General features: G+C 42.9%; 64 protein-coding genes (2 of these 64 running past the window's edge). All 64 read left to right on the top strand.

The window, feature by feature from the left end; all coding sequences use genetic code 11:
- Positions 1 to 922, top strand: partial view of a signal recognition particle-docking protein FtsY gene (gene ftsY / locus F9802_RS04755; RefSeq protein WP_152150011.1) — the 3' portion only. The gene continues 89 nt to the left of window position 1, outside the view; only the last 922 of its 1,011 coding nucleotides appear in the window; its start codon lies off the left edge, out of view; it ends in the stop codon at positions 920 to 922.
- A gap of 469 nt (positions 923 to 1,391) precedes the next feature.
- Positions 1,392 to 1,706: a putative DNA-binding protein gene (locus tag F9802_RS04760; protein ID WP_152150012.1), complete on the top strand. Its 315-nt coding sequence runs from the start codon at positions 1,392 to 1,394 to the stop codon at positions 1,704 to 1,706.
- 11 nt (positions 1,707 to 1,717) lie between these two features.
- The gene (ffh, locus tag F9802_RS04765; RefSeq protein WP_152150013.1) at positions 1,718 to 3,067 is read left to right on the top strand and encodes a signal recognition particle protein; all 1,350 of its coding nucleotides are present in this window, start codon (positions 1,718 to 1,720) and stop codon (positions 3,065 to 3,067) included.
- A gap of 334 nt (positions 3,068 to 3,401) precedes the next feature.
- The gene (gene rpsP, locus F9802_RS04770) at positions 3,402 to 3,674 is read left to right on the top strand and encodes a 30S ribosomal protein S16 (protein ID WP_152150014.1); all 273 of its coding nucleotides are present in this window, start codon (positions 3,402 to 3,404) and stop codon (positions 3,672 to 3,674) included.
- A 5-nt stretch (positions 3,675 to 3,679) separates the two neighbouring features.
- A complete protein-coding gene (locus tag F9802_RS04775; RefSeq protein WP_152150015.1) occupies positions 3,680 to 3,913 on the top strand; it encodes a KH domain-containing protein in 234 nt (77 codons plus the stop codon).
- Positions 3,914 to 4,314: 401 nt separating this feature from the next.
- On the top strand, positions 4,315 to 4,695 hold the full coding sequence (locus F9802_RS04780; protein ID WP_152150282.1) for a YlqD family protein: 381 nt from the start codon (positions 4,315 to 4,317) through the stop codon (positions 4,693 to 4,695).
- A 14-nt stretch (positions 4,696 to 4,709) separates the two neighbouring features.
- Positions 4,710 to 5,228 (top strand): ribosome maturation factor RimM, encoded by a 519-nt coding sequence (gene rimM, locus F9802_RS04785; protein ID WP_152150016.1) that lies wholly within the window; start codon positions 4,710 to 4,712, stop codon positions 5,226 to 5,228.
- Positions 5,228 to 5,971 (top strand): tRNA (guanosine(37)-N1)-methyltransferase TrmD, encoded by a 744-nt coding sequence (trmD, locus tag F9802_RS04790; protein ID WP_152150283.1) that lies wholly within the window; start codon positions 5,228 to 5,230, stop codon positions 5,969 to 5,971. The genes rimM and trmD overlap by 1 nt, the downstream gene beginning before the upstream one ends.
- 125 nt (positions 5,972 to 6,096) lie before the next feature.
- The gene (rplS, locus tag F9802_RS04795) at positions 6,097 to 6,441 is read left to right on the top strand and encodes a 50S ribosomal protein L19 (RefSeq protein WP_152150017.1); all 345 of its coding nucleotides are present in this window, start codon (positions 6,097 to 6,099) and stop codon (positions 6,439 to 6,441) included.
- Between the two features lie 125 nt (positions 6,442 to 6,566).
- On the top strand, positions 6,567 to 7,103 hold the full coding sequence (gene lepB, locus F9802_RS04800) for a signal peptidase I (protein ID WP_152150018.1): 537 nt from the start codon (positions 6,567 to 6,569) through the stop codon (positions 7,101 to 7,103).
- A 34-nt stretch (positions 7,104 to 7,137) separates the two neighbouring features.
- A complete protein-coding gene (ylqF, locus tag F9802_RS04805; protein ID WP_152150019.1) occupies positions 7,138 to 7,995 on the top strand; it encodes a ribosome biogenesis GTPase YlqF in 858 nt (285 codons plus the stop codon).
- Positions 7,996 to 8,230: 235 nt separating this feature from the next.
- Positions 8,231 to 9,007 carry a ribonuclease HII gene (locus tag F9802_RS04810; protein ID WP_152150020.1) on the top strand — a complete coding sequence of 259 codons (777 nt, stop codon included), beginning with the start codon at positions 8,231 to 8,233 and terminating at the stop codon, positions 9,005 to 9,007.
- A 14-nt stretch (positions 9,008 to 9,021) separates the two neighbouring features.
- Entirely contained in the window at positions 9,022 to 10,908 is a 1,887-nt protein-coding gene (locus F9802_RS04815; RefSeq protein ID WP_152150021.1) for a hypothetical protein, read from the top strand.
- Positions 10,905 to 11,183, top strand: a complete 279-nt coding sequence (locus F9802_RS04820) for an EscU/YscU/HrcU family type III secretion system export apparatus switch protein (RefSeq protein ID WP_152150022.1) — start codon at positions 10,905 to 10,907, stop codon at positions 11,181 to 11,183. Before F9802_RS04815 ends, F9802_RS04820 begins: the two co-directional genes overlap by 4 nt.
- A gap of 218 nt (positions 11,184 to 11,401) precedes the next feature.
- Positions 11,402 to 12,565, top strand: coding sequence for an ADP-forming succinate--CoA ligase subunit beta (sucC, locus tag F9802_RS04825; protein ID WP_152150023.1), 1,164 nt, complete (start codon positions 11,402 to 11,404; stop codon positions 12,563 to 12,565).
- A gap of 34 nt (positions 12,566 to 12,599) precedes the next feature.
- On the top strand, positions 12,600 to 13,502 hold the full coding sequence (gene sucD, locus F9802_RS04830) for a succinate--CoA ligase subunit alpha (protein WP_152150024.1): 903 nt from the start codon (positions 12,600 to 12,602) through the stop codon (positions 13,500 to 13,502).
- Between the two features lie 110 nt (positions 13,503 to 13,612).
- Entirely contained in the window at positions 13,613 to 14,461 is an 849-nt protein-coding gene (gene dprA / locus F9802_RS04835) for a DNA-processing protein DprA (RefSeq protein WP_225435193.1), read from the top strand.
- A 266-nt stretch (positions 14,462 to 14,727) separates the two neighbouring features.
- Positions 14,728 to 16,809, top strand: coding sequence for a type I DNA topoisomerase (gene topA, locus F9802_RS04840; RefSeq protein ID WP_152150026.1), 2,082 nt, complete (start codon positions 14,728 to 14,730; stop codon positions 16,807 to 16,809).
- Positions 16,810 to 16,936: 127 nt separating this feature from the next.
- A complete protein-coding gene (trmFO, locus tag F9802_RS04845; RefSeq protein WP_152150027.1) occupies positions 16,937 to 18,241 on the top strand; it encodes an FADH(2)-oxidizing methylenetetrahydrofolate--tRNA-(uracil(54)-C(5))-methyltransferase TrmFO in 1,305 nt (434 codons plus the stop codon).
- A gap of 60 nt (positions 18,242 to 18,301) precedes the next feature.
- A complete protein-coding gene (xerC, locus tag F9802_RS04850) occupies positions 18,302 to 19,204 on the top strand; it encodes a tyrosine recombinase XerC (RefSeq protein WP_152150028.1) in 903 nt (300 codons plus the stop codon).
- Positions 19,205 to 19,221: 17 nt separating this feature from the next.
- A complete protein-coding gene (gene hslV / locus F9802_RS04855; RefSeq protein WP_152150029.1) occupies positions 19,222 to 19,767 on the top strand; it encodes an ATP-dependent protease subunit HslV in 546 nt (181 codons plus the stop codon).
- A 13-nt stretch (positions 19,768 to 19,780) separates the two neighbouring features.
- Positions 19,781 to 21,193, top strand: coding sequence for an HslU--HslV peptidase ATPase subunit (hslU, locus tag F9802_RS04860; protein ID WP_152150030.1), 1,413 nt, complete (start codon positions 19,781 to 19,783; stop codon positions 21,191 to 21,193).
- 117 nt (positions 21,194 to 21,310) lie between these two features.
- Positions 21,311 to 22,090, top strand: coding sequence for a GTP-sensing pleiotropic transcriptional regulator CodY (codY, locus tag F9802_RS04865; protein ID WP_152150031.1), 780 nt, complete (start codon positions 21,311 to 21,313; stop codon positions 22,088 to 22,090).
- A gap of 382 nt (positions 22,091 to 22,472) precedes the next feature.
- Complete coding sequence (gene flgB / locus F9802_RS04870) at positions 22,473 to 22,865, top strand: flagellar basal body rod protein FlgB (RefSeq protein ID WP_152150032.1); 393 nt, start codon at positions 22,473 to 22,475, stop codon at positions 22,863 to 22,865.
- Between the two features lies 1 nt (position 22,866).
- Positions 22,867 to 23,325, top strand: a complete 459-nt coding sequence (flgC, locus tag F9802_RS04875) for a flagellar basal body rod protein FlgC (RefSeq protein WP_152150033.1) — start codon at positions 22,867 to 22,869, stop codon at positions 23,323 to 23,325.
- 13 nt (positions 23,326 to 23,338) lie between these two features.
- On the top strand, positions 23,339 to 23,647 hold the full coding sequence (fliE, locus tag F9802_RS04880; protein WP_152150034.1) for a flagellar hook-basal body complex protein FliE: 309 nt from the start codon (positions 23,339 to 23,341) through the stop codon (positions 23,645 to 23,647).
- Between the two features lie 68 nt (positions 23,648 to 23,715).
- Positions 23,716 to 25,308, top strand: coding sequence for a flagellar basal-body MS-ring/collar protein FliF (fliF, locus tag F9802_RS04885; RefSeq protein ID WP_152150035.1), 1,593 nt, complete (start codon positions 23,716 to 23,718; stop codon positions 25,306 to 25,308).
- Positions 25,309 to 25,366: 58 nt separating this feature from the next.
- Positions 25,367 to 26,380, top strand: coding sequence for a flagellar motor switch protein FliG (gene fliG, locus F9802_RS04890; RefSeq protein WP_152150036.1), 1,014 nt, complete (start codon positions 25,367 to 25,369; stop codon positions 26,378 to 26,380).
- Positions 26,373 to 27,155 (top strand): flagellar assembly protein FliH, encoded by a 783-nt coding sequence (fliH, locus tag F9802_RS04895; RefSeq protein ID WP_191991762.1) that lies wholly within the window; start codon positions 26,373 to 26,375, stop codon positions 27,153 to 27,155. The genes fliG and fliH overlap by 8 nt, the downstream gene beginning before the upstream one ends.
- Entirely contained in the window at positions 27,152 to 28,474 is a 1,323-nt protein-coding gene (gene fliI / locus F9802_RS04900; protein ID WP_152150038.1) for a flagellar protein export ATPase FliI, read from the top strand. The genes fliH and fliI overlap by 4 nt, the downstream gene beginning before the upstream one ends.
- A gap of 2 nt (positions 28,475 to 28,476) precedes the next feature.
- The gene (gene fliJ, locus F9802_RS04905) at positions 28,477 to 28,920 is read left to right on the top strand and encodes a flagellar export protein FliJ (protein WP_152150039.1); all 444 of its coding nucleotides are present in this window, start codon (positions 28,477 to 28,479) and stop codon (positions 28,918 to 28,920) included.
- 9 nt (positions 28,921 to 28,929) lie between these two features.
- Positions 28,930 to 29,547 carry a MotE family protein gene (locus tag F9802_RS04910; RefSeq protein WP_191991763.1) on the top strand — a complete coding sequence of 206 codons (618 nt, stop codon included), beginning with the start codon at positions 28,930 to 28,932 and terminating at the stop codon, positions 29,545 to 29,547.
- 52 nt (positions 29,548 to 29,599) lie between these two features.
- The gene (locus F9802_RS04915) at positions 29,600 to 31,042 is read left to right on the top strand and encodes a flagellar hook-length control protein FliK (RefSeq protein WP_191991764.1); all 1,443 of its coding nucleotides are present in this window, start codon (positions 29,600 to 29,602) and stop codon (positions 31,040 to 31,042) included.
- Between the two features lie 8 nt (positions 31,043 to 31,050).
- Positions 31,051 to 31,689 (top strand): flagellar hook assembly protein FlgD, encoded by a 639-nt coding sequence (gene flgD, locus F9802_RS04920; protein WP_152150042.1) that lies wholly within the window; start codon positions 31,051 to 31,053, stop codon positions 31,687 to 31,689.
- A gap of 164 nt (positions 31,690 to 31,853) precedes the next feature.
- Entirely contained in the window at positions 31,854 to 32,633 is a 780-nt protein-coding gene (flgG, locus tag F9802_RS04925) for a flagellar basal body rod protein FlgG (RefSeq protein ID WP_152150043.1), read from the top strand.
- Positions 32,634 to 32,696: 63 nt separating this feature from the next.
- On the top strand, positions 32,697 to 32,918 hold the full coding sequence (locus tag F9802_RS04930; protein ID WP_152150284.1) for a flagellar FlbD family protein: 222 nt from the start codon (positions 32,697 to 32,699) through the stop codon (positions 32,916 to 32,918).
- Positions 32,908 to 33,360, top strand: a complete 453-nt coding sequence (fliL, locus tag F9802_RS04935) for a flagellar basal body-associated protein FliL (protein WP_152150044.1) — start codon at positions 32,908 to 32,910, stop codon at positions 33,358 to 33,360. The genes F9802_RS04930 and fliL overlap by 11 nt, the downstream gene beginning before the upstream one ends.
- A 32-nt stretch (positions 33,361 to 33,392) precedes the next feature.
- Entirely contained in the window at positions 33,393 to 34,394 is a 1,002-nt protein-coding gene (fliM, locus tag F9802_RS04940; RefSeq protein ID WP_152150045.1) for a flagellar motor switch protein FliM, read from the top strand.
- On the top strand, positions 34,387 to 35,598 hold the full coding sequence (gene fliY / locus F9802_RS04945) for a flagellar motor switch phosphatase FliY (RefSeq protein WP_152150046.1): 1,212 nt from the start codon (positions 34,387 to 34,389) through the stop codon (positions 35,596 to 35,598). The genes fliM and fliY overlap by 8 nt, the downstream gene beginning before the upstream one ends.
- A gap of 22 nt (positions 35,599 to 35,620) precedes the next feature.
- Positions 35,621 to 35,983, top strand: a complete 363-nt coding sequence (locus F9802_RS04950) for a response regulator (protein ID WP_152150047.1) — start codon at positions 35,621 to 35,623, stop codon at positions 35,981 to 35,983.
- Between the two features lie 19 nt (positions 35,984 to 36,002).
- On the top strand, positions 36,003 to 36,686 hold the full coding sequence (locus F9802_RS04955) for a flagellar biosynthetic protein FliO (RefSeq protein ID WP_152150048.1): 684 nt from the start codon (positions 36,003 to 36,005) through the stop codon (positions 36,684 to 36,686).
- Entirely contained in the window at positions 36,679 to 37,344 is a 666-nt protein-coding gene (gene fliP / locus F9802_RS04960) for a flagellar type III secretion system pore protein FliP (protein WP_152150049.1), read from the top strand. The genes F9802_RS04955 and fliP overlap by 8 nt, the downstream gene beginning before the upstream one ends.
- 12 nt (positions 37,345 to 37,356) lie before the next feature.
- A complete protein-coding gene (fliQ, locus tag F9802_RS04965) occupies positions 37,357 to 37,626 on the top strand; it encodes a flagellar biosynthesis protein FliQ (RefSeq protein WP_152150050.1) in 270 nt (89 codons plus the stop codon).
- 4 nt (positions 37,627 to 37,630) lie between these two features.
- Positions 37,631 to 38,407, top strand: a complete 777-nt coding sequence (fliR, locus tag F9802_RS04970) for a flagellar biosynthetic protein FliR (RefSeq protein ID WP_152150051.1) — start codon at positions 37,631 to 37,633, stop codon at positions 38,405 to 38,407.
- 1 nt (position 38,408) lies between these two features.
- Positions 38,409 to 39,491, top strand: coding sequence for a flagellar biosynthesis protein FlhB (gene flhB / locus F9802_RS04975; RefSeq protein ID WP_152150052.1), 1,083 nt, complete (start codon positions 38,409 to 38,411; stop codon positions 39,489 to 39,491).
- A gap of 24 nt (positions 39,492 to 39,515) precedes the next feature.
- Complete coding sequence (flhA, locus tag F9802_RS04980; RefSeq protein WP_152150053.1) at positions 39,516 to 41,552, top strand: flagellar biosynthesis protein FlhA; 2,037 nt, start codon at positions 39,516 to 39,518, stop codon at positions 41,550 to 41,552.
- Positions 41,549 to 42,685: a flagellar biosynthesis protein FlhF gene (gene flhF / locus F9802_RS04985; RefSeq protein ID WP_152150054.1), complete on the top strand. Its 1,137-nt coding sequence runs from the start codon at positions 41,549 to 41,551 to the stop codon at positions 42,683 to 42,685. The genes flhA and flhF overlap by 4 nt, the downstream gene beginning before the upstream one ends.
- Positions 42,682 to 43,557, top strand: coding sequence for a MinD/ParA family protein (locus tag F9802_RS04990; RefSeq protein ID WP_152150055.1), 876 nt, complete (start codon positions 42,682 to 42,684; stop codon positions 43,555 to 43,557). The genes flhF and F9802_RS04990 overlap by 4 nt, the downstream gene beginning before the upstream one ends.
- A 1-nt stretch (position 43,558) precedes the next feature.
- Positions 43,559 to 44,647 (top strand): protein-glutamate methylesterase/protein-glutamine glutaminase, encoded by a 1,089-nt coding sequence (locus F9802_RS04995; RefSeq protein ID WP_152150056.1) that lies wholly within the window; start codon positions 43,559 to 43,561, stop codon positions 44,645 to 44,647.
- A gap of 16 nt (positions 44,648 to 44,663) precedes the next feature.
- Positions 44,664 to 46,703 carry a chemotaxis protein CheA gene (locus tag F9802_RS05000; protein WP_152150057.1) on the top strand — a complete coding sequence of 680 codons (2,040 nt, stop codon included), beginning with the start codon at positions 44,664 to 44,666 and terminating at the stop codon, positions 46,701 to 46,703.
- 28 nt (positions 46,704 to 46,731) lie between these two features.
- Positions 46,732 to 47,169, top strand: coding sequence for a chemotaxis protein CheW (locus tag F9802_RS05005; protein WP_152150058.1), 438 nt, complete (start codon positions 46,732 to 46,734; stop codon positions 47,167 to 47,169).
- 13 nt (positions 47,170 to 47,182) lie between these two features.
- A complete protein-coding gene (locus F9802_RS05010; protein ID WP_152150059.1) occupies positions 47,183 to 47,824 on the top strand; it encodes a chemotaxis protein CheC in 642 nt (213 codons plus the stop codon).
- Positions 47,817 to 48,314 carry a chemotaxis protein CheD gene (locus F9802_RS05015; RefSeq protein WP_152150060.1) on the top strand — a complete coding sequence of 166 codons (498 nt, stop codon included), beginning with the start codon at positions 47,817 to 47,819 and terminating at the stop codon, positions 48,312 to 48,314. Before F9802_RS05010 ends, F9802_RS05015 begins: the two co-directional genes overlap by 8 nt.
- Before the next feature lie 168 nt (positions 48,315 to 48,482).
- Positions 48,483 to 49,259 (top strand): FliA/WhiG family RNA polymerase sigma factor, encoded by a 777-nt coding sequence (locus tag F9802_RS05020; protein ID WP_152150061.1) that lies wholly within the window; start codon positions 48,483 to 48,485, stop codon positions 49,257 to 49,259.
- A 28-nt stretch (positions 49,260 to 49,287) separates the two neighbouring features.
- Entirely contained in the window at positions 49,288 to 49,848 is a 561-nt protein-coding gene (locus F9802_RS05025; RefSeq protein WP_152150062.1) for a hypothetical protein, read from the top strand.
- Positions 49,849 to 49,996: 148 nt separating this feature from the next.
- Positions 49,997 to 50,719 (top strand): 30S ribosomal protein S2, encoded by a 723-nt coding sequence (rpsB, locus tag F9802_RS05030; protein WP_152150063.1) that lies wholly within the window; start codon positions 49,997 to 49,999, stop codon positions 50,717 to 50,719.
- Between the two features lie 107 nt (positions 50,720 to 50,826).
- Positions 50,827 to 51,708 carry a translation elongation factor Ts gene (gene tsf / locus F9802_RS05035; protein ID WP_152150064.1) on the top strand — a complete coding sequence of 294 codons (882 nt, stop codon included), beginning with the start codon at positions 50,827 to 50,829 and terminating at the stop codon, positions 51,706 to 51,708.
- A gap of 147 nt (positions 51,709 to 51,855) precedes the next feature.
- Positions 51,856 to 52,581 (top strand): UMP kinase, encoded by a 726-nt coding sequence (gene pyrH / locus F9802_RS05040; RefSeq protein WP_152150065.1) that lies wholly within the window; start codon positions 51,856 to 51,858, stop codon positions 52,579 to 52,581.
- On the top strand, positions 52,581 to 53,138 hold the full coding sequence (gene frr, locus F9802_RS05045; protein ID WP_152150066.1) for a ribosome recycling factor: 558 nt from the start codon (positions 52,581 to 52,583) through the stop codon (positions 53,136 to 53,138). The genes pyrH and frr overlap by 1 nt, the downstream gene beginning before the upstream one ends.
- Before the next feature lie 166 nt (positions 53,139 to 53,304).
- Positions 53,305 to 54,081, top strand: coding sequence for an isoprenyl transferase (locus F9802_RS05050; RefSeq protein WP_152150067.1), 777 nt, complete (start codon positions 53,305 to 53,307; stop codon positions 54,079 to 54,081).
- Positions 54,082 to 54,115: 34 nt separating this feature from the next.
- Positions 54,116 to 54,904, top strand: a complete 789-nt coding sequence (locus F9802_RS05055) for a phosphatidate cytidylyltransferase (protein ID WP_152150068.1) — start codon at positions 54,116 to 54,118, stop codon at positions 54,902 to 54,904.
- 31 nt (positions 54,905 to 54,935) lie between these two features.
- A complete protein-coding gene (gene dxr / locus F9802_RS05060; protein ID WP_152150069.1) occupies positions 54,936 to 56,078 on the top strand; it encodes a 1-deoxy-D-xylulose-5-phosphate reductoisomerase in 1,143 nt (380 codons plus the stop codon).
- An 18-nt stretch (positions 56,079 to 56,096) separates the two neighbouring features.
- Positions 56,097 to 57,356 (top strand): RIP metalloprotease RseP, encoded by a 1,260-nt coding sequence (gene rseP, locus F9802_RS05065; RefSeq protein WP_152150070.1) that lies wholly within the window; start codon positions 56,097 to 56,099, stop codon positions 57,354 to 57,356.
- A gap of 20 nt (positions 57,357 to 57,376) precedes the next feature.
- Positions 57,377 to 57,671 carry the beginning of a proline--tRNA ligase gene (locus F9802_RS05070; protein WP_152150071.1) on the top strand. 1,412 nt of this gene lie beyond the right edge of the window, so only the first 295 of its 1,707 coding nucleotides appear in the window; the start codon lies at positions 57,377 to 57,379; the stop codon falls past the right edge of the window.

Raw genomic sequence — 57,671 nt, forward strand, 5'->3', positions numbered from 1 at the left:
CGACAACTTTTCGAATAAAGTGAATGATCTTGTCGCACGCTATCGTAAAATTGATGAGGATTTCTTTGAAGAGCTTGAAGAAATCCTCATTGGTGCGGACGTTGGGTTCGATACAGTGATGGAACTGATCGAGCAATTAAAGTATGAGGTGAAACGTCGCAATACAAAAGATCCAGCGGAAGTGCGGGATATTATTACTGAAAAGCTTGTTGATATTTACCAAGGCGGCGAAGAAGCGCCAAATGAATTAAACATCCAAGAAGATGGATTGACAGTTATCCTTTTTGTCGGCGTTAATGGTGTTGGCAAGACTACCACTATCGGTAAGCTGGCTCACAAATTTAAGTCAGAAGGTAAAAAAGTTCTGCTGGCAGCCGGCGATACTTTTCGTGCAGGAGCAATTGAGCAGCTTGAAGTCTGGGGAGAGCGCACAGGTGTAGATGTCATCAAGCAAGGGGAAGGCTCGGATCCTGCTGCGGTGATGTATGATGCCGTCCAAGCAGCCAAATCACGGCAGGCAGATATTTTATTGTGTGATACAGCCGGACGTCTTCAGAACAAAGTCAATTTAATGAAAGAGCTGGAAAAGGTCAAACGAGTCATTGAACGTGAAGTGCCAGGAGCGCCGCATGAAGTGCTGATCGTCCTTGATGCGACGACTGGCCAGAATGCAATGATTCAAGCAAAGACATTTAAAGAAGCAACGGATGTGAGCGGGATTGTGCTGACTAAGCTTGATGGAACAGCTAAAGGCGGAATTGTACTGGCTATTCGTAAAGAATTGGAGATTCCCGTCAAGTTCGTCGGTCTCGGTGAAAAAATGGATGATCTGCAGCAGTTTGATGCTGAGAAATACGTATACGGATTGTTTTCCACCGCATTTGAGGAAAAAGAAGAACAAGCAGAAGCGGACGAGGAGTGATTCGCGTTTCGCTTGTCCAGCTGCAGCGCCTTGCTCCTCGGGTCAAATAACCTTCCCCAATGAAGTCAAAGAGCGACTTCTTTGGGGAAAGAACATTTGCCTGTCGGAGCAGAACAGGCGCTTGCGCTTTTCTAAGTGTCCAACTGCAGGCGCCAGCGCGTACGCTGATTTCGCTCTCTCTGTCGGAGTCCAAGAACGACTCCTCGTCGAGAGCTATAAATCCGCTAGCGCGCTGAACGAGCGCCTTGCGCTTTTCTACTGTCCAGCTGCAGCGCCTTGCTCCTCGGGTCAAATAACCTTCCCCAATGAAGTCAAAGAGCGACTTCTTTTGGGGAAGAACATTTGCCGGTCGGAGCAGAACAGGCGCTTGCGCTTTTCTTTATGTAAAGATATTTTCTTGACATTGTTATGAAAAGTAGGTAGACTGTTTTAATGTAAAGGATTTTAACTTAACAAGGGAGGACTGTCTATGCTTGAGAAAACGACAAGAATGAATTATTTGTATGATTTTTATCATTCTTTGTTAACGAATAAGCAGCGCAGTTATATGTCCCTTTATTATCTGGATGATTTCTCCCTTGGTGAAATTGCAGAAGAATATGAAGTAAGCCGCCAGGCGGTTTATGATAATATTAAACGCACGGAAGCAATGTTGGAGGAATATGAAAGTAAATTGTTGCTATTTAAGAAATTTCAAGAGCGCAGCCATTTGTTGAAGCAATTGAAAATCTCTGCTTCAAATGAAGAGCTGTCTATTATTGAATCGCTTGAGAAATTAGATTAGGAGGCGGCACGATGGCATTTGAAGGATTAGCCGACCGACTGCAAAACACGATGCAAAAGATCCGCAGCAAAGGGAAAGTTTCAGAAGCGGACGTGAAAGAAATGATGCGGGAAGTGCGTCTTGCCCTTCTCGAAGCGGATGTTAACTTTAAAGTCGTAAAAAGCTTTGTGAAAAAAGTCAGTGAGCGCTCTGTCGGTCAGGAAGTAATGAAAAGTTTAACACCCGGACAGCAAGTCATCAAAGTAGTTAAGGAAGAGCTGACTGAGCTGATGGGCGGAGAGCAGAGCCAGATTGTAACGGCAAAACGCCCACCGACCGTAATTATGATGGTCGGCCTGCAAGGGGCCGGTAAAACGACAACTACAGGTAAGCTGGCAAATTTGTTACGCAAGCGGTACAACCGTAAGCCGCTTCTCGTCGCCGCTGATATTTACCGCCCGGCAGCCATCAAGCAGCTGGAAACACTCGGCAAACAACTAAATATGCCTGTCTTTTCTTTAGGAGACCAGATAAGTCCCGTGGAAATTGCGAAACAGGCGATAGAAAAAGCGAAGGCTGACCATCATGATTATGTATTAATTGATACGGCCGGCCGCCTGCATGTGGATGAAAATTTAATGGGCGAGCTAAAAGAAATTAAAGAGCTCACCAGCCCGGATGAGATCTTTCTCGTCGTCGATGCTATGACCGGTCAGGATGCTGTTAATGTAGCCCAAAGCTTTGATGACCAGCTCGGTGTGACCGGAGTTGTTTTAACGAAACTTGACGGGGACACGCGCGGCGGGGCTGCTTTGTCTATTCGAGCTGTGACAGAAAAGCCGATTAAATTTGCCGGTATGGGTGAAAAACTGGATGCCCTTGAACCTTTTCATCCGGAACGAATGGCTTCCCGCATTCTCGGTATGGGCGACGTGCTGACCCTTATTGAAAAAGCGCAAACAAACGTCGATGAAGAGAAAGCGAAAGAGCTTGAACAAAAAATGCGGACGATGTCATTTACGTTTGACGATTTCCTTGATCAGCTTGGACAAGTCCGGTCTATGGGGCCATTGGATGAAATTATTAAAATGCTTCCTGGAGCCAATAAAATCAAAGGATTAAATAATGTTCAAGTGGACGAAAAACAAATTTCTCACATTGAAGCCATTATTCAGTCAATGACGAGCGAAGAGAAACAACATCCAGAAATTATCAGCTCAGGCCGCAAAAAGCGAATTGCAAAAGGAAGTGGAACGTCCATCCAGGAAGTCAACCGCCTGCTTAAGCAATTTGAAGAAATGAAAAAAATGATGAAACAAATGTCTGGTATGCAGCAAAAAGGCAAGAAAAAGGGCGCGCCTTTTAAATTTCCGTTTATGTAACGAAAAGCGGAAGCGCCTGTTCTGCTCCGACAGGCAAATGTTCTTCCCCAAAAGAAGTCGCTCTTTGACTTTATTGGGGGAGGTTATTTGACCCGAGGAGCAAGGCGCTGCAGCTGGACAAGCGAAAAGCGGAGCCGACTGCATTGGGGTGGGGCGACAAGCATAAGACGAACTGGCGAAATGGCGTTTTCCAGCCATGCAGCTAGGTTGGCTTATGACCTCGAGCCCCAAGGAGGCGCAGCTGGACAAAATGTAAAGAAAAAAACCTTTACAAACAACCCTGTTATTTGTTATTATTCTATCTTGTGTAAAACTATTCGGAGGTGCTTTAAAAATGGCAGTAAAAATTCGTTTAAAACGTATGGGTTCTAAAAGATCCCCATTCTATCGTATTGTAGTAGCAGATTCTCGTTCTCCACGTGATGGACGTCAAATCGAAACAGTTGGAACATACAATCCAGTTGTTCAACCAGCAGAAGTAAAAATTGATGAAGAGCTTGCATTGAAATGGCTTCAAAATGGTGCAAAACCATCTGATACAGTTCGCAATCTTTTCTCTAACCAAGGTATTATGGAAAAATTCCACAATGCTAAATACAGCAAGTAAGAAAAATGGAAGAGTTAATCTTAGCAATTGTTAAACCACTTGTCGATTATCCTGAACAGGTGACTGTCGAAGAGAAGGAAGAAGGTAATAAAAGTATTTACCGGCTTTCTCTCCATTCGGAAGATATCGGAAAGGTCATCGGGAAGCACGGCCGGATTGCTAAGGCGATTCGAACCATTATAACAGCGGCTGCGAATGCCGCTCATCAAAAAAAAGTGTATGTAGAGATAGTCGAATAGGGAGGGGCAACCTCCCTTTTTTCGTATAAATTTTTAATTAGAAAAGCGGAAGCGCCTGTTCTGCTCCGACAGGCAAATGTTCTTCCACAAAGAAGTCGCTCTTTGACTTCATTGGGGAAGGTTATTTGACCCGAGGAGCAAGGCGCTGCAGCCGGACAATCGAAAAGCGGAAGGTGCTCGTTCAGCCCGATAGCGGATTTATAGCTCTCGACGAGAAGTCCCGTTCTTGGACTTCGACAGAGAGAGCGAAATCAGCGTACGGGCTAGCGCCTGCAGCTGGACAAACGAAAAGCGGAAGCGGCCGTTTAGACTCGGCAGACATAAGACGGACCGCCGAAGCTAGACACGAAGCGAAGCCGCTATTCCCTGCAGCTAGCCAACACCGAAAGGAAGGCGAAAGCATGCAAATATTGCAGACGGTGATCGTAAAACAAATATTGACAGAAGCGATGAAGCAATCCATGCTTTCATCTTATCAGGATAAAAAAGCTCAGCTTGAAAAAGAATATGAGCAATTACGCTTTGAACTCAAAAAAGCAGAAAGACTGCATAAAAGCGGCCGCAAACAGACTGCCCGCTTTTATGAGAGAGAGATGGAGCAGCGCCGGGAAAAGATTAAAAATATTGAGTTCCAACAAAGTCAGTTAGAACTTTTGCCCCTCGGCAGTGAGCTGAAAGCAAAAGAGCTGCAGGCGTTAGTAGAAGTCAATGTTGGCGACCACTGGGAAGAAGCAGAGAAAACAATTGTCGTTAAAGATGGCATTATCATTGAGATTCGTTAGAGGTGAATCAAAAAATGGAAAAATGGTTTAACGTAGGAAAGATCGTCAATACGCACGGTATTCGCGGTGAAATTAGAGTGATTTCTAGAACAGATTTTCCTGATGAAAGATATCAAGTAGGAAACACGCTGTACTTGTTTATGCCAGGAGAGATGGAAGGCAGACCTGTCATTGTTGCTTCTCATCGTAAGCACAAATCATTTGATTTGCTGACATTTGAAGGATTCGAAGGATTAAATACAGTGGAGCCGTTAAAAGGCGGATTGCTGAAAATAAAAGAATCCCAGCTTGGCGAGCTAAATGAAGGTGAATATTACTTCCATGAGATCATTGGCTGCCTCGTCAAGACTATTGAGGGAGAAGAAATCGGTAAAGTAACTGAGGTTTTGACACCGGGAGCAAACGACGTATGGGTCGTTAAAGGTAAAGCTGGTAAAGACTATTACATCCCTTATATTGAACAAGTCGTAAAAAAGGTGGATCCGGCAGAAAAGCTTATTTTTATTGAACCGATGGAAGGATTATTGTCATGATGAAGATTGATATTCTTTCGCTCTTTCCTGAAATGTTTGAAGGGGTTCTTTACTCTTCCATGCTGAAAAAAGCAGCTGAAAAAGGGAAAGTGGAGTATAATGTTGTCAACTTTCGCGATTATGCGGAAGGAAAACATAAAACAGTCGATGATTATCCTTACGGCGGCGGAGCAGGTATGGTGCTGAAGCCACAGCCGGTGTTCGATGCGGTGGACGAGGTGAAAAAAAACTCCTCGTCCCGCAGCCCGCGTGTCATATTAATGTGTCCGCAAGGAGAGCGCTATACGCAGAAAAAGGCGGAAGAATTGGCAGTGGAAGAACACTTAATATTTATTTGCGGCCATTACGAAGGATATGATGAACGCATACGCGAACAGCTAGTGACGGATGAAATCTCTATCGGGGACTTTGTACTGACAGGAGGCGAGCTAGGAGCCATGGTAGTTGTCGACAGTATTGTCCGCCTTCTGCCGGATGTGCTTGGCAATGAAGCTTCTCCAGTGTTGGACTCTTTTTCATCCGGTCTGCTTGAGCATCCGCAATATACAAGGCCGGCTGAATTCCGCGGCTTTAAAGTTCCTGATATATTACTTTCCGGAAATCACCGATTAGTCGATGAATGGCGGGACAAAGAGTCCTTAAGACGGACGTGGGAGCGGCGGCCGGACTTGCTGGAGCAATACTCGCTTACTGAACGCCAGAAATCATGGGTAAATGAGTGGGAAAAAGAAAGAGACTCTTGATTTACTGATCTATTTATGGTAAGATTTTTTCGTGGTTTGCGGCCAAGGTCGAAGCCCATTAAAACGGTGTTCCGCTGCAGCTGATATATGTTGTATTGAGCATCTGTTAGAAGGAGAGGAATATTATGCACAAATTGATTCAAGAACTTACTCAGGAACAACTTCGCACAGATCTTCCAGCTTTTCGTCCTGGAGATACAGTACGCGTACACGTTAAAGTTGTTGAGGGAACACGTGAGCGTATTCAGATCTTTGAAGGTGTCGTTATTAAACGTCGCGGCGGCGGAGTGAGTGAAACATTCACAGTTCGCAAAATCTCTTATGGCGTAGGCGTTGAACGTACTTTCCCAGTTCATACACCGAAGATTGCTCAAATCGAAGTAACTCGCCGTGGTAAAGTTCGTCGTGCTAAACTGTACTACTTGCGTAACCTTCGCGGTAAAGCAGCTCGTATTAAAGAAATTCGATAATTATAGACGATTTGCGAAAGGAGCTTGGGGACAAGCTCCTTTTTCAAATGAAAAAAAGCCCTTTCTTTTCTCAATGATGGCCAAAGTGATATGATAAATACATAATAAATTAGGTGGTGGCAATTTTGGCAAAAGAAAAAAGTGAATTCTGGGAATGGACAAAAGCTTTTTTAATCGCAATAGGACTGGCAGCAATTATTCGATATTTTATTATCGCACCTATTGTAGTAGACGGTGAATCTATGATGCCAACGCTAACAGACGGTGATTGGATGATCGTCAATAAAATTGGTGAACCTCAGCGTTTTGATATCGTTGTGTTTCATGCACCGGAAAAAAAGGATTACATTAAACGCGTTATCGGCCTTCCGGGTGATAAAGTGGAATATAAAGATGATAAATTATATGTCAACGGTAAATATTATGAAGAGCCTTATTTAGAAGAATATAAAAAGGAAGAGCCTATTCCGCTTACGCCTGACTTTACATTGCAGGAGTTGACGGGAAAAGCAACGGTGCCGGAAGGAGAAATTTTTGTTCTCGGCGATAACCGGCTGTACAGTAAAGACAGTCGTCATATTGGCACGGTTCGTATTGATGAAGTAGTAGGCGATACGAGTGTTGTTTTCTGGCCTTTAAATAAAATGAGGCTGGTGGATTAATATTGACCGCCCGGACAGAATGGAGGTTGAATTTATGACCATTCAATGGTTTCCCGGCCATATGGCAAAAGCAAGAAGAGAAGTAACGGAAAAATTAAAGTTAGTGGATATTATCTTTGAGCTGGTAGACGCCCGCTTGCCGATATCTTCACGAAACCCGATGATTGATGAAATCATCCAGCAAAAGCCAAGGCTTGTGTTACTAAACAAAGCAGATATGGCAGATCCCGCAGTTACGGCCCAATGGCTTGCTTATTTCAAAGAGGGAGGCGTACCTGCCCTGGCGATTAATTCTCATGCCGGCAGCGGTCTGGCAGCCATTAATAGAGCGGCGAAAGAAATATTAAAAGAGAAATTTGATCGGATGAAGTCCAGAGGTATTAAACCAAGAGCGATCAGGGCGATGATCGTCGGTATTCCGAACGTAGGCAAGTCAACATTAATTAACCGGCTGGCTAAAAAGAACATCGCTAAAACGGGCAACATGCCTGGCGTGACAAAAGCCCAGCAGTGGATTAAAGCCGGTAAAGAAATGGAACTGCTCGATACACCGGGTATCCTCTGGCCGAAATTTGAAGACGAAGAAACAGGCTTTAAACTCGCTTTAACAGGAGCGATTAAAGATGCGATCCTCAACTTGGAGGACGTGGCAGTCTTTGCTCTTCGTTTTTTAGAAACGAGGTATCCAAACCGGTTAAAAGAACGATACGGTCTCGAGGAGATTCCTGAAGACTTGTTAGAACTCTTTAATCATATCGGAAAGCTGCGCGGCTGCTACGCCGGACGCACCGAGGTCGATTACGACAAAACAACCGAACTCATTATTCGCGACATCAGAGGAGAAAAACTCGGAAAACTCACATTCGACTTCCCGGAAGAACAAACGGAATAACAAAAAATAAAGGCCCTCACAAAGGGCCTTTATTTTATCTGAAAAAAACCGATATAAGAAGAAAAGCGGAAGCGACTGCTCTGTCCCGACAAGCAAATGACGAATAGCTCATGCGAAATGTTGAAGAAATTAATAAAACAAACAAACTTTAATTAAAAACACAATGTGCAAAATTCACAAAACAAATTAAAATAGCCTTCATATATTTAAAATGAATAGGCGAAAGGATTAATTCATGTCTCAATCAGTAAGTGAAATAAGAAAACGAATAAGAGAAATACAATCAGAAGACGATCCTCACTTTCAGGAGTGGCTTAGAGATCCGCGGAAAGGCGTTCAGCAGGCCGTAGCACAATGGTACCGAATACAGGAGAAGCAAGCAATGGAACGCCTTAAATACGAACAGCTGCTTAATTATGAGCGCGAATTGCTCAATCAGGGAATTACATCTATTGCAGGAATTGACGAAGTGGGCAGAGGCCCGCTCGCCGGCCCTGTTATAGCGGCGGCTGTTATATTGCCGCCTAACATCCAGCTTGTGGGAATAAATGACTCGAAAAAATTAAGCAAAGCAAAAAGAGACTACTTTTATAAAGAAATAACAGATAAAGCAGATGTAGGCATTGGCATAGTGACTGCTGCAGAAATTGATTTATTAAACATATACGAAGCAACTAAAAAAGCGATGGTCTCAGCTATTCAGCAGCTGCATCATCTCCCGCAGCATTTACTGATCGATGCCATGAAACTAAATGTGTCTATTCCACAGACATCTATAGTCAAAGGAGATGTAAAAAGTGCTTCGATCGCTGCGGCATCAATCGTGGCAAAAGTGACGAGAGACAGGTTAATGTGTGACTATGCCCTGCTTTACCCGCAGTATGGTTTTGAAAAAAACATGGGGTACGGTACAAAAGAACATTTAACAGGTTTGCAGTCGACCGGTCCGTGTGAGATTCATCGAAACAGTTTTTCACCCGTGAAGGAAATAAGGCAACTTCTGAAAAAATAACGGAGGTGAATGAATTGATTATACAACAAGCCGCTCTTGCGCAAGGCATTCTTGGTAAAGAAAGATCCATGCAATTGCGGGAGGGAGAGATGTTCCCCGCTAAAGTGGTGAAAATACTGCCTAATGGCATGGCTGAACTTTCTACTGGAACAACTACGATGATGGCAAAACTGGAAGTGACTCTTCAATCAGGGGAAAGGTATTGGTTTCGCGCAGCTTCGAATGTTGATGGCCTGCAGTTGAAAGTCATCACATCGCCGGTTTCTGCAAAGGGAGATGGGGCAAAGATGGCGCAAGATTTGCTGCTGCATCTATCCCTGCCGTTGACAAAAGAAAATAAAGCATTCGTGGAAATAATGATGAGAGAAAAGCTGCCTTTGACGAAAGAATTGATTGTAAAAGCAGCAGAGTGGCTTGCGAAAGCACCGGCAGTTGAAGGGCTTCAAGTGGTCAAAATGATGGCGGAGCGTTCTCTTCCGATGACTAAAGATGTATTTCAATCTTTAATGACGGCACATTCTCCAGTGCCACTCAGCCAATTAACGGAAGAATTAGCCGGTAAGCTGCAGCAGTTGCAGCAGCCGCCAGCTTTGGCAAGAGAGCTAGTAAAATTATTAAAAGAATGGCAGACGCCTTTTGAAAAAAATATCATTCAAAAAGTCATGACTGCAATTATGGATCAGCTGATTCTGCCGGAAAAGACGTCTGCTTCAAAAACTGCCGCCTTTGATTTGTTAAAATCATGGGGCTTTATTCCTGAAAAAGCGGATCATACTGACGATGCCCTCATCCAAATCATGGAGCGGTGGAAGAAAGAACCGAACAAGTTCGGAACAGCCGTGCAGCTGCGCACTGAAAACAAGACTGTCACTTTACAAGAAGCGGTCAGCCAGTTCATTCGGCAGCCGGCCAGTAAAGAACTTCTGCAGCGATTAGAGCAAGCGTTGATGGCTAGCACTAAAACAATGGAAAAATCTATTAGTCAGCCCTTAACAGCCGAAGTGAAGCTGTTAATCGAAGAATTAAAGGATACAAAAATAGCAAACCAACAATTAGCCGCTGTCTTCAAAACAGCAGCGAAAGCGAGTATTCACCAAAATCAACCTCAAGAAGCGATTCGGCAACTGTCCGCTCTTTTTAACAAAGAAGCAGATGAACTCATACGGGCAGTCAAGAATGAAGCAGCAAAAATTGATTCCTCGTCTCTTGTATCACTGTCAAAAAAAGAAATTCTTTTTCAGCAAATTATGCTCGCGGCGGAAAACGATATGCATTTCCACATGTCAGGCAAAGAAGCTCATTCTTTAATTAAAGACACGTTTCTGCAGCTCGGAATCGATTTGGAAGGAATACTTGGAGCAAGGCATCCCGGAGAAGCTGAACTGGAAAAAATGCTGAAACCGCAGCTTTTGCGTCTGCTTGGAGAAAACATCCCTGTTCATGTAAAGGAGCTCGCTGAACAAGTGCTTGGCCGAATGAATGTGCAGCCCCTTTTATCCGCTGAAACCGGTCCGCTCCAGCAGCTGATCATGCAAGTACCTGTCAATTTATTTGGCTTCCATACAGATCTGACATTACAATGGTCAGGGAAAAAAACGGATGATGGTAAGTTGGATTCAGATTTTTGTCGGGTACTGTTTTATTTAAACCTTGAAAACATCAAAGAAACAGTCATTGATATGCAAGTGCAAAATCGAATTATCCAGCTGCAAGTGTTTAATGAAACGCCGGGGTTGAAAAAAATGGCCGATTCTCTTACCCCGACATTAAAAGCTAGAGTAGAAGAAAAGGGTTATCAGCTGTCGAGTATCCAATTTAAGCGGCCGGACAAAAGGGCTGCGCTGCCAATCGTACGGGCAATGGAAGCGCAGCCGTATGAAGGAGTGGACATCCGCATATGAAAAAAGAAGTGAAAAGAAAACAGGCGGCCGCTCTTTCCTACCTTCCAGAAAAAAGTCAGTCCCCCACTTTAATTGCCAAAGGAAAAGGGAAAGTGGCAGAAAATATCCTTGAAAAAGCAAGAGAACACAATATTCCAATTCAAGAAGACCCAAGCCTCGTTGAGATATTAGGCAAGCTGGAAATCAATGAATCCATCCCCGAAGAACTTTATCAGGCAGTTGCGGAAGTATTTGCTTTTATTTATCGGTTGGATCAAAGGAAAAAGCAGCAATAAAATGTTTAAACTCCACAGTCTGGGTAATGATTAAGAGAGACTGTGTACTAAGGACATGTTAGTATATGAAAAAGGAAAAAAGAGCAAGTATTTTCATGCAAAAGGTAAAAAAAAATAGTATGAGAAACAAATTTAAGGGCAACACCTAGACATAAATTCAGACTTTATATACAATGGTAACGCAGTCTACTTTTTTGAGATTGATAGGAGGATGGAGTATGAATATCCATGAGTATCAAGGTAAAGAAATCCTCAGAAATTACGGGGTGGCCGTTCCAAACGGTAAAGTTGCTTTTTCTGTAGAAGAAGCGGTGGAAGCAGCGAAAGAACTCGGCACTGATGTTTGTGTAGTTAAAGCACAAATTCACGCAGGCGGCCGCGGTAAAGCGGGCGGAGTTAAAGTCGCAAAAAATATTGATGAAGTGCGTACATATGCTGAAGAAATTTTAGGTAAGACGCTTGTCACGCATCAAACTGGTCCAGAAGGTAAAGAAGTAAAGCGCTTACTGATCGAAGAAGGCTGCGATATTCAAAAAGAATATTACATTGGTCTTGTTCTGGATCGTGCAACTTCACAAGTCGTGCTAATGGCTTCTGAAGAAGGCGGAACAGAAATCGAAGAAGTGGCAGAAGCGACTCCGGAGAAAATTTTCAAAGAATACATTGATCCGGTAACGGGCTTAATGCCATATCAGGCTCGCCGTGTAGCTTTTAACATCAATATTCCGGCGAAACTTGTCAACAAAGCAGTGAAATTCATGATGGGCCTTTATACAGTGTTCATCGAAAAAGATGCAGCAATCGCTGAGATCAACCCATTAGTCGTAACTGGCGACGGTGACGTAATGGCTCTTGATGCGAAAATCAATTTTGATTCCAACGCACTATACCGCCATAAAGATATTATGGAATACCGCGATTTGGAAGAAGAAGATCCAAAAGAAATCGAAGCATCTAAATACGACTTAAGCTATATCTCCCTTGATGGCAACATTGGCTGTATGGTTAATGGTGCAGGCCTTGCTATGGCTACAATGGACATTATTAAACATTACGGCGGCGATCCGGCCAACTTCCTCGATGTTGGGGGCGGCGCGACAGCTGAAAAAGTAACAGAAGCATTTAAAATTATTCTATCTGACAAAAATGTTAAAGGCATCTTTGTTAACATTTTCGGCGGAATTATGAAATGCGATATTATTGCATCCGGCGTAGTAGAAGCAGCAAAACAAGTTGGTTTGTCTGTGCCGCTCGTTGTCCGTTTAGAAGGAACGAACGTTGACTTAGGTAAGAAAATTTTAAATGAATCCGACATAAAAATTGTTTCAGCTGAGTCCATGGCTGACGGCGCGCAAAAAATTGTTGAGCTTGTAAGCAAATAATTTCAGAGTTGACCAGAGAAAGGCAGGTATAGGCATGAGTGTATTTGTTAATAAAGACACAAAAGTAATCGTTCAAGGTATTACCGGTTCCACAGCTCTTTTCCATACGAAACAAATGCTTGAATATGGCACAAAAATCGTCGGTGGGGTAACACCAGGAAAAGGCGGAACAGAAGTTGAAGGTGTTCCGGTATTTAACACAGTAGAAGAAGCAGTTAAAGCAACAGGCGCTAACGCTTCCGTTATTTACGTTCCTGCGCCATTTGCTGCAGACGCGATCATTGAAGCGGCAGATGCGGAAATCGATCTTGTTATTTGTATTACTGAGCACATTCCAGTATTGGATATGGTGAAAGTAAAGCGCTATTTACAAGATAAGAAAACTCGTCTTATCGGGCCAAACTGCCCGGGTGTTATTTCACCTGATGAGTGTAAAATCGGCATTATGCCTGGCTACATTCACACTAAAGGCCATGTTGGTGTTGTTTCCCGCTCTGGTACATTGACTTATGAGGCGGTACACCAATTGTCACAAGCCGGCATTGGCCAAACATCAGCTGTTGGTATCGGCGGCGACCCGGTAAATGGCACGGACTTCATTGATGTTTTAAAAGCATTCAATGAAGATCCAGAAACAAAAGCAGTTATCATGATCGGTGAAATCGGCGGAACTGCTGAAGAAGAGGCAGCCGAATGGGTAAAAGCGAACATGACGAAGCCGGTAGTAGGCTTTATCGGCGGCCGTACTGCGCCTCCAGGAAAGCGTATGGGCCATGCCGGTGCGATCATTTCCGGTGGAAAAGGAACAGCTGACGAAAAAATCCGCGTGATGAACGAATGTGGAATTAAAGTGGCTGAAACGCCGTCTGTTATGGGTGAAACATTGATCGAAGTAATTAAAGAAAAAGGTATTTACGAAGAGTGTAAAACTCATTAATCCATGTAAATATACATCAAAGAAACAGCCTCTTTTTCATTTAGAAGAGGCTGTTTCTTTCTAAAAAGGAGGAGACTAAACTGGATTTATTAACAGAAAAAATTATCCACTTGCAGCATTGCCGCGGCATCGGCTGGAAAGCCATTTACTTGCTTTTAAAAAAAGAACCTGATCTAAAGAACCTCTATCTCTATTCCCCTTCTTATTTTTCCAGCACCCTTTCCATTTCCCTTTCCCATGCAGCTTTTGTCACCCATCAGCTCACCGAAAAGCCGGTTCAGCCTTTGTTAAAAAGATACGAAGAACAGGGGGTTTCTTTTATTCCGATTTACAGCTCAGAATATCCGTCTCTTCTTAAGACATTGCCACAGCCGCCATGGGGACTTTATGCAGCCGGCAATCCCACATTGTTGGCTGCTGGTAGAAAATTGGCCGTTGTCGGGGCGCGTAAAGCAGATGAGTATGGACGCAGTGCTATTCAATTATTGGTGCCTGAGCTCATTGAGCATGGCTGTGTAATCGTCAGTGGGCTGGCAAAAGGGGTGGACGCATTTGCCCACGAAGAGGCATTAAGCGTCGGAGGAGAAACCGTTGCTGTTATTGCCGGAGGGTTTAATTATTTATATCCAAAAGAAAATATTTCACTGGCAAAAAATATTGTACAATCGGGTCTGCTTTTGTCGGAATATCCACCAGACATGAAACCAGAAAAATGGCAATTCCCTGCCAGAAACCGCATCATCAGCGGCTTATCTCTTGGTACTCTCGTTGTGCAAGCGGGGAAGAAAAGCGGTTCATTAATTACGGCTTATTGCGCTTTGGAACAAGGAAGAGAAGTATTTTGTGTCCCTGGAAGAATGGATGATCCACTGTCTGCGGGGACGAATGAATTAATAAGCGACGGCGCAAAATTAGTGCGGTCAAGTGAAGATATTTTGTCGGAAATGATCAAAATATAATCTTTATTTATAGAAGAAAACGGCTTATTCTGTTTTTTCCTGTTCGGTTGTTTTTACTTCTTTTTTAAAAAAAGGTTGCTTTTATTCGCAAACTGTATTAAATTTTGCAAAAGAATCAATCATTTTTAAGGAAATGTAAAAATATATAATCGAACAGAGAAAAAACAAATAGAGAAACATGGAGTCATTTGATTGACAAGTGTCATCGAACCGGCTAATAATGTTTGTTATATCTATTTATTTTCACCTCTAGGGGAGGTTTATGCATGTCGGAGTTCTTAGTAATAGTGGAGTCCCCTGCAAAAGCGAAAACAATTGAGCGTTATTTGGGGAAGAAATATAAAGTGAAAGCATCCATGGGCCATGTGCGCGATTTGCCTAAAAGCCAGATGGGTGTCGATATAGAAAACAGGTACGAACCGAAATATATTACGATCCGTGGAAAAGGGCCAGTGCTGAAAGAAATAAAAACAGCGGCAAAAAAAGCAAAAAAGATCTACCTTGCAGCTGACCCCGACAGAGAAGGAGAAGCAATTGCCTGGCATTTAGCCCACAGTCTTGATCTTGATATATCATCAGATTGCCGCGTTGTATTTAATGAAATTACGAAAGATGCGATTAAAGAATCGTTCAAACATCCAAGGCCGATTAATATGGACCTTGTCGATGCACAGCAGGCGCGCCGCATTCTCGACAGGCTTGTCGGCTACAATATCAGTCCTCTTCTTTGGAAGAAAGTGAAAAAAGGACTTAGTGCCGGCAGGGTCCAGTCCGTTGCTTTACGGCTGATTATTGACCGAGAGAAAGAAATCAACAACTTTACACCGGAAGAATACTGGACAATTGAAGCACAATTTTTAAAAGGAACGAGTTCGTTCCAGGCGTCTTTTTACGGAAAAAGCGGAAAGAAAGTTGCGTTAAAATCCGAAGAAGAAGTGAAAGAGGTTCTTGCAGCTATTAAAGGTAACGAGTTTGAGCTTGCCAGCGTGACAAAGAAAGAGCGCAGAAGAAACCCGGCGCCGCCATTCACTACTTCTTCCCTTCAGCAGGAAGCCGCCCGCAAGCTGAACTTCCGGGCAAAGAAAACGATGATGCTTGCCCAGCAGTTGTATGAAGGAATTGAGCTTGGCAAAAAAGAAGGAACGGTCGGCTTAATTACGTATATGAGAACGGATTCTACGAGAATTTCAGACGTCGCTCAAAAAGAAGCATTTGAATTTATTGAATCCACTCATGGCAAAGAGTACACAAAAAAAGTAGAAGAGAAAAAAGATAAAAAGCAATCGAAGGCGCAAGATGCTCATGAAGCGATCCGGCCAACGAGCGTGCTGAAAGAACCTGGTGCGTTAAAAGAGTTTTTATCGCGGGATCAACTGCGGCTGTATAAACTCATATGGGAACGCTTCCTTGCGAGCCAGATGTCACCTGCTGTTATGGATACGGTCAGTGCTGATCTTGTGAACGGAGACATTACTTTCCGGGCGACAGGTTCAAAAGTAAAATTCCAAGGGTTTATGAAAGTGTATGTTGAAGGTTCAGATGACGCGCAGGAAGAAAAAGAAAAGCAGCTCCCTAACCTTGAAAAAGGCGATAAAGTGAGGTCAGAAACGATTGATCCGAAGCAGCATTTTACTCAGCCTCCGCCCCGCTATACAGAGGCCCGGCTCGTCAAAACCCTCGAAGAACTCGGTATTGGCCGTCCGTCCACATTTGCTCCTACTTTAGATACGATTCAAAAGCGCGGCTACGTCGCTCTCGATAACAAACGGTTTATTCCAACCGAGCTCGGTGAGATTGTCCATGAACTGATGGCGGAATTTTTCTCGGACGTGATCGATGTGGAATTCACGGCGAAAATGGAGAAAGATCTAGACAGCGTTGAAGACGGACAAGTAGAGTGGGTTGAAGTCATCGATGAATTTTACAAGGGATTTGAAAAGCATTTAGTGAAAGCCGAAGAAGAGATGGAGCAAATCGAAATTAAAGATGAGCCTGCCGGTGAAGATTGTGAAAACTGCGGCAATCCAATGGTGTTCAAAATGGGGCGCTACGGAAAGTTCATGGCTTGCAGCAATTTTCCGGACTGCCGAAACACAAAAGCTATCGTGAAAGAAATCGGCGTGAAATGTCCGAATTGTAAGGAAGGTAATATAATAGAAAGAAAAAGTAAAAAACGACGAATCTTTTACGGATGTGACCGCTTCCCGGAATGCGATTTCTTATCGTGGGATAAGCCGATTGAGCGAAAGTGTCCGAAATGTGAACAGTTGCTCGTTGAAAAGAAATTGAAAAAAGGTGTGCAGATTCAATGTATAGCGTGTGACTATAAAGAAGAAACACAACTGTAAAAGCGGATAGCTCCCGCTTTTTTTTATTTGTTTTAATACTTAAAGCTTTTTTTATGCGAACGTCTGTTGTACAATGCTTTAGGGATATAAATGTACGTACCACTATTCATTCAGGAGGTTAGGTAGAATGGAACCATTTGTTAATGTGATCGGAGCCGGCCTTGCCGGCAGTGAAGCGGCTTTTCAAATAGCTGAACGGGGCGTGAAAGTAAATCTATATGAAATGCGGCCGGTTAGACAAACGCCGGCTCACCATACAGATAAGTTTGCTGAACTCGTCTGCAGTAATTCTTTGCGGGCAAATGCGCTGACAAATGCTGTTGGTGTACTAAAAGAAGAAATGAGAAACTTGAATTCAGTCATTATTGCTGCTGCGGACCATTGTTCCGTTCCAGCAGGTGGAGCTCTTGCTGTTGACCGCCATGAATTCGCAGCTAATGTGACAGAGCGGGTGAAAAACCATCCAAATGTAACTGTATATAATGAAGAAGTAACAAACATTCCGGAAGGCATTACGATCATTGCTACCGGTCCGCTTACGAGTGAATCATTGTCGCAAAAATTAAAAGAGTTAACGGGTCAGGATTATTTATATTTTTACGATGCTGCCGCTCCTATTATTGAAAAAGACAGCATAGATATGAATAAGGCGTATTTAAAATCCCGTTATGATAAAGGCGAAGCTGCTTATCTGAACTGTCCAATGACAGAAGAAGAGTTTGATCGTTTCTATGAAGCACTCGTTGAAGCAGAAACGGTTCCGTTGAAAGAATTTGAAAAAGAAATCTTTTTTGAAGGGTGTATGCCGGTGGAGGTGCTGGCGAAGCGCGGAAAGAAAACGCTGCTATTCGGAGCGATGAAACCGGTGGGATTAGAAGATCCAAAAACAGGTAAAAGACCTCATGCAGTCGTGCAGCTGCGCCAAGATGATGCCGCGGGAACGCTTTACAACATCGTCGGCTTTCAGACACATTTAAAATGGGGGCCGCAAAAAGAAGTACTGCAGCTCATTCCTGGCCTCGAGCGAGCAGAAATTGTCCGTTACGGCGTTATGCACCGGAACACATTCATCAACTCGCCGAAAGTATTAAAGCCAACGTATCAGTTTAAAGATCGCAGCCACTTATTTTTTGCCGGCCAGATGACTGGTGTTGAAGGCTATGTAGAATCTGCTGCGAGCGGTTTAATTGCCGGATTGAATGCTGCGCGCCTTGCTTTAGGAGAAGAACCGGTGACTGTGCCGGCAGAAACAGCTATTGGCAGCATGGCCCACTACATTACAACAGCTAATGAAAAGAATTTTCAGCCGATGAATGCGAACTTTGGTTTATTTCCTGATCTTCCGGTTAAAATTAAAAATAAGAAAGAAAGATATGAAGCGCACGCTGAACGGGCGTTGGAAACAATTCAAACTTTTGTGAAAAGTTTGTAAACTTTCTTGCAAGGGCTACTTGAGTATGATAGTATTTAGTAGCCCTAATGAGGTGTTCATATGTCAAAACTTTTCAATAACTATTTGCAATCTTTTATTCAGTATTTACAAATCGAAAAACATTATTCGAATTATACAATACAGTTTTATCACTATGATATTGAAGAGTTTTTCAAGTTCACTAGTGAACAAAGTCTAAAAAAGCTGGATGACATTCAATATTTTGATGTCCGCTTGTATTTAACGACTCTGCATGAAAAACAAATGTCCCGGTCGACCATCGCTAGAAGGATTTCAAGTTTGCGCAGCTTTTTTCGTTTTTTAGCTAGAGAAAATGTGATAACAGTCAATCCTTTTTCGCTTGTACAGCAGCCGAAAGGAGCAAAGAAGCTCCCCTCTTTTTTTTATGAAGAAGAGATGGAAGAGCTTTTTGCTGTGTGTGAAGGAGAAGAGCCTTTAAAAATCCGCAACAAAGCCATGTTGGAATTATTGTATGCAACCGGCATTCGTGTGAGCGAATGTACAGGAATTGAATTGAAGCATATTGATTTTGATCTTTCCGTGTTACTTGTAAAAGGAAAAGGGAATAAAGAGCGGTATGTACCTTTCGGCAGCTTTGCCCACGAGGCAATAGAGCGATACATAGCAACCGCGAGAAACTTCTTAATGAAGTCCGCAGACAACCACACTATCTTATTTGTTAATCATCGAGGCAGCCCGCTGACACCGAGAGGCATCCGGCACATTTTAACCAAATTGATCGAGGAAGCTTCGCTGACAAGAAAAATTCACCCTCATATGCTGCGGCATACGTTCGCTACCCACTTATTGAACAACGGAGCGGATTTGAGGACGGTTCAGGAACTGCTTGGACATGAGCATCTTTCTTCTACACAAGTGTATACTCATGTGACGAAAGAACATTTGAGAAAGACGTATTTAACCCATCATCCCCGCGCGTAAAGGAGGAATTGAAATCTATGGAACAATTTCATGCAACAACGATCTTTGCGGTTCAGCATAAAGGCCGGTGCGCTATGTCCGGTGACGGGCAAGTAACATTCGGAAACGCAGTCGTTATGAAGCACACAGCCAAAAAAGTACGCAAATTGTTTAACGGCAAGGTACTTGCAGGTTTTGCCGGCTCTGTCGCTGATGCATTCACACTGTTTGAACTGTTTGAAAGCAGGCTGGAAGAATATAACGGTAATCTGCAGCGGGCGGCTGTGGAGCTAGCGAAAGAATGGCGTTCTGATAAAGTGCTGCGCCGGTTGGAAGCGATGCTTATTGTTATGAATCAATCAAATATTTTGCTGATTTCAGGAACAGGCGAAGTGATTGAACCTGACGATGGCATATTAGCGATCGGCTCCGGAGGGAATTTTGCTTTAGCAGCGGGACGTGCGCTAAAAACTTATTCAGGAGAGCATTTAACAGCAAGAGAAATTGCTGTGGCTGCTTTGGAAATTGCCGGAGAAATCTGTGTGTATACAAATAATCAAATTGTCGTGGAAGAATTGGAGTAAAGGAGTGAAAAGCATGGAGAAAAAATCACTGCAATTAACACCAAGACAAATTGTGGAGCGGCTTGACCAGTATATTGTCGGCCAAAAAGAGGCAAAGAAAGCCGTAGCTGTCGCGCTGCGCAACCGTTACCGCCGGAGTCTGTTAAGCGATCAAATTCGAGATGAAGTCATTCCTAAAAATATATTGATGATCGGACCGACAGGAGTTGGAAAGACTGAAATAGCCCGCCGCATTGCGAAGCTTTCAGGGGCGCCGTTTATTAAGGTAGAAGCAACGAAATTTACAGAAGTCGGCTATGTAGGACGGGATGTTGAGTCGATGGTGCGTGACCTGGCGGAAACATCCGTAAGAGTTGTTAAAGAAGAAAGAATGCAATCTGTACAAGAACCTGCAAGGGAAGCAGCCAATCGCCGGCTTGTCGAATTGTTTATTCCTGCTAAAAAGAAAACAAACAATATGAAAAATCCGTTTGAGATGCTGTTTGGCGGAAGTGGACAGGAGCAGCAAACAAATACCGAAGATTCTCATGAAGAAAATTCCATTCGTGAGCAGAGAAAGCTGGTTGCTGATAAACTTGAACGCGGCGATATGGAAGATGAAATCGTCACGATTGAAGTGGAAGAACAGCCGCCTTCGATGTTCGATATGTTCCAAGGCTCGGGCATGGAGCAAATGGGTATGAATATGCAGGATGCACTCGGCGGACTCTTGCCGAAGAAAACGAAAAAAAGAAAACTGACTGTAAGAGAAGCACGAGAAGTGTTAACAAACGAGGAAGCGCAAAAGCTGATTGATATGGACGATGTGACACAAGAAGCCGTCAGGCGGGCAGAGCAAACGGGCATTATTTTTATTGATGAAATTGACAAAGTGGCTGCCAAAGGAGCAGCATCTTCATCAGCAAGTGTTTCAAGAGAAGGTGTGCAGCGGGATATTTTACCAATTGTGGAAGGTTCAACAATCATGACGAAATATGGCTCAGTAAAAACAGATTATGTCTTGTTTATCGCAGCAGGTGCCTTTCATATGTCGAAACCATCCGACCTCATTCCGGAGCTGCAAGGGCGCTTTCCTATTCGTGTGGAATTGCAGAAACTGTCTGTAGAAGACTTTGTCCGTATCCTCATAGAGCCGGATAACGCATTAATAAAACAATATGTGGCTTTATTGGAAACAGAAGGTATACAAATTGAATTTTCTGACGATGCTATTAAACGAATAGCAGAAATTGCCTTTGAAGTGAATCAAAGCACAGATAATATTGGGGCGCGCCGTCTTCATACCATTATGGAAAAATTACTGGAAGATTTATCTTTTGAGGCACCTGACATTACGATGGAGAAAATTACGATCACACCGCAGTATGTGAATGAAAAATTAGAAGCGATTTCAGGCAATAAAGACTTAAGCCAGTTTATTTTATAATGTTTGAAACACGTTTTTTAAAGGGTAAAGCTGTAAGTAGTGCAACAATTTTTAATAATAAAAAACTAGAACATTGATCGGCTATAGATAAACCAGTCATTGTAGGAGGATTTAATCATGAATTTGTTAGAAAAAACGAGAAAAATTAATAAGATGTTACAAAATGCGGCAGGTAAATCTGTGAACTTTAAAGAAATGGCGGAATCACTATCTGAAGTAATTGAAGCAAATATCTTCGTTGTCAGCCGTCGCGGAAAATTGCTTGGCTTTGGCGTCAATCAGCAAATTGAAAACGATCGAATGAAAAAAATGCTTGCTGACCGTCAATTTCCTGAAGAATATACAAATAACTTATTTAATATTGAAGAAACGTCACCTAACTTGGATGTTGACAGTGAATACACTGCCTTCCCGGTCGAAAATAAAGAACTGTTTAAAAAAGGTTTTACAACAATCGTTCCGATTAAAGGAGCAGGTGAACGCCTCGGTACACTCGTACTCGCCCGTGTTGAAGAAAAATTCCACGATGAGGACTTAATCTTGGCGGAATACGGAGCAACTGTAGTCGGCATGGAGATTCTTCGTGAAAAGACAGAAGAAATTGAGGAAGAAGCAAGAAGCAAAGCTGTCGTACAAATGGCTATCAGTTCTCTTTCATATAGTGAGCTGGAAGCCATTGAGCACATTTTCGAAGAACTGGACGGGAAAGAAGGCCTGCTCGTTGCTTCGAAAATCGCTGATCGTGTAGGTATTACGCGTTCTGTCATTGTAAATGCCTTGCGCAAGCTGGAAAGTGCCGGTGTAATTGAGTCTCGTTCCCTAGGAATGAAAGGCACTTATATTAAAGTGTTAAATGATAAATTCTTGATGGAATTGGAAAAATTAAAATCAAGCTAACTAAATCCTTAGAAAACCGCCTGTATTCGACAGGCGGTTTTTTTATTTTCTTTCAAAAAAATATGATCTTTGTCATTTGTTCCTTCCATAAGTTTGTGATCAAATATGTAGTGAATGTTTCCATATGCCGCATTATATGGTTATATATGCCCACCTTTGTCATTTATGTTAAGTTTATGGCATATTTTTATTAATAATGTAATTTTTGATTAATTTTACATGAAAATTATGTTATAGTTTCTATCGTAAGTTTTAAAAATATTGCCGAATAGTGCTAAAGATGTTTCCATTTTAAAAAAAGTGGAAATATCATGAAAAAATGTTTCAAACAGAGCGATTTAGAGTAAATATTTAATAATGTTGTTTGACGGAGTGATAATAAATGAAGATTTTTTCAGATTCATTCAGTAGTATCGAAAAAGGGCTTAATTATTCTGCTTTAAAACAAAAAACGATTGCTAACAATATTGCCAATGCCGATACACCGAATTATAAATCAAAAGATGTTAGTTTTAAAAAAGTGTTTGACGAAACGCTGGCAAACGAACTGGCTGCCTACCGCACGGACTCCCGCCATTTTTCTTTTCGTTCAAACGAAAGCGACCCTGCTGTCGTTACGAGTCGCGATCTTTCTTTTAATCAAAATGGAAATAGCGTCGATATAGATAAAGAAATGTCGAATCTTGCAACAAATCAGATTTATTATAACGCTTTAACAGACCGGATGAGCGGCAAATTCAATTCGCTGACTAATGTGATTAAAGGAGGAAGATAAGATGTCGATGTTTCATAGCATGAACATTACTTCATCCGCTTTAACTGCCCAGCGTCTGCGCATGGATGTCGTCTCTTCCAATATGGCTAATATGGAATCCACGCGTGCCCGCCAAGTAAATGGTGAATGGCAGCCGTATCAGCGGAAATCTGTCGTTCTGCAGCCGAAACAAGGAGAATTTTCTTCGTTTTTGAATCAAGCGATTAGCCGCCAAAACGACGGTGCGGGGAATGGAGTGAAGGTCACAAAGATTGTAGAAGACGATCTCACTCCTTTTAAAAGGGTATACGATCCCACGCATCCAGATGCGAATGAAGAAGGCTATGTACAAATGCCGAATGTCGATCCATTAAGAGAAATGGTGGACTTAATGGCAGCTACCCGTTCTTATGAAGCAAATGTAACTGTGTTTAATGCGTCAAAATCCATGATGATGAAGGCGCTCGAGATTGGTAAGTAAAGGAGATAATTAAATGGCTATTCAACCGATTCAAGGTGCTTCACCGTTTTTGAAAACAGAAATGACAGAAACAAAGCAAGCTGTGACACCAAATGAAGCACAGCAAAATTTCGCCAGCTTTTTGAAAGAGTCATTGAATGGAGTCAGCCAGGCACAAGCAAAATCAGCTGACATGACGAATAAATTAATACTTGGTGAAAACGTTGATCTTCACCAAGTATTAATTGCCGGTCAAAAAGCGAGCGTGACGATGCAATTAACGATGGAAGTGCGCAATAAAGCAGTGGAAGCCTATCAGGAAATCATGAGAATGCAAATGTAAGCAAGAAACAGGGAGATGGAAAAACGAACACCCTTTTTACTTAGCAGCAACTTAACCGGGGGATTGTAATGAACGAGACTATACGCCAACAATTAACGAGAATAAGAGAATACTGGAACAGCCGGACGAGAAGGCAAAAAATGATGGGAGTCGGCGCTTTTTTGCTGTTCGTAACAGTCCTTACCGCTCTTGTCTTAATGGCGACAAGAGAGACGATGGTGCCGCTTTACAGCGACCTTTCCCCAACTGAAGCAGGAGCAATCAAAGAAAACTTGGATGGCCGGGGAATAAGCTACGAAATCGCTGATGGAGGAACCGGAATATTAGTGCCTGCAGAAGCAGTAGATTCATTGAAAGTGGATTTAGCTGCAGAAGGCCTGCCAAAGTCGGGCAGTATTGATTATAGCTTTTTCAGTGAAAATGCTGGTTTTGGTATGACTGACAATGAATTCAACATTTTGAAACTCGATGCGATGCAAACAGAACTGGCTCAGCTAATGACGGGCATTGAGGGAGTAAAAGATGCAAAAGTCATGATCAATCTTCCGGAAAAAGATGTATTTGTGAAAGAAGACGGGGAACAGGCATCCGCTTCTGTCGTATTGAATACGGAAGCAGGCTACCAATTCGATGAAAAGCAAATTAAGTCGCTTTATCATCTCGTTTCCAAAAGCGTCCCCAACTTGCCTGCCGATAATATTGTTATTATGAATCAAAACTTTGAGTACTATGACAGGCAAAGTGACGGCGGCTCTTTATCTGGGAATGGCATGGTTCAGCAAATGGAGATCAAGAAAAAAATTGAGCGGGATATTCAGCGCCAAATTCAAAACATGCTTGGCACATTGATGGGACAAGATAAAGTCGTCGCATCTGTCACCGCCGATATAGACTTTACCCAGGAAAATAGAGAAGAAAACCTTGTTACTCCTGTTGATGAAGAGAACATGGAAGGCATTCAAATCAGCGCCCAGCGGATTACGGAAACCTTTACAGGGGACGGGGCAGCGGCAGGCGGCCTTCCTCAGGCGGAAGATCCGGCAGATGCAGAAGGCTCCACTTATATGGAAGGGGCGGGCGGCTCAGGTGATTATGAACGTTCGGAAGAAACCATCAATAATGAAGTGAACCGCATTCGCAAAAAAATCACTGAGAGTCCTTACAAAGTGCGTGATTTAGGCATTCAAGTCATGGTCGAGCCGCCGACGGCTAATGATCCGGACTCTTTGCCTCAAGAACGCATAGATGATATACAGCAAATGCTTGGTACGATCGTTCGTACTTCGATTGATAAAGATTATAATCAAGAATTAACTGATCAAGCAGTGGAAGAAAAAATTGCGGTCTCCGTCCAGCCATTTAATGGAAAAGTGGAGTTTGATGAAGAAAAGCCATCTGTTTTACCGTGGTGGGCTTATGTCATCGGCGCTATCATGCTTGCCGTCATTGGACTATTAGTCTTCTTGATTCTTCGCGCCAGACGCAGGGCGGAAGAGGAAGAAGAATTTGAAGAAGAAATCATGCAGGCGGCAGAGTCGATTGCCGACATAAATGAAGTGGAAACGGAAGCGACTGTCCGCAGAAAGCAACTGGAAAAAATGGCAAAAGAAAAACCTGAGGAATTTGCGAAATTGGTCCGTTCCTGGTTATCAGAAGATTAGAAGCATTGAAATAGCCGTTTGTACGTAAATGACTATGTTTGAATAGGGGAATGTGAAAATGGTCGTTAGAGAGAAAAAGTTAACAGGAAAACAAAAAGCCGCCATTCTACTTATTTCTCTCGGTCCAGATGTATCCGCTTCTGTGTATAAACATTTATCGGAAGAGGAGATTGAGCGGCTCACTCTGGAAATTTCGGGAGTAAAGAAAGTTGACGCCGAGGCAAAAGAAGAAGTATTTGAAGAGTTTCATAATATCGCACTAGCTCAGGATTATATTACACAAGGCGGAATCGGCTATGCTAAGACAGTCCTTGAAAAGGCTCTTGGCAAAGACCAGGCTCAAAATATTATTAACAGGCTTACCTCTTCCTTGCAGGTTAGACCGTTTGACTTCGCGCGCAGGGCAGAAGCGAGTCAAATTTTAAACTTCATCCAAAATGAACACCCGCAAACGATCGCTTTAATTTTGTCCTATTTGGATCCGCAGCAAGCCGGCCAAATTCTTTCTGAACTGCCGCAAGATGTGCAGGCAGACATTGCACGGAGAATTGCCATTATGGACAGCACGTCTCCTGAAATTATTAATGAAGTAGAAGCAATCCTTGAACGGAAGCTGAGTGCAACCGTAACACAAGATTATACACAGACAGGCGGCGTGGAAGCGGTCGTGGAAGTGTTAAACGGAGTAGACCGTGCTACTGAGAAAACTATTTTAGATGCTCTTGAAATTCAAGATCCAGAACTCGCGGAAGAAATTAAAAAGCGGATGTTCGTCTTTGAAGACATCGTTACATTGGATAACCGTTCGATCCAGCGTGTCATTCGTGATTGTGAAAATGAAGACTTACTGCTGTCGTTAAAAGTTTCCAGTGAAGAAGTAAAAAATGTTGTTTTCCGCAATATATCTACACGGATGGTGGAAACATTTAAGGAAGAAATGGAATTTATGGGTCCTGTCCGTCTGCGTGACGTGGAAGAAGCGCAGTCGCGTATCGTAAGTACGATCCGCAGACTCGAGGAAGCTGGTGAAATTATTATCGCCCGTGGCGGGGGAGATGACATTATTGTCTAGAATAATTAAATCCCATCGAACAGAAAGCAATCGAGAAGCGGATAAAACAATAAAAATAAAAACTTTTTATCCTCCGGTTCAATTATCGGGTAATGAAGAGGCAGTGCCTGTTCAATCCGCTTATTTTGAAGAAGAAAAAATAAAGATCATTGAAGAGGCGGAGGCCGATGCCCGCTCCATAATTGAACAGGCAGAACGGCGCCGCCGCGAAATAGAGCAGGAAATAGAACATCAAAAACAAGCGTGGGGAGCGGAGAAACAGGCATTAGCCGAACAGGCGTATGAAGAAGGATTCAGTACCGGAAGTGAGCAGGGATATAAAGCAGGCTACAACGATTATGTGGAGCTGATTGAGACGGCGAAAGAAACAGTAGAATGTTCCAAAAAAGAATATGAAACAAACGTCCAGCGTGCTGATAAAACCATTTTAGATTTAGCGGTTAAATCAGCTGAAAAAATAATTGGCCAGCAGCTGAAAGAAAACGAATATGTTTTTCTTACGATGATTAAACAGGCATTAAAAGATATGCCCGACCAAAAGGAAATTCAAATTCACGTTCACCCCGCCCATTATTCGCTCGTTGTCGATCAAAAAGAAGAAATTGAAGCGATGTTTCCGGTTGATACTCTTTGCTATATTTATCCGAACGAAAAACTTGAAGAAGATGGCTGCTTTATTGAAACGAAACAGGGGCGAATTGATGTTGGTCTCGACAGTCAGCTGCAGCAACTGCGCAAGCAACTATTTGAACTCCTTGAAGGTGAAGAAAATTGAAATTATCCAAACTCGCTCAAAAAATTGCCAGCCTGGATACGTTTAAGCGCTATGGCCGGATAAAAAGAGTGGTCGGTTTAATGATTGAATCACAAGGACCGGAAGCATCCATTGGCGATGTTTGTGTTATTTACCCGAATGGATCTGCTAAAGACAAAGCGATTCGCGCGGAAGTAATTGGCTTTAAAGACGAAATGGTCGTTTTAATGCCTTACGCTGACATTAGTGATATTTCACCTGGAAGTCTCGTGGAGTCATTAGGTCATCCGCTTGCCATTAAAGTAGGTCCTTCATTGATTGGGAAAGTTGTTGATTCGATGGGGGAGCCGATGGATGGGTCTTCCCTATCAAAAACTCTTACATCCGTTGGTACAGAGCAAAGTCCGCCGAACCCTCTCAGCCGGCCGCCAATCAGCGACCGGCTCGAAGTAGGAGTCCGGGCGATTGACAGCATGCTGACTGTCGGCAAAGGCCAGCGGATTGGCATTTTTGCAGGAAGCGGCGTTGGCAAAAGTACGCTGCTAGGCATGATTGCCCGCAATACAAAAGCAGACTTGAATGTCATCGCTTTAATTGGTGAGCGGGGCAGGGAAGTAAGAGAATTTATTGAAAGAGATCTTGGACCGGAAGGGCGTTCACGTTCTATCGTCGTTGCCGCTACATCTGATCAGCCGGCCTTAATGAGAATCAAAGGAGCATTTACAGCGACAGCGATTGCCGAGTATTTCAGGGACAAAGGTTTAAACGTTATGCTCATGATGGACTCCGTTACAAGGGTGGCCATGGCACAGCGGGAAGTGGGCCTTGCGGTCGGCGAACCGCCGGCAACGAAAGGGTATACTCCTTCGGTCTTTGCTATTATGCCGAAGCTCTTGGAACGCACAGGCACGAATGATTTCGGCACGATAACGGCTTTTTATACTGTGCTTGTAGACGGCGATGATATGAATGAACCGATTGCCGATGCAGTCAGAGGCATACTGGACGGGCATATCGTCCTTGACCGCGCCCTTGCCAACAAAGGTCAATATCCGGCGATCAATGTATTAAAAAGCGTCAGCCGATTAATGAGTCATCTGGCGTCAGAAGAACATAAGCAAGCAGCCATTCATGTCAGGGATATGATGAGCACGTATTTGAATTCCGAAGACTTGATCAATATCGGCGCGTATAAAAAAGGCTCGTCCGCAGAGATTGATCGTGCGATTGAATACTACCCTAAAATCATTTCTTATTTAAAACAGCGGACAGATGAAAAGGTATCACTGGAAGAAAGTGTGGCGTCTCTTATTCAGTTAGCTGAAAAAGGAGAGTGGTAAGCATGGCGTACAATTATAAATTCCAAAAAATATTGCAGTTAAAAGAGCGGGAAAAAGAAGAAACACAAACCATTTATAATGAAGCGTTAAAGAACTTCGAAGAAGCTGCCGAAAAACTGTATTCTCTTTTAAAGAGAAAAGAAGGTTTAATCGATTTTCAAGAAACGAAAATGGTCAGCGGTTTTTCCATTCATGAAATCCAACACTATCAACTGTTCGTCTCCAACCTTGAGCAAACAATCAACTACCAGCAGCAAGTCGTCATCAATGCCCGCAGCCAAATGCAATGGTGTGAGCAGCAGTTAAGAGAAAAAAATATAGAAGTGAAAAAATATGAAAAAATGAAAGAAAAAGATTTTGAACGCTTTAAAGAAAGTCTGTTAATAGATGAAAACAAACAAATGGATGAAATTTCAGCCATTCAATTCATGAACCGCGGAAAATAGGTGATGGTCTTGGCAAAGAAAAAGAAAACAGAATACGTGGAAATGGAAGAAGAAAAAGGGTACAGCGTGTTTCAATGGATTCTTTTTGTTCTCGTAATTCCATTGCTGTTTGCGATCACCATTGCGTTAATCGTTATGACGGTCGCCGGCGTAAATATCTTCGAAAAAGCAAAAGAGCTTGGGGGAAATCTGCCGGTCATTTCGGATATGATGGACAGCGGCTCCTCAGCGAAAGATGGCCAAACAGATAAAGAGAAAGTGGTTTCCCTGCAGGCGGAAATAAAGAACAAAGAAGCAAAGGTCGAACAGCTTGAAAAAAAATTAGAATCATCCGATAAAGAAATCGAGGAACTGTTAACAGAAAAAGACCGGTTAGAAGTAGAAATAGAGAAGCTGAAAAAACAAGAAGAAACGACCGTTACAGAAGATAAACAAGATAATAAACTAATCAACACGTATGAATCGATGTCTTCGAAAAATATCGCTAACATTTTAGTGAATTTAACCGATAATGAAGCTGTACAGATATTATCGGAAATGAGCACGGAGAAGCAGGCCGATATTTTGGAAAAACTTCCTCCGGAAACAGCTGCCAAATATACGAAATTACTTTCCAGCGCTTCCTAGTGAAGCGGAAGCAGCTGGTGATTATAGAAAAAGCAAGGGGATGGCAAGGATCATGGTGCAAGTAGTAAACGCGCTCTCAACCCGGGCAAACATCAAGCAGGAGCCTGCAAAACAGCAGACAGCGTCCACCTCGGATTTCAAAGCTGTTCTTAGCAGGCAAAGCAGCCAGCTGGTTCAAGAAACAATATCTAGTCCGGTACAGGAGAGAATAGCACTTGAAAAACAAATAGCAGAGTCAGTGAGTCTGGAAGGCATGCGCGATATACCGGAAGCTGTCAAAAAGATTGTAAGAGAATGGATGGCAGACGGAAAAATGCCTTCATTTGAAGAGCTTGCTGCTTTTCTTGGAATAAGTGTTGAACAGCTGCAGCGCAGTATAAAAAAACTAAGTGAACAGCTTACCGCTTTGATCAACGCAGAGAAAGTGGCTGCCACCATCCAACCGCTCAATGTTCTTACTGGCATAGATGCAAATGAGTGGGGAAAAGTTACAGACGAACTTTTTTTGCAGCTAAGTGATTCTTCTGGAATGAATGGAACAAATGAAACAACAGAAAAAACACCAATTGAAGAACTGTTGCCTTCAGCTGAAAAGGCAGAAGAAATAGAAGTGGATCATTTATTACAAGCAATTCAGCTATTGGCTGCTGTGCCTCAACAAGAGTGGGTGAAACTTGATGAAAAAACTGTACAAACAGTTATGCAAGCCGGAAAGCTTTGGGGATTGTTTGGCGAGCACGCGGATATGAACGTAAAAGAAGTGCCGCTGCAAACAGTATTAAAAGACATGATGAAAGACATTGCAGACAAGCTGGGCAGATTATTGTCTCAGCCGCAGTCAGACAGCCGGGCAGCGATTTTACAAAAAGCTTTTCATAACTTTCTGCAACCTGCAGCGGCCGGGCCTAGACTTAAGCTCGCAAATAATACCGAAACCTTTCTGCAAGGAGCAGCCGCTGAACAAACAGCTCCTCCTTCAGCGCCAGGAAAAGAAACCACCGTACAGTTACAGCCATTTTTTCATCCGCTCGGCCGGACGGAAGCGTTCTCGATGACAGTACAGACAACTCCGCGTCCAATGAATATGGAACAGTTTATGGAAAAGTTTTCGCAAATTCTTGGAAACTCAAACTTGATGAAACTGCCGAACGGAGCGAAGTTGCTGCTCAGACTTTACCCGGAGCAGCTTGGCAGTTTGCGCATTGAACTACTTCAGCAAAACGGCGTAATGACGGCTAAAATTCTTTCCTCGACATCGATGGTGAAAGATTTGCTTGAACAGAACATGAGTAGCTTGAAGCATGCTTTCAACCAGCAAAGTATATCAGTAGATAAAATCGAACTCACATACAATCAAGCGGAACCGCAAAAATTTGATCGCCAGCAGCAGCAGCAATCCCGTCAGCAACAGCCGCAAGCGCAGGCTGAAACAACTGAAACAGATGACCAACCAGCAGAAGACTTTAAAGATCTACTAATCAATATGGAGGTTTAAAAAAGCCCATGGCAAAAATAGACCCGAGTTTATACTTAGCAAATAACCAACAACAGCCGAAGACGGGAAATAGTGCACTTGGAAAAGATGAATTTTTAAAGATTTTAATGACGCAGCTGCAAAACCAGGACCCGTTGAGTCCGATGGAAGACAAGGACTTTATTGCGCAAATGGCGACCTTTTCTTCGCTTGAACAAATGACGAATATGGCGACCTCTTTTGATAAATTTCTGCAAATGCAGCAATCTTCACAAATGATCAGCTACAACTCATTTGTCGGCAAAGAAGTGACATGGCACAAAATTGTGGAAAACAGTGGCCCGAATGCGGAACCGGTTGTCCAGCAAGGAACAGGCACGATCACTTCCATCCAATTTAAAGAAAACGGTGTTCAATTTGTCATGGCGGACGGTACAATTCTTGAACCCGCCAATATTTCAGAGGTAAAAGGCGGCGGCTCATCCGGCAACAGTCATTCGCTCGTCGATGCCAGCCATTTGATTGGACACAAAGTCACCTGGAGTAAAGATGGGGTCGAACAAAATGGCACCGTCCAGTCCGTTTCGATGAAAGACGGGTCTGTTTGGCTCCAACTCGATAAAGGCGAAAAAATCAGCACCTCTTCACTAATAAAAATTGAAAAATAATAGCTGAATTATTTTGGCTGAAACTATTAAACTTCACAAAAAAGACCTAATTATAACGGCACCATAACCGATATTAATGTAGAAACAAAAGAATGGATCCTTCACAGAAAGACAAGGGGCCGAACCTTCTAAATCAGGCCCATTCGAAAGGGGAAAAATAATAAATGTTACGTTCAATGTACTCAGGAATCAGTGGAATGAAAGGCTTTCAAAATAAATTAGACGTCATCGGCAACAACATCGCAAACGTAAACACATTCGGCTTCAAAAAAGGCCGCGTGACGTTTAAAGATATGGTTAGTCAGCAAGTTTCAGGGGCTAGTGCACCTGGGGATACGCGGGGTGGAACTAATCCGAAACAAGTAGGACTTGGCAGCCAATTGGGTGCAATAGATACTATTCATACACAGGGAAGTTTACAAACAACCACACGTACTCTTGACCTGTCTATTTCTGGAGATGGCTTTTTTCAAGTGAAAGATGGAGATAATACTCTTTACACGAGAGCAGGAAACCTTTATTTAGACAAAGATGGAGATTTAGTTAATAGTGATGGTTTAAGAATAGAGCCTTCTATTAATATCCCTTCCACTGCTAAAAGTATTAGTATCGGCTCTAATGGCACAGTAAATTATGTGGATGAAGATGGGGAATTAACAGAAGCAGGAATAATTGAAATTGCCAAGTTTCCAAATCCAGATGGCTTAGAGAAAGTTGGAAATAATCTGTTTGAGGAAACGACTAATTCGGGAATAGCGTCATCTGAGAATCCTGGCGAAAACGGAGCTGGTACAATCGTCTCCGGCACACTTGAAATGTCCAATGTCGATCTTTCCGAAGAGTTTACGGAAATGATCGTAGCACAGCGGGGGTTCCAGGCGAATACGCGTATTATTACGACGTCGGATGAGATTTTACAAGAACTAGTAAACTTGAAACGTTAATGACTGATTGATAAACAAAGGGGGTGTCAGGACTGGAGCTGCCGCTTCAGTCCTGTAATGTTATTGATTATTGTGACGAGGTTAAACGGCAAGCCTTTTTCGTTGAATGCTCTTTATATTGAGACGATCGAGAGCTTCCCGGATACGACGATTACGCTTTCGAACGGGAAAAAGTATCTCGTCCGCGAAACGGAATCGGAAGTAAGGAAGCAGATGGAGGAGTTTTATCGTCGGGTACACATATTAGGAAAAATGGAACGAGGAGAGATGGAGAATGGAGACTGAAGCGAAGTCTGCGAAAGGTACAAACAAGCTGCTGACAATTATGCTCGTGATGCTGACGGTTATTTTACTAACAGGTACAGCAGCTATCGTTGTGATTTTAAAGTCCTCTAACGAAGGCAGTGCCCATGCGCCCAGTATTGATGAGGTGATTGAATCGTCCGTCGATATTCCGGAAATGACAACGAATCTCGCATCCGATGACTATATCCGCATCTCGTTTAAAATTCAGACAGACAGCAAAAAAGCGAAGGAAGAAATGACTAAGCGTGACTTCCAGGCGAAGAACATTATTATTGAACAGTTATCTGAACTGAAATCCACTGACTTGCAAGGGAAAAAAGGAAAAGAACAATTGACGAATCAGCTGAGAACACAGTTGAATGAAATTATGCAGGATGGCAAGGTTCTTGACGTTTATATCACCTCTTATATTATTCAATAATAAGTGATAATCTAATTGACGGAGGTGACAGCATGCCAGGAGAGGTTTTATCGCAAAACGAAATAGATGCCCTGTTGTCCGCTTTATCAACAGGAGAAATGGACGCTGAAGAACTGAAAAAAGAAGAGCAGGAGAAAAAAGTAAAAGTTTACGATTTTAAGAGGGCGCTTCGGTTTTCAAAAGACCAAATCCGTAGTTTAACGAGGATGCATGATAACTTCGCTCGGATATTAACGACCTTTTTCTCAGCACAGCTTCGGACGTTCGTCCAAATTTCAGTCGTATCCACCGATCAAATTCCTTATGAAGAATTTATCCGCTCCATTCCAAATATGACCGTTTTAAATGTATTCGAAGTGCCGCCGCTCGACGGCCGTATTCTAATGGAAGTAAATCCGAATATTGCTTACGCTATTTTGGACAGGCTGCTTGGAGGACGCGGAGCAAGCGTGAACAATGTCGATGGCCTAACGGAAATAGAGACAAAGATTATGTCAAACGTATTTGAACGTTCTTTTGAAAATTACCGCGAAGCATGGGTCAACCTTGTAGATATCGATCCGCTTATGACGGACTTTGAAGTAAATCCTCAGTTTTTGCAGATGGTATCTCCGAATGAAACAGTTGTTGTGATATCATTAGATACGACAATTGGCGAAACGACGGGAATGATTAATATCTGTATTCCTCATGTTGTTTTAGAGCCGATTATCCCGAAACTTTCTGTCCATTATTGGATGCAAAATACGGATAAAAAAGAAAGAAAACCAGAAGAATTTGAGAATCTACAAAAACGCATACAAAAAGCGGAAGTTTCCGTTATTTCTGAACTCGGCGGTTCAAGTATTACAGTTGAAGACTTCCTGGCACTTTCCGTTGGGGATGTCATCGAACTAGAAAAGCGTATAGATGAGCCGTTGACTGTGAAAATTGGCGACATCCCAAAGTTCACGGCACAGCCGGGGAAAGTAAACAAAAAAATGGCCATCCAAATTTTAGATATTATAAAGGGGGGAGAGGAAGACCATGGGTGACGGTATGCTTTCACAAGAAGAAATCGATGCCTTGTTAAAAGGCACAGCCGATGACAATATCGAAATTGAAGAAATGAGTGATCCAGCTGCAGGAGGGACAGAACAATACTTAGATTCTTTTGAGCAAGATACGCTTGGTGAAATTGGTAACATTTCATTCGGCAGCTCTGCGACGGCACTTTCCAGTTTGTTAAATCAAAAAGTAGAAATTACAACTCCGACAGTCACTATTATTAATCGTAAAAACATAAAAGATGAATTCCCTTATCCATATGTAGCGATTGAAGTGGAATATACAGAAGGCTTTATGAGTGCAACGAACTTGCTTGTTATTAAACAAACAGATGCATCGATTATTGCCGATTTAATGCTCGGAGGCGACGGCACGAGCCCCGATCCAAATCTAGGTGAAATTCAACTTAGCGCGGTGCAGGAAGCGATGAATCAAATGATGGGTTCGGCTGCCACATCCATGTCAACTATTTTTAACAAACGGGTTGATATATCACCGCCTTCTATTGCGTTAATGGATTTAAATTTAGGGAAAGGTGAAGAGCCTTTACAAGAACAAGATTTGCTCGTCAAGATTTCTTTCCGTTTAACGATTGGCGATTTAATTGATTCGAATATTATGCAGCTTGTCCCGCTCGAGTTTGCGAAAGGGTTGGTTCATGAACTGATGAATCCGTCCGCCGAAACAGCAGCCGCAACTGAAGCACCTCAGCAGGCCCGGCCTGAGCCAATTCAAACGGCACAGACAAGCCAGCAGCCGCAACAACAGACAGCGCCAACCCAGGCGCCGCCCGCTCCGGCTGAAGAAGTGCTCCAGACTGGGCAACCAAACAACCAATCGGTGAATATTCCGGCTCAGCCACAGCCGATAGTCAACGTCCAGCCTGCTTCTTTTGCTTCATTTGAACAAGCAACGCTGCAGGAACATGAAGCGCAGAATTTGAACATGCTGTTAGATATCCCGCTGCAAGTGACCGTAGAGCTTGGCCGCACAAACCGATCTGTTAAAGATATTCTCGACTTGTCGGCAGGGTCAATTATTGAACTGGACAAACTCGCTGGAGAGCCGGTTGATATTCTTGTTAACAGCCGCTTAATTGCTAAAGGCGAAGTAGTCGTGATAGAAGAAAACTTTGGTGTACGGATTACGGATATTTTAAGCCAAAGTGACCGGCTGAAAAATTTAAATTAATTTATTTTGGGGGTTAGTGAAGATGGGAAACCGCATTTTAGTTGTAGATGATGCCGCATTTATGCGCATGATGATTAAAGATATTTTGTCTAAAAATGGCTTTGAAGTGGTCGGAGAAGCGGCTGACGGAGCCCAAGCTGTTGAAAAATATAAAGAACTGCAGCCGGACTTGGTGACGATGGACATTACCATGCCAGAGAAAGACGGAATTACCGCTTTGAAGGAAATTAAAGCAGACGATCCAAATGCTAAAATCATTATGTGTTCCGCTATGGGCCAGCAATCAATGGTAATTGACGCTATTCAGGCAGGAGCGAAAGACTTTATTGTGAAGCCATTCCAGCCTGACCGTGTCATTGAAGCAATCTCAAAAACATTAGCATAAGCTTAAGAAGGTGCGTTCTTTGATCAAACAACTTTTTAAGCCTTTCGCTTTCATCCTCTTCAGCATGGCTCTGTTTGCAGGCAATATATCTGTTGCGCAAGCAGAGCCATTTGATAATAATGTGAAAGACTGTTTGGAAAGCCCTGAGAAGTGTGGCCAGGAAACAGGACAGAAAGAGGATGAGCCGGGCGGCCAAAGTCAACAAATAGAAAAAGAAAGAGCGGTTGGCGTCACGTTCTGGGACTTTCTAAAAATGATAGGGGCACTTGCATTTGTACTTGCTCTTATTTATTTTTTACTGCGCTTTGTCAACCAGAAAAGCCGCTCCTATCAACAAACGAAACTGATTCAGCATTTGGGGGGATCGCCGCTTGGAGGCAATCGTTCGATCCAAATGGTAAAAGTCGGCGACCGCATATTAATTCTTGGTGTCGGTGAAGACATTCAACTTATAAAAGAAATTGATGATGAACAAGAACTCACTCGTTTTATTGACCATTACAGTGAGCAAATGGACCAAATGCTTCAGCCGCAAGACGTGATTACGAAACTGATCAGCAAGTGGAAAAGCAAAGAGACACCAACAGATGGAAAGCAGGACGAGTTTAAAAAAATGTTTGAAAGTAAATTGAGTGAGATGAAAAGATCCAGGAATCAAACCATTTCGAAGATGAGCAGCAAGGAGAAGAAACACGATGAATGAGTTTATGGAATTTTTTAATAACAGTTCTCCGGATAACGTTTCGACTTCCGTGAAACTTTTTCTCCTGCTGACCGTTTTGTCGCTGGCTCCGAGTATATTAATTTTAATGACTTGCTTTACGCGTATTATTATTGTGCTTTCATTCGTAAGATCTGCATTGGCAACCCAGCAAATGCCTCCGACACAAGTGCTGCTTGGGCTCGCTTTGTTTTTGACATTTTTTATAATGGCTCCCATCTTTCAAGAAATAAACGATGAGGCGCTGACTCCTTTATTTAATGAAGAAATTAATCTGGAGGAAGCGTATGACAAAGCGAGTCTGCCATTAAAAGAATTTATGAGTGAGCATACGAGACAGAAAGATTTAGAGCTGTTTTTAAATTATTCGGGTGCTGAACGGCCAAAAACAGTGGAAGATATTCCGATCACTTCACTAGTGCCGGCATTTGCCTTAAGTGAAATAAAAACAGCCTTTCAAATCGGCTTCATGATTTTCATTCCGTTTCTTGTCATTGATATGGTCGTTGCTAGTATTTTAATGTCAATGGGAATGATGATGCTTCCGCCGGTTATGATTTCACTGCCTTTTAAAATTTTGCTGTTTGTGCTCGTGGACGGCTGGTATTTAGTCATTCAATCTTTGCTGAAAAGCTTTTAAGTAGGTGGAACAATGAATTCAGAAATGGTCATCTCTTTAGCTGAGAAAGGTGTCTACACAACCATTATCATTTGCGGGCCGCTTCTTGTCGTCGCGCTTGTCGTCGGGCTTGCGGTCAGTATTTTTCAGGCAACTACGCAAATTCAGGAGCAGACACTTGCCTTTATTCCGAAGATCGTTGCTGTTTTAGTCGGCTTAATTTTCTTTGGCCCGTGGATGCTCAGCAAAATGCTTTCTTATACGCTGGACATATTTACGAATTTAACGAGATTTGTAGGTTGATTGAATGGAAGATATAGTACCTGATTTTTCCGTCTTATTATTAATGATCGTCCGCGTTTCCACATTTTTTATTACAATGCCGTTATTTTCTCACCGGACGATTCCAGCGATGCATCGAATTGGCTTCGCTGTCATGCTTTCCTGGACAATGTATTACACGATGGATGTATCACCGCTTGCGATCGATGGGGAATATTTTTTACTTATTTTAAAAGAAGCGCTTGTCGGCTTATTAATTGGCTTATCTGCTTATATGATGATAGCTGCCATTCAAATCGCCGGCGGATTGATTGACTTTCAGATGGGGTTTGCTATCGCCAATGTCATCGATCCGCAAACGGGAGCGCAAAGCCCTTTGATGGGGCAATACTTATACATGTTTTCGCTGTTGCTGCTGCTTGCTTTAAACGGCCATCACTTAATTTTGGACGGCATCTTTTATAGCTATCAGTACATTCCGATTGACCAGCTGACGCTGCATTTTGAAACTGGCGGTTTAGCTGAATATATGAGCCGCGCCTTCAGTGCGATGTTTTTAATCGCATTTCAAATGGCGATGCCGGTTGTCGCTACGCTATTTTTAGTCGATGTAGCATTGGGGATTGTTGCTAGAACTGTCCCACAGCTCAATATTTTCGTTGTCGGTTTCCCTCTTAAAATTGGTGTGGCCTTTATCGTTATGGTTGTCGTCATGGGAGTGATATTAACAGTAGTCCAACAGTTGTTTGAAATGATGCTGTATACGATGCGAAACGTGATGACATTGATGGGGGGAGCGTAATGTGGAAAAATTAAAGCTGGATCTCCAATTTTTTGCCGGAGAAAAGACTGAAAAAGCGACCCCCAAAAAAAAGCAGGACTCGCGTAAAAAAGGGCAAGTAGCAAAAAGTCAGGATGTGACGACAGCCATCAGCTTGCTGGCGCTGTTTGGCTTCTTATTTATCGGTGCTTCGTTTATGGGTACCGAAATTTTTCGTTTATTTCACCATTCGCTTCAATACTATCTTGTTATGCCGGTAACAGAAGCGAATTTGAAAGTAATTGTTTTTGAAATCATGGAGCAGCTTATTTATATACTAGGGCCCATTATGGTGGTTGCCCTATTAGCTGGAGTGGCAGCCAATTATTTGCAAGTCGGCTTTTTGCTGACTGGAGAACCCATTAAACCAAAGCTGGAGAAGTTGGATCCGATAAAGGGATTTAAACGGATTTTCGCTGTTAGAGCACTCGTGGAGCTGCTCAAGTCCATGTTGAAAATTACGTTTGTTGGTGCGGTTACTTTTTTCATTCTTTGGACCAATATTGAAGAAGTGCTGAAGCTTTCGTTTAAATCAATTGCCGACGCCCTGCAAACGGTTGGATCCTTAACTTTACAAATGGGAGCAGCGGCTTCCGGAGCGCTTCTCTTTTTGGCACTGCTTGATTATTTATACCAAAAATATGATTTCGAAAAAAGTATCCGAATGTCAAAGCAGGATATAAAAGATGAATACAAAAACATCGAAGGCGACCCGCTCATTAAATCAAAAATTAAACAACGCCAGCGGGAAATGGCTATGAGCCGAATGATGCAGGAAGTACCGCAGGCCGACGTCGTTATCACGAACCCGACTCATTATGCCATCGCTTTAAAGTACGATGAAGAGCAGTCAGATGCTCCGATTGTCGTCGCAAAAGGAGTGGATTATCTCGCTCAAAAGATCAAATATGTTGCGGGTGAAAATAAGGTGGAAGTGATTGAGAACCGGCCATTGGCAAGAGCGCTCTATGATCAAGCGGAAATTGGCCATCCGATTCCGGAAGAATTTTTTAAAGCGGTCGCCGAAATTTTAGCTTATGTGTACCGGTTGAAAAATAAATTGTAAGTTTTGTTGTTAGGAGAGAGAGAAATGAAAGCAAGAGATATCTCCGTATTACTAAGTGTGATTTTAATAGTTGCCATGCTAATTGTTCCGCTTCCTTCATGGCTATTGAGTGTATTAATTATTATTAATATTTCTCTTGCGCTTTTAGTGCTGCTCATATCAATGAACATGAGAGAAGCACTGGAGTTTTCCGTCTTCCCGTCGTTATTGCTCTTATTAACGTTATTCCGTCTTGGGCTAAATGTGTCGACAACGCGTTCGATTTTGAGCAAAGGCGAGGCTGGCGGCGTTGTCGAGACATTTGGAACATTCGTTGTCGGTGGAAACATTATCGTCGGCATGGTCGTTTTCTTAATTTTAATTATTATTCAGTTCGTCGTTATTACGAAAGGAGCGGAGCGGGTATCTGAAGTCGCCGCCCGCTTTACACTTGACGCAATGCCGGGGAAACAAATGAGTATTGATGCGGACTTGAATGCCGGCATGATTTCCGAATCAGAAGCGAGAGAGCGGCGGGAAAAAGTGAGCCGAGAATCTGATTTTTATGGCGCGATGGACGGGGCGACAAAGTTTGTTAAAGGAGACGCGATTGCCGGTATTATTATTGTTATCATTAATCTGATTTTTGGCATCATTATCGGCGCGGTCCAACAAGGTCTTCCGATGGCAGAAGCCGCCGCCCGCTATTCGCTTTTAACGGTAGGCGACGGGATTGTATCTCAAGTACCTGCGCTGTTAATCTCCACAGCAACAGGGATCGTCGTAACGAGAGCGGCTTCAAAAGGCAATCTCGGTGAAGACATTATGTCACAGCTTCTCGCTTTTCCGGTGATGCTTTATGTAGCAGCAGGCACGATTTTTTTACTCGGCGTCGCCACGCCGATTAATGATGTACTGACGATTCCAATTGCCGGTGCTCTTGCTCTTGGCGGCTATATGTTGCAGCGCACGCCGAAGAAAGAGGAAGTGGACGTGTTTGAAGCGGAAGAAGAAATGGAAACGGAAGAGTTGAAAAGTCCGGAAAGTGTTGTGAACTTATTAAATATCGACCCGATCGAGTTTGAATTTGGCTACGGACTCATCCCGCTCGCCGATGCGAGCCAGGGGGGGGATTTGCTGGACCGAGTTGTCATGATTCGCCGCCAGCTGGCTATTGAACTCGGGCTTGTTATTCCGGTCGTTCGTATTCGTGATAATATTCAGCTGCAGCCGAATGAATACCGGGTCAAAATAAAAGGAAGTGTTATGGCGTCCGGTGATTTGCTGCTCGATCATTATCTCGCAATGAGCCCCGGTGAAGACGATGATCTAATTGAAGGTATTGATACGGTCGAACCATCTTTTGGTTTGCCGGCGAAATGGATTACAGAAGAAATGAAAGAGCAGGCTGAGATTCTCGGGTACACAGTCGTAGATCCGCCGAGCGTTGTTTCCACTCATCTAACGGAAGTCATTAAAGCAAATGCTTATGAATTGCTCGGCCGGCAGGAAACGCAGCAGCTGATAGACCATTTAAAAGAATCATATCCCATTTTAGTAGATGAAGTAACACCATCTCCGCTGACAGTAGGAGAAATTCAAAAAGTATTGGCTAAATTGTTGAAGGAAAATATTTCAATCAGGAATTTGCCGGTCATTTTTGAAACGCTTGCTGATTTCGGTAAAATGTCATCTGATACCGATTTGCTGACAGAATACGTCCGCCAGGCGCTTGCCAGACAAATTACTGGACAATTTACAGAAGAAGGAGAAGCATTAAAAGTGATTACACTCTCGGGACAAATTGAAAAGCTTGTCGCTGACAGCGTGCAGCAAACAGAGCACGGAAACTTTTTATCTCTTGATCCGATGGACTCGCAGCGAATATTAGAAGCAGTGGCTGCCCAAGTGGAGCAAGTTTCTTTTATGCAGCAGACTCCGATTATTCTATGTTCACCTGCCATCCGCATGTATATTCGGCAGCTGGCTGAAAGGTATTTTCCGCAATTGCCAATTCTGTCTTACAATGAACTTGAACCGAGCATCGAGGTTCAAAGTGTAGGGGTGGTGAGTTTAGATTGAAAGTAAAAAAATATACTGCCGCATCCATGCCGGAAGCGATGAAAAAAATTCGTGCAGAGCTTGGAGAACAAGCAGTGCTTTTGCAATCGAAAACTGTGTATACTGGCGGATTTCTCGGTTTGTTTAAAAAGAAATTAATAGAAGTAGTGGCGGCGGTTGATCCAAATTCTTATGTGGTCCCCCAGCCGAAAGAGCCGGCAGCTGCCGTGTCTGTTTCAAAAAACAGTGCCGCTTCTCAGCCGTCTCACAAGAAAAACAGCGAAGAAGAGCTGACGAAAGAGCTAAAAGAATTAAAGCAGTTGGTGCAACAATTTTCCAAAGCGGATCAACTTTCACTAGACACTTATCCGGAAGAGCTTAAGCTGCCGTTACTAAAAATGAAAAAACAAGAAATAACCGATGAGTTAATTTTGGAGTTAAAACAGGTTCTTTTTGACAAATGGAAAGAGGTAAAAGGCCAGGTAAGTGAAGAAATGGCCACAGTGTGGAGCAGACAGTGGCTCATCGATAAGATTAAGCCAATCCAAGAGAAGCAGCCGGCTTATCCAAAAAAGTTTATTAATATCATTGGGCCGACAGGTGTCGGTAAAACGACGACGCTGGCTAAAATGGCTGCTGGCAGCGTGCTGGAACAAAAATTTAAAACGGCTTTTATTACGACCGATACGTATCGTATTGCGGCGATCGATCAATTAAAAACATACGCGGATTTATTGAAGGTGCCAGTAGAAGTGGCGTATAAATCGGCCGACATAAAACAAGCCATTGAAAAATTTAAGGATTATGACATTGTTTATATTGATACGGCCGGTCGAAACTACCGGGAAGAACAATTTGTTAAAGAGTTAAAAGCAATGATCCCATTTGAAAGAATGAAAAATTATTTAGTCATCGCCCTCACTTCGAAAGAAGAGGATATGTACGAAATTATTGATCAGTTTGCAACTGTACCGGTCCATCAATTGATTTTTACAAAAATGGATGAAACGACGAGCCGCGGATCGATTGTAAACGCGATTTGCCGATACAGAAAATCCATTGCCTTTATCACTAACGGGCAAAATGTACCGGATGATTTAATTCAACCTGACGCGGAAAAAATAGCGGATATTATTTTGGGTGAGGTCTTATGATCAATAACGATCAAGCAGCAGCACTGCGTAAAAAACTCCATCGGCTCTCAGGAAAACAAGCAAAAACAATTGCGGTAGTTAGTGGAAAAGGCGGCGTAGGGAAATCAAATATTTCGATGAATTTTGCCATTGAGTTAACCCGGAATGGAAAAAAAGTGTTGATATTTGATATGGATATCGGCATGGGGAATATCCACGTTCTAACCGGACAGATAGCAGAGCGTTCCATTGCTGATTTTTTTGAAAAAGAAGCTTTTCTTAAAGACTTAATTTTTACAGATGGAGAAGGCATTTCTTATATTCTGGGGGGATCCGGTCTCAGCCGGTTAGTAGAATGGAACAGCAGCCATTTTAACCGATGGCTGAGCGAAGTAGAAGAGCTTCAGCGGCAGTATGATTATTTGTTGTTTGATATGGGAGCTGGCGCCACGAAAGAAACGCTTAATATTTTAATGGCGGTAGACGACATTATTGTTGTAACTACACCTGAACCGACATCGATCACAGATGCTTATTCTATGATGAAATATATTCATTCCCATGGCGGAGAAAGTGCCTTTTATCTTTTATGCAACCGGGCAGATTCTGAAAAAGAAGGGCGTGACGCCGTTAACCGGCTGCAGCAAGCCGTTCAAAGGTTTCTGCAAAGAGAGACAAACCAACTTGGCGTATTGCCTGAAAATGCTGTCGTGAGAAAAGCCGTGGCCGCCCAAACGCCTTTCCTGATCGCTTATCCGAATACAAATGTATCTTGGGCGCTGCAGGCAGCAGTGAAAACATATATAGATGGATGCCAATACCCATCGAATGAGCCGGAATTAAAAAGCTTTATATCCAAGCTTCGTTATTTCTTTTCGAAAGGCAGGAGCTGATGTGAAAGAAAAAAAAGTTGTTGTCGTTGATGACTCAGCATTCATGCGCAAGTTGATTACTGAGTTTCTGTCTTCTCATCCTGAACTGGATGTTGTGGCCACCGCAAGAAATGGCAAAGATGCTATTGAAAAAATTAAAAAATTCAAGCCGGCCGTTATGACAATGGACGTGGAAATGCCTGAGATGGATGGCCTCGATGCCTTGGGTTATATTATGGAGCACATGCCTATTCCGATCGTGATGCTTTCTAGCTTAACAGGAGAAGGAGCAGAGACGACGTTCCTGGCAATGGAAAAAGGAGCGGTTGACTTTATCGCTAAACCTTCGGGCACGATATCACTTGATTTACATAAAATCAAGGATGAGCTGATTGAAAAAGTACTAGCCGCAAGCAAAGCGAACTTACGGCCAATGAGACGGCCGGCACGACCTGTGTGGTTTGAACCGCCAGCAGCGGTCGAACGGGAGCAAGAATGGGATCAACTGGAAGATAACATGGCAAGAAAAAGAAGAAATAATCAAAGTATCGTTGTCATCGGTACGTCAACCGGAGGCCCCCGGGCACTGCAGCAAGTGCTGACAAAACTGCCGTCTGATTTAGAGGCACCAGTGTTAATCGTCCAGCATATGCCAGCCGGATTCACGAAGTCTCTGGCCCAAAGGCTTGATACTTTATCAGCCATCCGTGTAAAAGAAGCTGAGGACGGTGAAATTCTTCGGAAAGGAACTGCTTATATTTCTCCAGGCGACTTTCATTTGAAAGTAAGAAAAGTTGGAGCTTCATTAGCGGTAGACCTCGATCAGTCTCCACCCGTCAACGGACACCGGCCTGCAGTCGATGTGATGTTTGAATCAGTCAGTCGATTAGGGGGCCATGGTAAGGTAGCTGTGATCATGACGGGAATGGGGTCAGACGGGGCAAATGGGCTGATTAAGTTAAAAGAAACCGGAAATGTGCAGGCCATTGCAGAATCTGAAGGATCATGCGTGGTGTTTGGGATGCCCAGAGCCGCCATTGCTACTCGCTTAGTTGATTGCACGACTTCCATAGAATATATAGCTGAAAGAATTTTAAAGTATATAAGATAGAAAGGGTGAGTGGCTGATGGAAGTGAATCAATATTTAGAAGTCTTTATTGATGAAAGCAAAGATCATCTGCAGGCAGTTAATGAAAACTTGTTGTTATTGGAGAAAAATCCTGAGGATCTTACGATTGTCAATGAAATCTTTCGATCTGCCCATACGTTAAAAGGGATGTCCGCGACAATGGGGTATGAAGACCTCGCTAACTTAACACACAAAATGGAGAATGTCCTTGATGCAATCCGCAACCATAAATTGCAAGTAACGGCAGATATTTTGGATGTAGTCTTTGCTTCAATTGATGACTTAGAGGCAATGGTGCACGATATTGCTGCCGGCGGAAACGGTAAACGAGATGTCTCGGTCATTGTTGATAGGCTATTAAAAATTGAAAATGGTGAAACAGGAAATTCTGCTGATGTCCCTGAACAAGCTGACTCTGTTCCTTCTGTCGGTCCTTCTTACCATGCGGAATATGATGAATTTGAACGTACAGTGATTCAGCAATCGAAAGAACAAGGCTTTACTTGCTATGAGATTGGCGTTGAACTGCGCAGTGATTGTGTGCTGAAAGCAGCCCGTGTATTTATGGTGTTTGAAGTATTGGAAAAGTCCGGTGAAGTGATTAAATCCACTCCTTCCACTGAGCAATTAGAAGAAGAGCAATTCGATGACCGATTTGTTGTGACTCTCATTACTCAGGAGCTTGCTGAAGACATCGTAAGCAAAGTAAAAAAAGTTTCCGAAGTTGAACATGCAATCATTTCCGAAGTCAGCCTTAAACCGTTAAATAAGGAAGAAGAGCTGGTGGAAAAAAGAGAAACAGCAGCGGCACTAGCTGAAGAGGAAGTTACTCTTTATGAAAAAGCAGAAGCAACAGAAGAGCCAAAACAAAGCAAACAGCAGGCGGTCTCCAATAAAACGATCCGTGTAAATATTGAACGGCTTGATATTTTAATGAACTTATTTGAAGAACTCGTTATCGACCGCGGCCGTCTTGAGCAAATTTCAGGAGAATTGAATAACCCTGAGTTGAATGAAACCGTTGAAAGAATGTCCAGAATCTCAGGCGATCTGCAAACGATCATTCTTAATATGCGCATGGTACCGGTTGAAACAGTATTTAACCGATTTCCGCGCATGGTGCGCCAACTGGCACGCGACTTAAATAAAAAAATTAATTTGGATATTGTCGGGGCTGAAACAGAGATTGACCGGACAGTTATAGATGAAATTGGTGATCCGCTCGTCCATTTAATTCGCAATGCCATTGATCACGGAATTGAAATGCCGGCCGAACGAAAAGCAAAAGGGAAGCCGGAAGAAGGCACGGTGAAGCTGAAAGCGTATCATAGCGGTAACCACGTGTTTATTGAAATCGAAGATGATGGAGTTGGCATAAACAAAGAAAAAGTACTTAACAAGGCGCTCTCAAAAGGCATTGTTACAGAGGATCAGGCAGCTGCGATGTCAGATAATCAAATTTATGAATTGATTTTAGCTTCCGGTTTTTCCACGGCTGACACGATCTCCGATATTTCCGGCCGCGGCGTTGGGTTAGATGTTGTGAAAACGACGATCGAGTCTCTCGGAGGCTCAATCAGCATTGAAGCGGCTGAAGGGTCAGGTTCGGTTTTCCTTATTCAGCTGCCACTGACGCTGTCAATCATTTCCGTTATGCTTGTGGAAGTTGAAAAAGAAAAATATGCAGTTCCGTTATCATCTATTATTGAAACGGCGATTGTGAAAAAGCAAGATGTCTTAAATGCCCATACGCAGCAAGTAATTGATTTTCGCGGGAAGATTGTACCGCTTGTCTTTCTTGAGCAAGTATTCGAAGTGCCCAAGGAAAATAAGGAAGAAGATTTTTATTCCATCGTTATTGTGCGCAAAGGTGATAAAATGGCCGGCCTTGTTGTCGACTCCTTTATTGGCCAGCAAGAAGTCGTATTGAAATCGCTCGGAAATTACTTATCTAATGTGTTCGCTATTTCGGGCGCGACAATACTCGGAGATGGACAAGTGGCTTTAATTGTTGACTGCAATGCTTTAATAAAATAATGAGTGGATGATGAAAGGAGTGAAAAGAATGAGTGAAACAACAGCTCCGTCAATGATCAAAGTCATTGCTTTTCAATTAATGGATAAAGAATACGCGTTTCCTGTCCACCAAGTCCGGTCTATTGAAAAGTTAATGCATATTACCCGTGTGCCCGGAACCGTTCCTTTTATTAAAGGAGTTATTAATCTCCGGGGAGTTGTTACTCCAATCATTGATTTGCGCAAACGGTTCAGCTTGCCTGAAGAGGAATATGATGAACAAACGAGAATTATCATTGCTGCTTCCAGCGATATTGAAGTCGGCCTCGTTGTGGACGGTGCTAATGATGTACTTGATATTCCGAATAGCATTATTGAGCCTCAGCCTGATATCGTCGGCTCTGTGGAAGCAGAATATATTACGGGTGTAGCGAAGCTGGAAAAAAGATTGCTAATATTATTAAATTTAGAAAGAGTTTTTAAGTAGAGGCGGAAGTGTAATGAACTATATAGAAAAGCTTGATACGATTCATTTAGATATTTTAAAAGAATTCGGCAACATTGGTGCCGGTCATGCAGCTACTGCCCTTTCTACTGTATTAAATAAACAAATAGATATGAAAGTTCCAAGTGTCCGCATTGCGTCTTTTAACGATATGATGGAGATGGCAGGCGGCGCTGAAGAAGAAGTTGTCAGTGTGAGCTTGAGAATTGAAGGGGAAGTGACCGGCAATATGTTCTTTGTCCTTTCCCTCCAGCAAGCAGAAAGCTTTATAAGTAATATGACCGGTGATACCGCTTTTTCTTTTAGAGAAATAGACGAACACAGCTTGGGGCTGTCCGCGATGCAGGAACTCGGGAACATTTTGTCCGGGTCCTATTTATCTGCACTTGGGGACTTTACCCGGCTGAAACTTTACCCATCCGTCCCAGAATTAGCTATCGATATGTTTGGGGCGATTATCAGCTATGGACTTGTTGAGTCGTCTCAATACGGAGATTATGTCATTGTTATTGAAACGAATTTAAAAGAAATGGATGCAGATCAGACAGATGAAATGAAAGGACATTTCTTTTTGCTTCCTGACCCTTTATCATTTCAGCCGATTTTCCAGGCGCTTGGAGTCGGATTAAATGAGTAGCATAGGACAAATTGTTAAAGTAGGAATTGCCGACATGAATATTGTCCGCTCGCCTGATGCTATTCGCACTTCGGGACTCGGGTCTTGTGTCGGGGTAATCATTTATGACGAACGTGCGGTTATAGCCGGCATGGTGCATGTGATGCTGCCAGATTCAGGGCTTGCTAAAACAAATCATATGAATAAAGCGAAGTATGCTGACACGGGCATAAAAGAATTGATTACGCTGCTGAAAGCGGAAGGGGCACAGTCATTCAGACTGAAAGCAAAAATCGCCGGCGGCGCCCAAATGTTTCAATTTAATTCACAAAATAGTTCTTTCAAAATTGGGCCAAGAAATATAGAAGCGGTAAAACAAGCGTTAAACGAACACAATATACCTGTCCTTGCTGAAGATGTAGGAGGCAATAGCGGCCGGACGATTGAGTTTGATCCACACACTTGCCAGCTTCATATAAGAACAGTTAATAAAGGTAACCACACGATATAACAGCAGGAAAAGGGGCATAAATTTGTCCCTTTTTCTATATTTTTAAATTTTATTTGCGTTCCGCCGGTATTTTTTAATAAAATGTGGAACATAAAGAATAAACAGCCTGACCGTCTTTTTCAGAAAAACTTCTCTGAGAGGTCAATCCGAGGAGGAGAAACGTGAGCTATGGCCAAATTGAATATGAATAATGAACAAAAATTGTGGGCTGCCTGGAAAGCGTCGGAGGATCCGGAGGCAGGCAATCTGCTCGTAGAGAAATATATGCCCCTTGTATCCTTTCACTCACAGCGCATTTCAGCAAGCCTGCCGAAAAGCGTAAATAAAGAAGATATTAAAAGCCTCGGATTAATGGGTTTGTATGATGCGTTGAACAAGTTCGATCCAGCACGTGATTTGAAGTTTGATACGTATGCCTCTTTTCGTATTCGCGGGGCTATTTTGGATGGCCTTCGAAAAGAAGACTGGCTGCCGAGAGGAACGAGAGAAAAAGCCAAAAAAATCGAAGCAAAGATAGAAGAGCTTGAGCAAAAGCATCTTCGGAAAATCACTGCAACAGAAGTAGCAGAACAGCTGGATATATCAGAAGAAGAAGTGCATCAGACGATGACAGAGCATTTGTTTTCCAACGTTTTGTCGATGGATGAGCAAGTGCAGGACCACGAGGATTCGGAGGGGAAAAGGTTCGTTTTAAAAGATGAAAAAGCCGCCACGCCGGAAGAAGTTCTCGTCAAAGGCGAACTCGTTCAAGAGCTGACTGCGGAAATTTCCAAGCTGTCAGAAAAAGAACAACTCGTGCTTAGCTTATTTTATCATGAAGAGCTTACCTTGACAGAGATCGGGGAAGTGATGAATCTATCCACTTCAAGAATTTCACAAATCCACTCCAAAGCTTTATTTAAATTGAAAAATCAACTCGCCAAAATCAATGATCTAAAGCATTGATGAAAAAGTTTATATGTAGGGAGATCGAATGGCCACACTATTTATTTTAATTTCATTTGTATTAAATGCTGTCTCTCTTTTTGCGATCATTTTATTATTCACAAGACAAAACCGGCTGTATGCCGTGAAAAGGCAGCAGGAGAAACTGGTCGAGGACATGGAAGAAATGATGGCCGCTTATTTGCTTGAAATGAAAGAAGAAAATGAGCAGTTTATCCGAGAGTTTTCAGCGGCGGGCCAAATGAACAGCACCTATGTCCGTGAAAAAATGAAAACAGCGCAGGATGAGGATGCCTCCCTCTCAGCAGCCCGGCAGCCCGAAGAAATACAGATGCCTATTTCTGCTCCTTCCATGCAGCGTATTCACGCAGCTAAAGTGTATCAGTCAGCTGTCAGCAAGTCTGTTATTAAGGAAATGGAGGGGCCAGAAGCTGCTGATGTACCATTTGCAGAAGAAGATCAGCCTGATCACATTTTTATACTGCAAAAGCAAGGGTTGACTGTGGATGAAATTGCAGAAAAATTAAAAAAAGGAAAGACAGAAGTTGAACTTGCACTGAAATTTGCCAGTGCCGGTAAAAACAGTTGATTGCACAGGTCGGCTGTGGTATAGTTACTAACGGTGTTATCACACACGCTTGCTGATTTGAACAGATGGTGCTGTCTCTCAGACAGTTTCTGGACAAACATGACGGGAGCGGAGGAAAAATTAAAAACCAATTAGGAGGAAACACAAGATGTCAGTCATTTCAATGAAACAATTGCTTGAAGCCGGTGTCCATTTTGGTCACCAAACACGCCGCTGGAACCCAAAAATGAAGAAATATATTTTCCAGGAGCGTAACGGAATTTATATTATCGACCTTCAAAAAACAGTAAGAAAAGTTGAAGAAGCGTATAAATTCGTAAAAGACTTAGCTGAAAACGGCGGAAAAGTTCTTTTCGTCGGAACGAAAAAGCAAGCTCAGGAGTCTGTGAAAGACGAAGCAGAACGTTCAGGTATGTACTACGTTAACCAACGCTGGTTAGGCGGTACATTAACAAACTTCTCAACTATCCAAAAACGCGTACAACGCTTGAAAAACATCGAAAAAATGGAAGAAGACGGTACATTTGACGTACTTCCTAAAAAAGAAGTTGTTCAACTGAAAAAAGAACATGAACGCTTAGTGAAATTCCTTGGCGGAATTAGAGATATGAAAGGCCTTCCTGATGCACTGTTCATTATCGATCCACGTAAAGAGCGCATCGCTGTTGCGGAAGCCCGCAAACTGAATATTCCGATCGTTGGTATCGTTGATACGAACTGTGATCCAGATGAAATCGATTATGTCATTCCGGCAAACGATGATGCGATCCGCGCTGTTAAACTTTTAACAGGTAAAATGGCAGATGCCATCCTTGAAGCGAAACAAGGGGAAGAAACAGCAGAAGTTGAAGAAGCAGCAGCTGCTGAGTAAGAATTTAAAAAAGGTGATAAGTGGAACTTCTCTTATCACCTTTTTTTAAAAGAGAAACGCAAAATTATGTATGAAGATGCAGACGACTTAAAGGAGGAAGAAAAATAATGGCAATTACTGCTCAAATGGTTAAAGAACTTCGTGAAAAAACAGGCGCTGGCATGATGGACTGTAAAAAAGCGTTAACAGAAACTGGCGGCGACATGGAACAGGCAATTGATTTCCTTCGTGAAAAAGGAATTGCGAAAGCCGCTAAAAAATCTGACCGCATCGCTGCTGAAGGAACAACGTTCATCAAAAGCGAAGGCAATGACGCTGTTATTTTAGAAGTAAATTCCGAAACTGACTTCGTGGCAAAAAACGAAGGTTTCCAAGCTCTTGTAAAAGAATTGGCTGATCATTTGCTCGCTAAAAAACCTGCAAATGTGGAAGAAGCGCTTGATCAGGAAATGGCAAACGGCAAATCAGTTGGCGAATATATCAATGAGTCAATTGCTAAAATCGGAGAAAAACTAACACTTCGCCGCTTTGAAATTAAAACAAAAAGCGACAATGGTGCATTCGGCGAATACTTGCATATGGGCGGCCGCATCGGCGTGCTAACAGTTATAGAAGGAACAACTGATGCAAGTGTCGCAAAAGATGTGGCGATGCACTCCGCTGCATTAAACCCTAAATACATCTCTCGTGACGCTGTTTCAGAAGAAGAAGTAGCTCGTGAGCGCGAAGTATTAACACAACAAGCTTTAAACGAAGGCAAGCCTGAAAATATCGTGGCGAAAATGGTAGAAGGCCGTCTCAGCAAATTCTTCGAAGATATTTGCTTAGTGGATCAGCCATTCGTGAAAAACCCTGATGAAAAAGTGGGCAAATTTGTTCAATCAAAAGGGGCAGAAATTACAGCGCTTGTTCGTTACGAAGTGGGCGAAGGCATTGAAAAGCGCCAAGATAACTTTGCGGAAGAAGTAATGAACCAAATAAAAAAATAATTCTTTTCTATTTAGTAAATGGAAAGAAAGTAATTATTAAATGGAAATCCCTTGCCGGCTGCTGGTGAGGGATTTCATCTAGAGTTTGGCAATTTTTTATAAAATAAGGGTTGAAGCAAACCAACAACTATACATACGGAGGTTTACATGAGCGTTCCAAAATATAAACGTGTAGTATTAAAGTTAAGTGGGGAAGCGCTGGCAGGTGAAGCTGGCTTTGGGATCAATCCGGCTGTCATTAAATCAATCGCTGAACAAGTAAAAGAAATTGCCGAACTGGACGTAGAAGTAGCTGTCGTTGTGGGCGGAGGCAACATTTGGAGAGGAAAGATCGGCAGTGAAATGGGCATGGACCGCGCAACAGCCGATTATATGGGTATGCTCGCCACTGTCATGAATTCGATGGCTTTGCAAGACAGTCTCGAACAGCTCGGAATCGAAACGCGCGTACAGACTTCGATCGAAATGCGTCAAGTGGCAGAACCTTATATCCGCCGCCGGGCGATTCGCCATCTGGAAAAGAAGCGGGTCGTTATTTTTGCAGCGGGTACAGGCAACCCGTACTTCTCTACCGATACGACAGCAGCGCTGCGAGCGGCTGAAATTGAAGCGGAAGTTATTTTAATGGCGAAAAACAATGTGGACGGTGTGTATTCAGCAGATCCCCGCATTGATAAAAACGCGGTGAAATACGATGAGTTATCTTATCTGGATGTGATTAAAGAAGGGCTTGCCGTCATGGATTCTACAGCTTCTTCTTTATGTATGGATAATGATATTCCGCTCATCGTCTTCTCGGTTATGGAAAGCGGAAATATTAAACGAGTCGTTATGGGTGATAAAATCGGAACAATTGTAAGGGGGAAAGAATAATGGCAAATGAAGTGATTGAACAAATGAATGAAAGAATGACGAAAGCGATTCAAGCATATACGAGAGAGTTGGCGTCTATCCGAGCTGGCCGTGCCAACGCTTCGTTATTAGACCGCGTGACTGTAGATTATTACGGGGCGCCGACACCAATTAATCAGCTTGCTTCTGTGTCTGTGCCGGAAGCAAGACTGCTCGTCATTCAGCCATACGATAAAACAGCGATGGGTGATATTGAGAAAGCCATTTTAAAATCAGACCTTGGACTTACTCCTTCCAATGACGGTTCTGTCATTCGTCTTGCTTTTCCAGCTTTGACAGAAGAGCGCCGGAAAGAATTAGTTAAGCTCGTTAAAAAAGAGGCGGAAGATGCGAAAGTTGCTATCCGCAATGTTCGTCGTGATGCGAACGAAGGGTTGAAAAAAATGGAAAAATCCGGTGATATTACAGAAGATGATCTGCGCGGCTTTACAGACGATGTGCAAAAACAAACAGACAATTTCATCAGTAAAATCGATGATATTTCCAAAGATAAAGAAAAAGAAATCATGGAAGTTTGATGTTAAAACCCTCTTCGCTGTAAGAGGGTTTTCTTCTTTTTTTCTTGCTTTTTAATGAATAAAAAAATACATCCATTTCTACAAAGTAATCAACCGCCAATTTTGGTATTATAATAGGTAGTAATTAGTTTTAAATTTGGTGATGCTACAACGTGGAGGATATTTTATGATCAACAAAAAAAAGTTATGGAAAACAGCGGATAACCATAATACTGAAGAGCGGATAGAGAATATCAAAAAAGAACCTGTTCCGGAACACATTGCCATCATTATGGATGGCAACGGCAGATGGGCGAAGAAAAGGGCCTTGCCAAGAATTGCCGGCCATCATGAAGGAATGAAAACGGTAAGAAAGATTACCAGGCTGGCGAACAAGCTTGGTGTGAAGGCATTGACTCTTTATGCGTTTTCAACCGAAAACTGGAAGCGTCCAAAAACAGAAGTAGATTTTTTAATGAAACTGCCGCAAGAATTTCTGGGCACATTTCTGCCGGAATTGATTGAAGAAAATGTTCAAGTGCAAATGATGGGAGAACGGAGCCAAATCCCGAAGCACACGCTGGGCGCTGTAGAAAAAGCAATGGAACAAACGAGCACGAATGACGGCTTAGTGTTAAACTTTGCTTTGAATTATGGAAGCCGCGCCGAGATTTTAACGGCTGTAAAAGATATAATCCATGATGCAAAAAATGGTATACTATTAGAAGAAAATTTAAATGAAGATCTTTTTTCCACCTACCTTATGACCAGGCACTTAAAAGATCCTGATTTACTAATTCGCACGAGCGGGGAAATTCGTTTGAGCAACTTTATGCTCTGGCAGCTGGCTTATACGGAGTTTTGGTTTACTGATGTCAATTGGCCAGACTTTAAAGAAAATCACTTGCTTGAAGCAATAGAAGCTTTTCAACGGCGTTCGCGCCGCTTTGGCGGTTTGTCGTAAGTATTTAACAGGATGAAAGTTAGGAGTTTGAGAAATGAAACAACGTATTTTAACTGCTGTCATTGCAGCAGCCGCTTTTTTGCCGATTGTTCTCTACGGCGGATGGCCATTTATCATACTGGCATATTTAATGGCGGCGATCGGGTTGATGGAAGCATTAAAGATGAAAAAAATTGCTCCTGCATCCATGCCCGGCCTGCTCTCTATTTTATTGCTTTGCATTGTTTTAATACCGGAGCGCTTTACAATTGCTATAGAACAAGCTGGCTACAGCAAACTGCAGCTTGCTGCCTTGTTCGTTTTGCTTTTGCTCGCGTACACGGTTGTCTCTAAAAACCGCTTTGATTTTGAAGATGCCGGTTTTTGTGTATTAGCTGCTATGTATGTCGGTTTCGGTTTTTACTATTTTATTGAAACAAGAGAAGCGGGAGCGGTGTTTGTCTTTTTTGCACTGCTCATTACGTGGGCAACAGATTCAGGAGCTTATTTCGTCGGCCGATCGCTTGGAAAACGCAAATTGTGGCCGGAAATTAGTCCGAAAAAAACAGTGGAAGGGTCAATAGGCGGTATTCTTTCGGCCGTGCTAGTCGCTTTTATCATTACTTTGTTTGCAGACATGGATACAGCGCTGCCCAAATTATTGATTGCGACAGCCGTATTGTCTATTTTTGGACAGCTTGGTGATTTAGCAGAATCTGCTCTTAAACGCCATTATGGAGTAAAGGATTCAGGAACGCTTTTGCCGGGGCACGGCGGCATTTTAGATCGGACAGACAGCTGGCTGTTCGTGTTCCCGCTCGTTCACTTATTGCAATTAGTGTAAAGGATAGAGTTTGTTTGAGGAGATGAAATGTTTGAAAAAAATAAGTCTTTTAGGTGCAACCGGCTCCATTGGCCGGCAGACGCTTGATGTTATTCGGCAGCACCATGAAGAATTTTCGCTGGCTGCTTTTTCAGCTGGAAGGAACATAGAGGAAACGAGAAAAATCATTAAAGATTTTCAACCTGAATTAGTATCCGTGGAACTCCGGGAAGATGCAGTTAAGCTGAAGGCTGAATTTCCTTCGGTGAAAATGATGCATGGTGAAGAAGGGCTTGTGGAAACAGCTGTTTTTCAAGCGGCGGATATTTTAGTAAATGCCGTGCTCGGCAGCGTGGGGCTGCACCCGACACTGCAAGCGATTGAAGCAGGCAAAAAAATTGCGATTGCAAATAAAGAAACACTCGTTACAGCCGGACATCTCGTCATGGCAGCAGCCAAAAAGCATGGTGTAGAGCTTTTGCCGGTAGACAGTGAGCACTCTGCTATTTTTCAATGTTTGCAAGGAGAAAAAGAGAAAAATATTGACCGGCTCGTTTTAACAGCATCCGGCGGGAGTTTTCGTGATCGTACACGGGCAGAGTTGAAAAATGTTACCGTTCAAGAAGCTTTAAACCATCCGAATTGGTCAATGGGTGCGAAAATCACCATTGATTCTGCAACGATGATGAACAAAGGCCTGGAAGTAATTGAAGCGCATTGGCTTTTTCATTTGCCATATGACCAAATTGATGTTATTTTACATCGAGAAAGTATTATTCATTCGATGGTCGAATTTCAAGATAGTTCGGTAATTGCCCAGCTCGGCACCCCGGATATGCGTGTGCCAATTCAATATGCGCTCACGTATCCGGATCGTCTGTCCCTTCCTGATGCCAAGCGGCTCAATTTGTTGGAAGTGGGCAAGCTTCATTTTCAGCCGGTAGACCAAGAGCGTTTTCGGATGCTGGCGCTTGCCTACGAGGCAGGTAAATCAGGCGGGACGCTGCCCACTGTACTGAATGCTGCTAATGAAGCCGCTGTCGCTGCTTTTCTTGACGGGAAAATTACGTTTTTACAGATCGATGAACTGGTCGAACGCGCCCTCGAGAAGCATCAATCTTCTCCAGAACCTGACTTGGAAACGATTCAGCAAACCGACAAAGAAACTAGAGAATTCGTCCGCTCACTTTTATAAAAAAGGTGGTTATCCATATTGAGTACTGTTATAGCGTTTATCGTTATATTTGGCGCCCTCGTTTTTTTTCATGAACTGGGCCACTTTATTTTCGCCAAGCGAGCCGGAATACTTTGCCGGGAATTCGCTATTGGCTTCGGACCGAAAGTGTTTGCCCATAAAAGAGGAGAAACGGTTTATACACTTAGGCTGCTTCCGCTAGGAGGATATGTCCGCATGGCCGGGGAAGACCCGGAAATGGTCGATTTAAAAGCGGGTCACCGCATCGGTGTGATCCTAAACGATCGTGAAGAAATTGTCAAAATTATTGTCAATGGAAAAGATCGCTATCCGCAAGCACGGGTTATTGAGGTAGAAAATGCTGATCTTGAGCACCAGCTTATAATCAGAGGGTACGAAGATGGTGAAGAGGAAATAAAAACGTTTCCGATTCACCGGGAAGCTGTTATATCCGAGGATGGGGTTGAAAGCCAAATTTCGCCATGGGACCGCCAGTTTGCTTCGAAAACGCTCGGTCAGCGCGCAATGGCAATTTTTGCCGGTCCACTCTTTAACTTTATTTTAGCTTTTGTTGTTTTTGTCCTTATCGCTATTATTCAAGGGGTTCCGACGAACGAGCCTGAACTTGGCAAGCTGACATCCGATGGCGCAGCGAAAGAATCCGGTTTGATGGAAGGCGACAAAGTCATCAGCATTAACGGACAAGGAGTGGCAAGCTGGGATGATATTGTCACTGTTATCCAGAAGAATCCACAAGCCGAGATCGATTTTACAGTTGAACGAGACGGAGAAGCAATGGATATCCCGGTGACTCCAAAAGTTCGTGAAATTGAAGATCAAAAAATCGGTATTATCGGTGTGCATAGTCCGGTGGAAAAATCGTTTTTCGGTTCGATCTCTTACGGAGCAAAAGAAACTTATTTCTGGACGGTAGAAATTACTCGGTTACTTGGTAAGCTTGTCACTGGCCAGTTTTCGATTGATATGCTTTCCGGTCCAGTGGGCATTTATGTATCCACCGACACTGTAGCCAAATCGGGCATTATGAACTTAATGAAATGGGCAGGCGTATTAAGCATCAACTTAGGGATCATGAATTTGCTGCCGCTCCCGGCACTGGACGGCGGCCGGCTGTTATTCTTCCTTGTAGAAGCGTTAAGGGGCAAGCCGATCGACCGCCAAAAAGAAGGAATGGTCCATTTTGTTGGGTTTGCTCTGCTGATGCTGCTGATGATTGTGGTTACATGGAATGATATCCAGCGATTCTTTTTACAATAAATTAGTTTGAGGTGCATGTAATGAAACAAAGCCAAACGTTAATTCCTACAATGAGAGAAGTACCGGCTGATGCCGATGTAAAAAGCCATCAGCTGTTGTTAAAAGCAGGATTTATCCGCCAAAATGCAAGCGGAATTTACAGCTATTTGCCGCTTGGCAAAAAAGTGCTGCGCAAAGTAGAAGACATTGTCCGCGAAGAAATGGATAATGCCGGAGCAGCGGAACTCCTGATGCCAGCTTTGCAGCAAGCGGAACTATGGCAGGAATCGGGCCGCTGGTATACGTACGGTCCTGAGTTGATGCGACTCTCGGATC

The organism is Bacillus aerolatus (genome assembly GCF_009183655.1).
In the GTDB taxonomy this organism is placed as follows: Bacteria; Bacillota; Bacilli; order Bacillales; family Domibacillaceae; genus Pseudobacillus; species Pseudobacillus aerolatus.

Bases quoted from the DNA above. Each gene is read 5' to 3' on its own strand.
- F9802_RS04760 (WP_152150012.1), top strand. From the start codon at position 1,392: ATGCTTGAGAAAACGACAAGAATGAATTATTTGTATGATTTTTATCAT.
- ffh (WP_152150013.1), top strand. From the start codon at position 1,718: ATGGCATTTGAAGGATTAGCCGACCGACTGCAAAACACGATGCAAAAG.
- rpsP (WP_152150014.1), top strand. From the start codon at position 3,402: ATGGCAGTAAAAATTCGTTTAAAACGTATGGGTTCTAAAAGATCCCCA.
- F9802_RS04775 (WP_152150015.1), top strand. From the start codon at position 3,680: ATGGAAGAGTTAATCTTAGCAATTGTTAAACCACTTGTCGATTATCCT.
- F9802_RS04780 (WP_152150282.1), top strand. From the start codon at position 4,315: ATGCAAATATTGCAGACGGTGATCGTAAAACAAATATTGACAGAAGCG.
- rimM (WP_152150016.1), top strand. From the start codon at position 4,710: ATGGAAAAATGGTTTAACGTAGGAAAGATCGTCAATACGCACGGTATT.
- trmD (WP_152150283.1), top strand. From the start codon at position 5,228: ATGAAGATTGATATTCTTTCGCTCTTTCCTGAAATGTTTGAAGGGGTT.
- rplS (WP_152150017.1), top strand. From the start codon at position 6,097: ATGCACAAATTGATTCAAGAACTTACTCAGGAACAACTTCGCACAGAT.
- ylqF (WP_152150019.1), top strand. From the start codon at position 7,138: ATGACCATTCAATGGTTTCCCGGCCATATGGCAAAAGCAAGAAGAGAA.
- F9802_RS04810 (WP_152150020.1), top strand. From the start codon at position 8,231: ATGTCTCAATCAGTAAGTGAAATAAGAAAACGAATAAGAGAAATACAA.
- F9802_RS04820 (WP_152150022.1), top strand. From the start codon at position 10,905: ATGAAAAAAGAAGTGAAAAGAAAACAGGCGGCCGCTCTTTCCTACCTT.
- sucC (WP_152150023.1), top strand. From the start codon at position 11,402: ATGAATATCCATGAGTATCAAGGTAAAGAAATCCTCAGAAATTACGGG.
- sucD (WP_152150024.1), top strand. From the start codon at position 12,600: ATGAGTGTATTTGTTAATAAAGACACAAAAGTAATCGTTCAAGGTATT.
- topA (WP_152150026.1), top strand. From the start codon at position 14,728: ATGTCGGAGTTCTTAGTAATAGTGGAGTCCCCTGCAAAAGCGAAAACA.
- trmFO (WP_152150027.1), top strand. From the start codon at position 16,937: ATGGAACCATTTGTTAATGTGATCGGAGCCGGCCTTGCCGGCAGTGAA.
- xerC (WP_152150028.1), top strand. From the start codon at position 18,302: ATGTCAAAACTTTTCAATAACTATTTGCAATCTTTTATTCAGTATTTA.
- hslV (WP_152150029.1), top strand. From the start codon at position 19,222: ATGGAACAATTTCATGCAACAACGATCTTTGCGGTTCAGCATAAAGGC.
- hslU (WP_152150030.1), top strand. From the start codon at position 19,781: ATGGAGAAAAAATCACTGCAATTAACACCAAGACAAATTGTGGAGCGG.
- codY (WP_152150031.1), top strand. From the start codon at position 21,311: ATGAATTTGTTAGAAAAAACGAGAAAAATTAATAAGATGTTACAAAAT.
- flgB (WP_152150032.1), top strand. From the start codon at position 22,473: ATGAAGATTTTTTCAGATTCATTCAGTAGTATCGAAAAAGGGCTTAAT.
- flgC (WP_152150033.1), top strand. From the start codon at position 22,867: ATGTCGATGTTTCATAGCATGAACATTACTTCATCCGCTTTAACTGCC.
- fliE (WP_152150034.1), top strand. From the start codon at position 23,339: ATGGCTATTCAACCGATTCAAGGTGCTTCACCGTTTTTGAAAACAGAA.
- fliF (WP_152150035.1), top strand. From the start codon at position 23,716: ATGAACGAGACTATACGCCAACAATTAACGAGAATAAGAGAATACTGG.
- fliG (WP_152150036.1), top strand. From the start codon at position 25,367: ATGGTCGTTAGAGAGAAAAAGTTAACAGGAAAACAAAAAGCCGCCATT.
- fliJ (WP_152150039.1), top strand. From the start codon at position 28,477: ATGGCGTACAATTATAAATTCCAAAAAATATTGCAGTTAAAAGAGCGG.
- F9802_RS04915 (WP_191991764.1), top strand. From the start codon at position 29,600: ATGGTGCAAGTAGTAAACGCGCTCTCAACCCGGGCAAACATCAAGCAG.
- flgD (WP_152150042.1), top strand. From the start codon at position 31,051: ATGGCAAAAATAGACCCGAGTTTATACTTAGCAAATAACCAACAACAG.
- flgG (WP_152150043.1), top strand. From the start codon at position 31,854: ATGTTACGTTCAATGTACTCAGGAATCAGTGGAATGAAAGGCTTTCAA.
- fliL (WP_152150044.1), top strand. From the start codon at position 32,908: ATGGAGACTGAAGCGAAGTCTGCGAAAGGTACAAACAAGCTGCTGACA.
- fliM (WP_152150045.1), top strand. From the start codon at position 33,393: ATGCCAGGAGAGGTTTTATCGCAAAACGAAATAGATGCCCTGTTGTCC.
- fliY (WP_152150046.1), top strand. From the start codon at position 34,387: ATGGGTGACGGTATGCTTTCACAAGAAGAAATCGATGCCTTGTTAAAA.
- F9802_RS04950 (WP_152150047.1), top strand. From the start codon at position 35,621: ATGGGAAACCGCATTTTAGTTGTAGATGATGCCGCATTTATGCGCATG.
- fliP (WP_152150049.1), top strand. From the start codon at position 36,679: ATGAATGAGTTTATGGAATTTTTTAATAACAGTTCTCCGGATAACGTT.
- fliQ (WP_152150050.1), top strand. From the start codon at position 37,357: ATGAATTCAGAAATGGTCATCTCTTTAGCTGAGAAAGGTGTCTACACA.
- fliR (WP_152150051.1), top strand. From the start codon at position 37,631: ATGGAAGATATAGTACCTGATTTTTCCGTCTTATTATTAATGATCGTC.
- flhA (WP_152150053.1), top strand. From the start codon at position 39,516: ATGAAAGCAAGAGATATCTCCGTATTACTAAGTGTGATTTTAATAGTT.
- F9802_RS04990 (WP_152150055.1), top strand. From the start codon at position 42,682: ATGATCAATAACGATCAAGCAGCAGCACTGCGTAAAAAACTCCATCGG.
- F9802_RS05000 (WP_152150057.1), top strand. From the start codon at position 44,664: ATGGAAGTGAATCAATATTTAGAAGTCTTTATTGATGAAAGCAAAGAT.
- F9802_RS05005 (WP_152150058.1), top strand. From the start codon at position 46,732: ATGAGTGAAACAACAGCTCCGTCAATGATCAAAGTCATTGCTTTTCAA.
- F9802_RS05010 (WP_152150059.1), top strand. From the start codon at position 47,183: ATGAACTATATAGAAAAGCTTGATACGATTCATTTAGATATTTTAAAA.
- F9802_RS05015 (WP_152150060.1), top strand. From the start codon at position 47,817: ATGAGTAGCATAGGACAAATTGTTAAAGTAGGAATTGCCGACATGAAT.
- F9802_RS05020 (WP_152150061.1), top strand. From the start codon at position 48,483: ATGGCCAAATTGAATATGAATAATGAACAAAAATTGTGGGCTGCCTGG.
- F9802_RS05025 (WP_152150062.1), top strand. From the start codon at position 49,288: ATGGCCACACTATTTATTTTAATTTCATTTGTATTAAATGCTGTCTCT.
- rpsB (WP_152150063.1), top strand. From the start codon at position 49,997: ATGTCAGTCATTTCAATGAAACAATTGCTTGAAGCCGGTGTCCATTTT.
- tsf (WP_152150064.1), top strand. From the start codon at position 50,827: ATGGCAATTACTGCTCAAATGGTTAAAGAACTTCGTGAAAAAACAGGC.
- pyrH (WP_152150065.1), top strand. From the start codon at position 51,856: ATGAGCGTTCCAAAATATAAACGTGTAGTATTAAAGTTAAGTGGGGAA.
- frr (WP_152150066.1), top strand. From the start codon at position 52,581: ATGGCAAATGAAGTGATTGAACAAATGAATGAAAGAATGACGAAAGCG.
- F9802_RS05050 (WP_152150067.1), top strand. From the start codon at position 53,305: ATGATCAACAAAAAAAAGTTATGGAAAACAGCGGATAACCATAATACT.
- F9802_RS05055 (WP_152150068.1), top strand. From the start codon at position 54,116: ATGAAACAACGTATTTTAACTGCTGTCATTGCAGCAGCCGCTTTTTTG.